The organism is Bradyrhizobium sp. WSM4872 (genome assembly GCF_055811715.1).
This window is the reverse complement of the sequence record NZ_JBVVPT010000045.1, coordinates 1-41,873: the sequence shown is the minus strand read 5'-3', so window position 1 is coordinate 41,873 and position 41,873 is coordinate 1. Positions and strand designations below refer to the sequence as shown.

37 protein-coding genes are annotated in these 41,873 nt (G+C 64.4%); 27 read left to right on the top strand and 10 right to left on the bottom strand.

The features are described 5' to 3' along the window. Positions 1 to 85: 85 nt before the first annotated feature. From AC0L3C_RS34335 to ugpB, 3 genes are all read right to left on the bottom strand, one after another. Positions 86 to 1,708, bottom strand: a complete 1,623-nt coding sequence (locus AC0L3C_RS34335; protein WP_473410217.1) for an ABC transporter substrate-binding protein — start codon at positions 1,706 to 1,708, stop codon at positions 86 to 88. Between the two features lie 385 nt (positions 1,709 to 2,093). Continuing rightward, positions 2,094 to 3,050 (bottom strand): aminoglycoside phosphotransferase family protein, encoded by a 957-nt coding sequence (locus AC0L3C_RS34330; RefSeq protein WP_473410216.1) that lies wholly within the window; start codon positions 3,048 to 3,050, stop codon positions 2,094 to 2,096. A 222-nt stretch (positions 3,051 to 3,272) separates the two neighbouring features. Then, positions 3,273 to 4,613 carry a sn-glycerol-3-phosphate ABC transporter substrate-binding protein UgpB gene (gene ugpB / locus AC0L3C_RS34325; RefSeq protein ID WP_473410219.1) on the bottom strand — a complete coding sequence of 447 codons (1,341 nt, stop codon included), beginning with the start codon at positions 4,611 to 4,613 and terminating at the stop codon, positions 3,273 to 3,275. A gap of 191 nt (positions 4,614 to 4,804) precedes the next feature. Between ugpB and AC0L3C_RS34320 the strand changes: the two genes are divergently transcribed. The 10 genes from AC0L3C_RS34320 to AC0L3C_RS34275 all read left to right on the top strand — a co-directional run bounded on the left by AC0L3C_RS34320 (position 4,805) and on the right by AC0L3C_RS34275 (position 16,307). Continuing rightward, positions 4,805 to 5,794: a TRAP transporter substrate-binding protein gene (locus AC0L3C_RS34320; protein WP_473410215.1), complete on the top strand. Its 990-nt coding sequence runs from the start codon at positions 4,805 to 4,807 to the stop codon at positions 5,792 to 5,794. Between the two features lie 54 nt (positions 5,795 to 5,848). Next, positions 5,849 to 7,879 (top strand): sensor histidine kinase, encoded by a 2,031-nt coding sequence (locus AC0L3C_RS34315; RefSeq protein WP_473266923.1) that lies wholly within the window; start codon positions 5,849 to 5,851, stop codon positions 7,877 to 7,879. After that, positions 7,849 to 9,594 (top strand): ATP-binding response regulator, encoded by a 1,746-nt coding sequence (locus AC0L3C_RS34310; RefSeq protein ID WP_473266908.1) that lies wholly within the window; start codon positions 7,849 to 7,851, stop codon positions 9,592 to 9,594. Before AC0L3C_RS34315 ends, AC0L3C_RS34310 begins: the two co-directional genes overlap by 31 nt. 10 nt (positions 9,595 to 9,604) lie before the next feature. After that, the gene (locus tag AC0L3C_RS34305; protein ID WP_007597984.1) at positions 9,605 to 10,339 is read left to right on the top strand and encodes a response regulator; all 735 of its coding nucleotides are present in this window, start codon (positions 9,605 to 9,607) and stop codon (positions 10,337 to 10,339) included. 422 nt (positions 10,340 to 10,761) lie between these two features. After that, positions 10,762 to 11,373 (top strand): sigma-70 family RNA polymerase sigma factor, encoded by a 612-nt coding sequence (locus AC0L3C_RS34300; RefSeq protein WP_247495466.1) that lies wholly within the window; start codon positions 10,762 to 10,764, stop codon positions 11,371 to 11,373. Between the two features lie 509 nt (positions 11,374 to 11,882). After that, positions 11,883 to 12,581 carry a cytochrome c biogenesis CcdA family protein gene (locus AC0L3C_RS34295; protein WP_473410214.1) on the top strand — a complete coding sequence of 233 codons (699 nt, stop codon included), beginning with the start codon at positions 11,883 to 11,885 and terminating at the stop codon, positions 12,579 to 12,581. Between the two features lie 30 nt (positions 12,582 to 12,611). Then, positions 12,612 to 13,175 carry a thioredoxin family protein gene (locus tag AC0L3C_RS34290; RefSeq protein ID WP_473410213.1) on the top strand — a complete coding sequence of 188 codons (564 nt, stop codon included), beginning with the start codon at positions 12,612 to 12,614 and terminating at the stop codon, positions 13,173 to 13,175. An 84-nt stretch (positions 13,176 to 13,259) separates the two neighbouring features. Further along, positions 13,260 to 14,234 (top strand): hypothetical protein, encoded by a 975-nt coding sequence (locus AC0L3C_RS34285; protein ID WP_473410218.1) that lies wholly within the window; start codon positions 13,260 to 13,262, stop codon positions 14,232 to 14,234. Between the two features lie 387 nt (positions 14,235 to 14,621). Further along, a complete protein-coding gene (locus AC0L3C_RS34280) occupies positions 14,622 to 15,215 on the top strand; it encodes a L,D-transpeptidase (protein ID WP_247426781.1) in 594 nt (197 codons plus the stop codon). 54 nt (positions 15,216 to 15,269) lie between these two features. Then, positions 15,270 to 16,307, top strand: a complete 1,038-nt coding sequence (locus AC0L3C_RS34275; RefSeq protein ID WP_035975288.1) for an amino acid ABC transporter substrate-binding protein — start codon at positions 15,270 to 15,272, stop codon at positions 16,305 to 16,307. Between the two features lie 279 nt (positions 16,308 to 16,586). Here the strand turns inward: AC0L3C_RS34275 and AC0L3C_RS34270 are convergent, their stop codons facing one another. Together AC0L3C_RS34270 and AC0L3C_RS34265 are read right to left on the bottom strand one after the other, a co-directional pair. Continuing rightward, entirely contained in the window at positions 16,587 to 17,726 is a 1,140-nt protein-coding gene (locus AC0L3C_RS34270; RefSeq protein ID WP_473410212.1) for an acyl-CoA dehydrogenase family protein, read from the bottom strand. A 144-nt stretch (positions 17,727 to 17,870) separates the two neighbouring features. Beyond that, the gene (locus AC0L3C_RS34265) at positions 17,871 to 19,082 is read right to left on the bottom strand and encodes an acyl-CoA dehydrogenase family protein (RefSeq protein ID WP_473284505.1); all 1,212 of its coding nucleotides are present in this window, start codon (positions 19,080 to 19,082) and stop codon (positions 17,871 to 17,873) included. Positions 19,083 to 19,219: 137 nt separating this feature from the next. On the opposite strand from AC0L3C_RS34265, the gene AC0L3C_RS34260 reads away from it, so the two are divergent. Both AC0L3C_RS34260 and AC0L3C_RS34255 read left to right on the top strand, forming a co-directional pair. Further along, a complete protein-coding gene (locus AC0L3C_RS34260; protein ID WP_473410211.1) occupies positions 19,220 to 19,765 on the top strand; it encodes a carboxymuconolactone decarboxylase family protein in 546 nt (181 codons plus the stop codon). Between the two features lie 90 nt (positions 19,766 to 19,855). Further along, positions 19,856 to 20,350, top strand: a complete 495-nt coding sequence (locus AC0L3C_RS34255) for a VOC family protein (RefSeq protein ID WP_219678950.1) — start codon at positions 19,856 to 19,858, stop codon at positions 20,348 to 20,350. Positions 20,351 to 20,447: 97 nt separating this feature from the next. Here the strand turns inward: AC0L3C_RS34255 and AC0L3C_RS34250 are convergent, their stop codons facing one another. After that, complete coding sequence (locus tag AC0L3C_RS34250) at positions 20,448 to 21,686, bottom strand: MFS transporter (RefSeq protein WP_473410210.1); 1,239 nt, start codon at positions 21,684 to 21,686, stop codon at positions 20,448 to 20,450. 141 nt (positions 21,687 to 21,827) lie between these two features. Further along, complete coding sequence (locus tag AC0L3C_RS34245) at positions 21,828 to 23,075, bottom strand: MFS transporter (protein ID WP_473410209.1); 1,248 nt, start codon at positions 23,073 to 23,075, stop codon at positions 21,828 to 21,830. Positions 23,076 to 23,283: 208 nt separating this feature from the next. Here AC0L3C_RS34245 and AC0L3C_RS34240 point away from each other — a divergent pair, with 208 nt between their 5' ends. Further along, positions 23,284 to 25,350, top strand: a complete 2,067-nt coding sequence (locus AC0L3C_RS34240; RefSeq protein WP_473410208.1) for a prolyl oligopeptidase family serine peptidase — start codon at positions 23,284 to 23,286, stop codon at positions 25,348 to 25,350. A gap of 116 nt (positions 25,351 to 25,466) precedes the next feature. On the opposite strand, the gene AC0L3C_RS34235 is transcribed toward AC0L3C_RS34240, so the two are convergent. Then, the gene (locus AC0L3C_RS34235) at positions 25,467 to 26,138 is read right to left on the bottom strand and encodes a DUF938 domain-containing protein (protein ID WP_473410207.1); all 672 of its coding nucleotides are present in this window, start codon (positions 26,136 to 26,138) and stop codon (positions 25,467 to 25,469) included. Positions 26,139 to 26,397: 259 nt separating this feature from the next. Between AC0L3C_RS34235 and soxX the strand changes: the two genes are divergently transcribed. From soxX to AC0L3C_RS34185, 10 genes are all read left to right on the top strand, one after another. Continuing rightward, a complete protein-coding gene (soxX, locus tag AC0L3C_RS34230) occupies positions 26,398 to 26,751 on the top strand; it encodes a sulfur oxidation c-type cytochrome SoxX (protein WP_473410206.1) in 354 nt (117 codons plus the stop codon). 38 nt (positions 26,752 to 26,789) lie between these two features. Then, a complete protein-coding gene (gene soxY, locus AC0L3C_RS34225; RefSeq protein WP_473249918.1) occupies positions 26,790 to 27,281 on the top strand; it encodes a thiosulfate oxidation carrier protein SoxY in 492 nt (163 codons plus the stop codon). A 15-nt stretch (positions 27,282 to 27,296) separates the two neighbouring features. Beyond that, a complete protein-coding gene (gene soxZ / locus AC0L3C_RS34220) occupies positions 27,297 to 27,608 on the top strand; it encodes a thiosulfate oxidation carrier complex protein SoxZ (RefSeq protein WP_063996422.1) in 312 nt (103 codons plus the stop codon). After that, positions 27,608 to 28,471 carry a sulfur oxidation c-type cytochrome SoxA gene (soxA, locus tag AC0L3C_RS34215; RefSeq protein ID WP_007598012.1) on the top strand — a complete coding sequence of 288 codons (864 nt, stop codon included), beginning with the start codon at positions 27,608 to 27,610 and terminating at the stop codon, positions 28,469 to 28,471. The genes soxZ and soxA overlap by 1 nt, the downstream gene beginning before the upstream one ends. Further along, positions 28,468 to 28,773: a hypothetical protein gene (locus AC0L3C_RS34210; protein WP_473410205.1), complete on the top strand. Its 306-nt coding sequence runs from the start codon at positions 28,468 to 28,470 to the stop codon at positions 28,771 to 28,773. Before soxA ends, AC0L3C_RS34210 begins: the two co-directional genes overlap by 4 nt. 55 nt (positions 28,774 to 28,828) lie before the next feature. Further along, positions 28,829 to 30,580 (top strand): thiosulfohydrolase SoxB, encoded by a 1,752-nt coding sequence (soxB, locus tag AC0L3C_RS34205; RefSeq protein WP_473410204.1) that lies wholly within the window; start codon positions 28,829 to 28,831, stop codon positions 30,578 to 30,580. Beyond that, positions 30,577 to 31,035: a DsrE family protein gene (locus AC0L3C_RS34200; RefSeq protein WP_473410203.1), complete on the top strand. Its 459-nt coding sequence runs from the start codon at positions 30,577 to 30,579 to the stop codon at positions 31,033 to 31,035. The genes soxB and AC0L3C_RS34200 overlap by 4 nt, the downstream gene beginning before the upstream one ends. 272 nt (positions 31,036 to 31,307) lie before the next feature. Further along, positions 31,308 to 32,345: an MBL fold metallo-hydrolase gene (locus AC0L3C_RS34195; RefSeq protein WP_473410202.1), complete on the top strand. Its 1,038-nt coding sequence runs from the start codon at positions 31,308 to 31,310 to the stop codon at positions 32,343 to 32,345. Positions 32,346 to 32,420: 75 nt separating this feature from the next. Next, entirely contained in the window at positions 32,421 to 32,594 is a 174-nt protein-coding gene (locus AC0L3C_RS34190; protein ID WP_473410201.1) for a hypothetical protein, read from the top strand. A 264-nt stretch (positions 32,595 to 32,858) separates the two neighbouring features. After that, positions 32,859 to 34,067 carry an MFS transporter gene (locus tag AC0L3C_RS34185; RefSeq protein ID WP_473410200.1) on the top strand — a complete coding sequence of 403 codons (1,209 nt, stop codon included), beginning with the start codon at positions 32,859 to 32,861 and terminating at the stop codon, positions 34,065 to 34,067. A gap of 166 nt (positions 34,068 to 34,233) precedes the next feature. Here AC0L3C_RS34185 and AC0L3C_RS34180 read toward each other — a convergent pair whose 3' ends face one another. Continuing rightward, positions 34,234 to 35,580, bottom strand: coding sequence for an MFS transporter (locus tag AC0L3C_RS34180; protein WP_473410199.1), 1,347 nt, complete (start codon positions 35,578 to 35,580; stop codon positions 34,234 to 34,236). A gap of 145 nt (positions 35,581 to 35,725) precedes the next feature. Here AC0L3C_RS34180 and AC0L3C_RS34175 point away from each other — a divergent pair, with 145 nt between their 5' ends. The 4 genes from AC0L3C_RS34175 to AC0L3C_RS34160 are packed head-to-tail and all read left to right on the top strand — an operon-like array spanning position 35,726 to position 40,324. Continuing rightward, positions 35,726 to 36,379 carry an ABC transporter ATP-binding protein gene (locus AC0L3C_RS34175; RefSeq protein WP_473410198.1) on the top strand — a complete coding sequence of 218 codons (654 nt, stop codon included), beginning with the start codon at positions 35,726 to 35,728 and terminating at the stop codon, positions 36,377 to 36,379. Beyond that, positions 36,376 to 38,838 carry an ABC transporter permease gene (locus tag AC0L3C_RS34170; RefSeq protein ID WP_473410197.1) on the top strand — a complete coding sequence of 821 codons (2,463 nt, stop codon included), beginning with the start codon at positions 36,376 to 36,378 and terminating at the stop codon, positions 38,836 to 38,838. The genes AC0L3C_RS34175 and AC0L3C_RS34170 overlap by 4 nt, the downstream gene beginning before the upstream one ends. Further along, positions 38,828 to 39,910, top strand: a complete 1,083-nt coding sequence (locus tag AC0L3C_RS34165) for a lipocalin-like domain-containing protein (RefSeq protein WP_473410196.1) — start codon at positions 38,828 to 38,830, stop codon at positions 39,908 to 39,910. Before AC0L3C_RS34170 ends, AC0L3C_RS34165 begins: the two co-directional genes overlap by 11 nt. A 27-nt stretch (positions 39,911 to 39,937) precedes the next feature. Continuing rightward, positions 39,938 to 40,324, top strand: a complete 387-nt coding sequence (locus tag AC0L3C_RS34160; protein WP_473410195.1) for an MAPEG family protein — start codon at positions 39,938 to 39,940, stop codon at positions 40,322 to 40,324. Positions 40,325 to 40,483: 159 nt separating this feature from the next. On the opposite strand, the gene AC0L3C_RS34155 is transcribed toward AC0L3C_RS34160, so the two are convergent. Further along, entirely contained in the window at positions 40,484 to 41,677 is a 1,194-nt protein-coding gene (locus AC0L3C_RS34155) for an ABC transporter substrate-binding protein (RefSeq protein ID WP_473410194.1), read from the bottom strand. Between the last annotated feature and the right edge of the window lie 196 nt (positions 41,678 to 41,873).

Sequence of the window (41,873 nt, the reverse complement as noted above, 5' to 3'; positions counted from 1 at the left end):
CTTCAGGCTCCCTCCCCCACAAGGGGGGAGGGAGCCTGAAGAGCGTGCTCACCTCACTCTGAAGGACAGCGCCCGCCACGCCCCCTTACCCCTTCGCCATCGCACGATAATCCAGCCTGCGGTGGAACCAGTATTGGTAGCCGCTGATGTTCTTCTGCATCGCGACATTGACGAAGGGCTGGTACAGCGGGATGCGCGGGATGTCGCTGTAGGCGAGATCGACGAACCCCTTCACGTCGGTGTCGTAGGTCGCGGTGTCACCGGTGGCGGCAGCATTGCGCGCCCCGTCGATCAGCTTGTCCATCTCCGCCGACTTGTAGCTCATGGTGTTGAAGACGGAATTGTTGCCGTGATAGCACCAGTAGAAGAAGTATTCGGGGTAATCGAGCCAGCCCGAGAATACGTTGGTGAAGAGCGGCATCTCCTTCTTGTTCAATTCGGTGCGCCAGTTGGCGCCGGGCACCTTGTTGATGGTGGTCTTGATGCCGATCTGGGCCAGGCTCTCCTGCACCAGCACGCAGAGCGGCTCATTCACGCCGGCGAAGTTGAGGTCGAACGAGATCGTGGTCTCGAAGCCGTTGGCATAGCCGGCTTCAGCGATCAGCGCCTTCGCCTTGTCCATGTCGGTGTTGTATTTGTGCGGCTGCGGCCAGGCGACTTCGGTCGGCTTGTCCTTGGGCGCGCCGAACATCGGGTTTGCCAGCCCGAACATCACCGCGTCCATGATCTTCTGGTAGGGAATCGCGTAGGCGACCGCCTGACGCACTTTGGGATTGTCGAACGGCGGCTTGGTCACGTTCATGCCGATATACTGGATGCCGTTGGAGAACGGCAGCGACACCACGTTGAGCTTGCCGCTCGCCTTCATCTCCTGGAAATCCTTGAACGGCAGCTCGTAGGAAATGTCGGCGTCGCCGCGCTCCAGCAGCGCGCGGCGATTGCCGGCCTGCGGCACCATGCGCCAGATCACGCGCTTGATCTTCGGCAGCGGGCCGCCGACCCAATCGTCATTGCGCTCCATCACGACTTCGGTGCCGGCTGTCCACTTCGTCACCTTGTAGGCGCCGGAGCCCGCGGTCTGCTGCTTCGTGTACTCGAGACCCCATGGGTCTTTTTCGCTGGCGTTCTTCTTCACCAGCTCGGAATTGACGATGCAGGGCACGATCACCGCGAGATCGGGAATCGTCAGCCTGTCCTTCTTCAGGAAGTCGACACGCACCGTGTAGTCGTCGATCACGACGAACTGCTCGGGTTTCGTGAGCGAGCCCGCGCTCATCTGGAAGGTGGGGAAGCCGCCGACGCTGACGGCGCGGTCGAGCGACCACTTGACGTCCTTGGCGGTCACAGGCGCGCCGTCATGGAATTTGGCATTTTTCTTCAGCTTGAAGGTGACCGACATGTCGTCGATCTTGAAGTCCTCGGCGAGTTCGCCCTTGAACTTGTCGCGATCGTAATAGGGCACGCCGCCGGGGCCGGTCTTCATCTCGTGGCTGATCAGGCGGTCGTAGCAATTCCAGGACACCTCATAGCCGGGCACGTTGGTGCCGACGCCGTGGATGTCGAGATTGTTGGGGCCGCCTTCCGAGACGATCAGCAGCGTCTCCGAGCGCGCATCGGCATAGGCCGAAGAAACCACGGAGGGCATGGCCGGAAGCGCCGCGCCTGCGGCCAATCCGGAAACGGACTTGAGGAAATCGCGGCGCTTCATGAAATGGCTCCAACACAAAGTTTTCTGGTTGGAACTGGATTCGCAAGGTTCGTGCCAAGGCTTAATGAGAATTTAAACCGACATAAGCCCTTGAAATATTTAAGGGAAGCAGCCATTGATCGGGCCATCCGTCAGACGCCAAGTCTTGGGGCATTGCATACAAAGATGCGCATTTGCTCATAAAATAAGCTGAATGGAGTCTCGCTTGTTTGGCAGGCGGCCTATTGGACCACCGTCGTCCTGGCGAAAGCCAGGACCCATTACCCCAAGCAGGAGTTGCGGCGCGAAGCTGGCAACTACGAATCTTCGCAAAACTCCTCCCTGGGGTAATGGGTCCTGGATCTGCGCTTCGCTTGTCCAGGACGACGGTGGGGATCCCCGGCAATCACCCCGGCCAGATCAGCTCCTGGAGTTCGACCAGATCATTCGCCTGGTCCTGCCAGCCGTCGATGCAGATGTGGCTGTTGAGGTCGCTGGCGCGATGCAGCAGCATCAGCGCCATCAGGCGGCGCTTGAGCGCGAAGTCGGGCTTGGTGTAGCCAAAGCCTTCGAGCAGGCCGCGCACCCTCCCCGGCCGGCCCGCTGCCATGAAGGCGCTGGGGCCGAGCAGATCGTAGTCGCGCCATCCCGCCAGCACGTCGCCGAAGTCGAACAGGCCGGCGAGCGACCATTGGCCGTCGTCGCAGGCGAGCAGGAAGTTCTCCGGAATGTATTCGCCGATCAGGATCACCGGCGCATCCATCGGAATGAGCGCGGGCGCATCGCGCAGGAGATCGTCGAGGCCGGCGAGGAATTTTGGCGCAAGGCCGAGACGCGTGTGCCGCGCCTTGCAGCCCTGCATCTGGGCGCGCATGAAGTCTCCCCAGCGCGGCTCGATCTGCGCGAGCGGGCCGAGCGGCGCGCGCTGCACGGATGCAATGGTCTCGCCGATCTGGCGCAGCACGCGTTCCTTCTGCGCTTCAGGTAATTGCGGCCAGACCTCCGAGCCGAGCGTGCCGGCAAGGCGTGTGACGATCAGATAAGGCCAGCCGTCGCGCTCGCCTTCCGCGACAATCTCGGGGATCGGCAGGTCCAGGCGGCCGGCAAGCTGCGTCAGCGAGCCGCGCTCGGAGACGAATTGCGCGCGCAGCAGCGGCGGGAAGATTTTCAGGATCAGGTGATCGCCGAGCCCGACGACGAGATTGGTGCCGGTCGCAAACACGTGCGGCGCGCTGACATCGAGCTCGTGGCTGCTGGCGATGTCGATGGCGATCGGCAGCCATCGCGGTGGGTCGGAGCGAAACGCGCGAAAGTCAGCAGCGTCGGTGAAAGTTGGCAAGATTTGCGATGGAACGCTGGTCATGCGCGCCCGATGAGGCAAGCGGGTTTTGCTTGATTTGATGCGCGCCAAGCAGACGGCGCACCTCTCCCGCTTGCGGGGGAGGTCGGCGCGAAGCGCCGGGTGGGGGTTCTCTCCTCTAGGGGATTGTCCCTTTGCAGAGAGCCCCTCTCCCCAACCCTTTCCCGCAAGCGGGAGAGGGGGCGCACTTCCTTCGCGGTTAAAGAGAGGTCCAATCTGAGAACTCTACCTATCCGGGCTGGCGCGCTCGAACTGGCGCAGGATCTTGTTGCCGCGCTCGACCGCGGCATCGAGCGCGGCTTGCGCGCTCTTGCGGCCGGCAAAGGCCTGCTCCAGCTCGTCCTCGATCGCGCCGCGGATCAGCACGAAGGAGCCGAGCCGGATGCCCTTCGAATTCTCCGTCGGCGGATGCAGCGTGATCTCCTCGAACGAGATCGCCGAGCCCGGATTGCGCTCGTAAAAACCTTGCGCGCGGGTCAGCTCGAAGGCGGCGCGGGTCACAGGCAGATAGCCGGTGTTCTGGTGCCAGGCGGCCTGAACGCCGGGCTGCGACAAATAGGCGAAGAATCGCGCAATCCCCTTGTATTCCTCGCGGGGCCGGTCGCGCAGCACCCACAGCGTGGCGCCGCCGATGATCGAGTTCTGCGGCGCGCCTTTCACGTCGGGCCAATACGGCATCATGCCGTAGCCGATCTCGAACTTCGAATTCGCCTTGATGTCGGCGCGCGTCGCCGAGGAGCCGATGAAGATGCCGCATTCGCCGTTCTGGAAGCGCGGCTCGGCCGACTGGCCGCGGCCGCTATAGTCGAACACCTTGGTCTTCTGCCACTCGCTGAGCTCGGCGACATGGCGCACCAGAGACGGATTGTTGATGGTCAATTCCGCATCGAGCGCGGCGAAGCCGTTGGTCCGCGTCGCCAGCGGCAGATTGTGGAAGGCTGAAAAATTCTCGACATGGATCCAGGACGGCCAGGACGTGGTGAAGCCGCACGCCGCGCCGCGATCGCGCAGGCGCTTTGCCGCAGCGCCGAGCTCCGGCCAGGTCTTCGGCGGCGCGTCCGGATCGAGCCCTGCGTCGCGGAACATGGTCTTGTTGTAATAGAGGATCGGCGTCGACGAATTGAACGGGAACGACAACAGATTGCCGGCCGCATCGGTGTAGTAGCCGGAAACGGCGGGAAGATAGTCATTGAGCGAGAACGGCTCGTTCATGTCCCGCATCAGGCTGAACACGGGATAGATCGCGCCCTTGGCCGCGGTCATGGTGGCGGTGGCGACCTCGTTGACCTGGACGATCGCGGGCTGGCTGCGCGAGCGGAAGGCGAAGATCGCGGCCGTCACCGTCTCGGTGTAACTGCCCTTGTAAGTCGGTACGACGCGATAATCCGTCTGCGAGGCGTTGAAGTCGGAGGCGAGCTTCTCGAGCTGCCGGCCGAGTTCGCCGGACATCGCGTGCCACCAGGCGATGTCGGTCGCGGCACGCACCGGCGCGGCCAATGAGAGGGCCGCAAAGGCGGCGGCGACCTGCAAAAGGCGCGATGCTGAAGTCACGATGGCTCTTTCCATGCCGCACGACGAAAGCGGCTGTCCCTGCTTAAGGCGCGGCATTTGCGGTTTCAACCGGGAATGAGCGCCGGCCGCGCCGCACAATCACCCCGAAGCCCCGGGCGGGATGGCCTTCCCACGACCATCTGCTAGATTGCATTGAACCTTTTCCTCCCGCCATAGACTCCACCACTGAGGGGTTGAGTGTACCAGTGTTGAACCGTGCCGAACGCTCGCGGACCGGGGTGGTTTTCGTCGCGCTTCTGATCGCCATCTGCGCGACGGGAGCCGCTGCGCGGGAATTCCGCGCCGCCGACACCCAGACCGAGGATTATCCGACCGTGCAGGCGCTGCGCTACATGGGCGCCCTGATCGCCGAGCGCAGCGGCGGCCGGCACGAGGTCAAGGTGTTCCACTCTCGCCAGCTCGGCGAGGAGAAGGAGACCATCGAGCAGACCCGGGTCGGCGCGATCGATCTCAACCGGACCAATGTGGCGCTGATCGGCAACTTCGTCCCGGCGATGAACGTGCTGGCGATGCCGTTCCTGTTCCGGTCCATCGAGCACATGCAGAAGGTGCTGGACGGGCCGATCGGCAGCGAGATCCTCGGCAGTTTCGAGCCCTACGGTTTCGTTGGTCTCGCCTTCTACGATTCCGGCGCGCGGTCGATCTACAACGGCGTCCGCCCGGTCAGAAACGTCGCGGACCTCAAGGGATTGCGGATCCGGGTGCAGCAGTCGGAGTTGATGAGCCAGATGATCCGCGCGCTCGGCGCGGAGCCGGTCGAGATGCCCTATGGGCAGGTGCTTGCCGGACTTGCCAACCATTTGATCGACGGCGCCGAGAACAACTGGCCATCCTACGTGACGACGGACCATTACAAGCATGCCGGCTATCTCGCCCTCACCGAGCACACGATGAGCCCCGAAGTGCTGGTGATCTCGCTGAAGGCCTGGAAAAGCCTCTCGGTCGACGACCAGACCATCTTCAGGGAAGCCGCGCAGCGCTCCAGCCACTTCATGCGCGAGAAATGGCGCGACCTCGAGGAGCAGTCGCAGCGCAAGGCGGAAGCAGCGGGCGTCACCATCGTCAGGGATATCGACCGCAAGCCGTTCGAGGATGCGATGGTCGCGATCTACGCCAAGGCCGGGCAAGATCCGGCTGCGGCCGCGCTGATCGAACGCATTCGCAAGGTGGAGTGAGGCCTCTTGCCCGGGCTTGGACACAGCGAGCATGCAGACAGGTCGCCCGGCCCGATGGGGCGGCTACGCGCGCGGCTGGTCGGCGTGCTCCGGGCGGTGCCGATCCGCTGGCGCATCCTGTCGATCGCGGCGCTGAACTCCGCCGTGGTCATCGTGCTGGTCGGGCTGATCTGGAACGGCTCGCAGGTGCTCGGCTCGGCCTGGGACGACGTGCGCCAGGTGCGCGAGTCCGACCGGATTCTGGCGCTGCTCGAAAGTGAGACCGGGCGGCTGCACAATCTGATCCACCGCTACATCAACCAGCCGAGCCCCGACCTGTTCGCCGAGATCCTGCTGCTGCGCGAGGCGGTGCTGGGGACGCTGGCCAACCGTGCCGCCAAGGACCCGATGCTGTCGGGTTCGGTCGAGGAGCTGGAGCGCACCACCGACCGCTTCCTCAACGGCTTCGGCGAGCTGCGCGGCGTGCAGGCCACCATCGCCAAAACCTATGAGGATCAGGTGCAGGGACCGGCCAGGGACATGGCCGGGCTTTACTCGATCATCGAAGGCGCCACCGGCCATCGCGACGCGCTGATCTGGCCTTCGCTGGGCAAGTCGCGCGAGGCCTTCACCGCGATGCTGGTCGCGGCCAATTCCTACTATCTGTCGCTGTCATCGGGTGCGGCCGACGACGCCCGCCGCAACACCGAGACGATCGAGAAGACCATCCCCGTGATGATCGACCTCGCCGACAACGACCTCCAGCGCATGGCGCTGCGACGGCTCGCGGCCCGGACCGCCGCGCTGCGCGAAGGCTTTGCAAAGCTCTCCGAGCAGCTCACGAACCGTACCGAGCTGCTGCGCAACACCATCGACGCCAACCAGGCCGAGGCGATCGGTGCCATCGACGACCTCTCCACCAAGATGCGCCAGCGCGAGCAGAAGGCGCAGGAGACGTTCGACCGCACGCTGGCGGACATCTCCCGTCGCGTTCTTTCCATCGCGGTGATCTTCCTCGGCATCATCCTCACCGCCGGCGTGCTGATCGCACTGTCGATCCGGCTGCCGCTGCAGCAGATCATGGCGGCGATGCGCGCGATCACGCTCGGCGACCTCGGCCGCGAGGTGCAGGGCACGCGCGCGCGCGACGAAGTCGGCGCCATGGCGCGCGCGGTGGAAGTGTTCCGCGAGAACGCGATCGCCAAGCGCCAGACCGAGGACGAGCTGCGCGCGTCCAAGGAGAAGGCCGAGAGCGCGCTGCTCGAGCTCAATGCCGCGCAGCAGAATCTGATCGATGCCGAGAGGCTCGCAGCCCTCGGCGGCCTCGTCGCCGGCGTTGCGCACGAGGTCAACAACCCGATCGGCATCAGCCTCACCGTTGCGTCGAGCTTTGCCCGGCGCACCGAGATTTTCGAGGCCCAGCTCAAGGGCGACGGCGGCCTGCGCCGCTCGCAGCTGGAAGAATTCGTGCAATCCTCGCGCGACGCCTCGCAGCAACTCGTCGCCAACCTCCAGCGCGCCGGCGAACTGATCCAGTCTTTCAAGCAGGTCGCGGTCGACCGCTCCCATGCCGAGCGGCGGCAGTTCTCACTGAGCGAAGCCACCGACCAGATCATCGCGAGCCTGCGCCCGGTGCTGAAGCGCTCGCCGATCACGCTCCATGTCGACATGCCCGAGGGGCTGCTGCTCGACGGCTATCCCGGCTCCTACGGCCAGATCCTGACCAACCTCTTCCTCAATGCCGCCAACCACGCCTTTGCCGATGGTCGCGCCGGCACGATCACGATCTCGGCACGGCCCCGCGGGGCCGACGACGTCGAGATCATCTTCACCGATGACGGGGCCGGCATGACCTCCGACGTGCAGCGCCAGGCCTTTGACCCATTCTTTACCACCAGGCGCAATGAAGGTGGCACGGGACTCGGCCTCCATATCGTCTATAACCTCGTCACCCAGCAGCTCGGCGGGCGCATGATGCTGGAATCCAAGCTGGGACAAGGCACTACATTTCGCATTATCATGCCCCGGGTCGCCAGGGGCGGCGCGCAAAGCACAGAGACTGACGGGACTTCTCAATGGCCGAACAGGACGATGTCCTCCACCTGATCGACGACACCGGTACTGCATCGGAGGATGTTGACGCCCGGAAATGGAAGATCGCCGTCATCGACGACGATCCGGCCGTGCATGACGGCACGCGTTTTGCGCTCTCGGACTATTCGCTCAACGGCCAGGGCCTAGAGATCCTCTCTGCCCATTCCGCGGCGGAAGGTCGCAAGCTGATGGCCGCGCACAACGACATCGCCGCCGTTCTGCTCGACGTCATCATGGAAACGGACGTCGCCGGCCTGGAGCTGGTCGAGTACATCCGCAACGAGCTCAAGAACGAGACCGTCCGCATCATCCTGCGCACCGGACAGCCCGGCCAGGCGCCCGAGCGGCGCGTGATCGTGCAGTACGACATCAACGACTACAAGGCCAAGACCGAGCTCACCGCCGACAAGCTGTTCACCTCGCTGACCGCGGCGCTGCGCTCCTACCAGCAGCTCGAGCGCATGCTGCAGACAAGGCGCGGACTCGAGATCATCATCGACGCGGCTTCCACGCTGTACGACTTCAAGTCGATGCAGCGGCTCGCCGAGGGCGTGCTGACCCAGCTCGCCTCGCTGCTCAACGTCGATTGCGCCGGCATCCTGGTCTTGCGCGACAATGGCGGCATCGACCCCGAACTTTCGGTGCTCGCCGGCAGCGGCTGCTACAGCCGCTTCATCGGCACGACCTCGTCGAAGGCGCTCGATCCCGATCTGCGCGCGATGGTGGAAGCCGCTTTCCAGGGCCGCAAGAACGAGTTCGCCGACCACCGCAGCGTGATCTATTTGCGCACCGGAAGCGGCCGCGAGGTCGTGGTGCTGCTGCAGGCCGAGCGCGAGCTGTCGGAAACCGACCGCTCGCTGGTCGAGATCTTCTCCAGCCGGCTCTCGATCGCCTTCGACAACGTCATCCTCTACCAGCAGCTCCAGGCCGCCAACACCCAGCTGGAAGACCGTGTCGCCCAGCGCACCCGCGCGCTGATGCAGGCCAACCGCCGGCTCTCGGCGCAATGGCTGCGGCTGCAGCGCGCCAACGGCTTCAAGAACGAAATCCTCGGCACCGTTGCGCACGATCTGAAGAACCCGCTCGGCGTCATCCTCGGCCGCACCGAGATGCTGAAGGAGCTGATCTCGACCGGCGCGTCGTCAGGCGGCGTGGTCGCCCAGGTCGATCACATCCGCGATGCGACCAAGCGCCTGACCACGATGGTCGACCATCTGATCTCGGACGCGATGGCCGACGCCTTCGACATCACCATCCGCCGCGAGCCCGTCGACGTCGCGGCCCTGGTCAAGGAGGTTGCAGAGGCCAACCAGCCGCTCGCCGTCAACAAGCAGCAGGCGATCAGCGTCACCGCGCCCGTCAACATCGTCACCATGTGCGACACCGACCGCATCCGCGAGGCGATCGACAATCTAATCAGCAACGCCATCAAATACTCGCCGATCGGCGGCAAGATCGGTGTCATCGTCAGCCATGAGGGCGGCGACACCATCATCCGCGTCAGCGACGAGGGCGCCGGCCTCTCGCCGGAGGATCTCGGCCGCCTGTTCGGGCGGTTCCAGCGGCTGTCGGCAAAACCGACCGCCGGCGAGAGCTCGACCGGGCTTGGGTTATCCATCGTCAAGCGTATCATCGACATGCACGGCGGCGAGGTGACCGCCGAGAGCGAGGGCCCCGGCAAGGGCTCGACCTTCACCATCACCCTCCCCGCGACCGAAATCCCGTGATCTCAGGACCATGACCCAAAGCCAGCACATCATGATCGTCGACGACGAGGCCCCGGCCCGGGAGATGGTCGGCGATTACCTCAAGATGCACGGCTTCACCGTGACGCTGTGCGACGGCGGCAAGTCCTTGCGCACGGCGATCGACGGCAGCATGCCCGACCTCGTCGTGCTCGACCTCAACATGCCGGAGGAAGACGGGCTCTCGATCATCCGCGACCTGAAGAGCCGCATCAACGTGCCGGTGATCATGCTGACGGCGACGGCGAGCCCGATCGACCGCGTCGTCGGCCTCGAGCTCGGCGCCGACGATTACGTGGCCAAGCCGTGCGAGCTGCGTGAGCTGATGGCGCGCATCCGCTCGGTGCTGCGCCGGAGCGCGCCGGCGAAAGCCGTGGCGGAAACGGCGGCTGCGAAATCGGACAAGGAGCAATTGGTACGGTTCGGGACAAAGTGGCTCGATCTCGAAGCGCAGGCCCTGCGCGACGACGAGGGGAACGAGCACCCGCTGACCGCATCCGAGTTCGGGCTCTTGAAAGTGTTCGCGGCCAATCCGAAGCGCGTGCTGTCGCGCGAGCGCCTGCTGGAATTGGCCAATGCGCGCGACGCCGAAGCCTTCGACCGCGCCGTCGATCTGCGCATCATGCGCATCCGCCGCAAGATCGAGCCCGATCCGGCAAAGCCGGCCGTGATCCGCACCATCCGCGGCGGCGGCTATCTGTTCTCGCCGGCGGGCGAGAAGGCGTAGGGGCCCCATTGTCGTCCTGGCGAAAGCCAGGACCCATTACCCCAAGCAGAAGTTGCTGCGCGAGGCTGGTTCCTCGTGTCTTCGCCGAACCCACTCCGTGTTTATGGGTCCCGGCCCCCCCGTGCGCAATTGCGCACTAGGCCAAGACGACAGCTGGGATTGAGGCGACATCGAACGCAAACCCCGGAAATATGTTCCCGGCGCCTCCGCTCGTCGCCTAATCCCCATCCCCGTATTTTCCGTACATTGAAATTCCACGCTTTTTTGCCTCGAATTTTTCGTCGCGGCTAATCCGACGAAACAATTTGATGGCGCACGAAACCATTTTCTCCTTTTCGTGCAGACGTCCCGAAACGTTGGCTCATTAACACTTTGGTCCAAGGAAACGCCGCTCGGTTGCGGCGCTACGGGGAGCCAAGTCAATGCCGAACGTCATCGCCATCAACGCCCAAGCCAGCCAGAGCATCATTGCCGCTCAGGCGACCTCGGACGACATGCTTCTCGAAAGCATTGCCGACGGCAACCGGACGTCCATGCACATCCTTTATTGCCGGCACAATGTGCGCGTGTACCGCTTCATCCTGCGGATCGTGCGCGACGCTACCACGGCGGAAGACCTCGTCAGCCAGGTGTTTCTGGACGTGTGGCGGACCGCCGGCCAATTCCAGGGCCGCTCGCAGGTTTCGACCTGGCTGCTCTCGATTGCCCGCTTCAAGGCGCTGACCGCGATGCGCCAGCGCCGTTTCGAGGACATCGACCAGGAAGACGTGCGCCAGATCGCCGATGGCTGCGACACGCCGGAGACCTCGCTCGACCGCAGCGACACCAGCGCGATCCTGCGCGCCTGCGTTCAGAAGCTGTCACCCGCGCATCGCGAAATCATCAACCTCGTCTACTACCATGAGAAGTCGGTGGAGGAGGTCGGTCAGATCATCGGCATCCCGCAGAGCACGGTGAAGACCCGGATGTTCTATGCCCGCAAGCAACTCGCCGAATTGCTTAAGGGCGCCGGCGTCGAGCGCTTCGCCGCCTGAAGCTTAGACATTTCAAAGGGATAGGACGCAAGCTTTGGCCCTATCCCGGACACGGAAGTGTTACCGCCGACGAAACAATTGAAACAAAGCACAACATCAGGCGGAAAAACTTCCCTTCTATAAAGCTCACATACGGTTTCGTTAAACCTCCCAAGACCTCCAGCGACCCGGACGGGATGCCCCCCTCCGGGTCGTTTTGTATTTGGGGGTGGGCTGCGGCGCTGCGCTCGAGTGAGGCGGACACGTCTCTCTCGTTCCCTCCCCCCTTGTGGGGGAGGGCAGGGAGAGGGGGCCACACGGGGACCGTCTCGACTTGCAGGCGCGGCATGATGCCAGACGGGTAGACCATCTCCTGGGCTACCCCCCTCCCCTAACCCTCCCCCACAAGGGGGGAGGGAACGCACCATCGTTTCGGCCCGCAGCCGCGCCCGTCACGAACGTGTGACGCGGCGTAACGTCCGACACATCTATCCCGAACAGCCCTCGTGACCCCCTTCACGAGTGCCTCGATGCTCGAACTGCTCTTCGCCGTCCTCGCCGGCATCCTCACCATCGCTGCGCCGTGCACGCTGCCGATGCTGCCGATCCTGCTCGGCGCCTCGATCGGCCGCAGCTCGCATCTGCGCCCCGCGATGATCGCGCTCGGCTTCGTCATCTCGTTCTCCGCGACCGCGCTGTTGCTCGGCGCCATCACGCGGCTGTTCGATTTCGATCCGAACGTGCTGCGCGAGGCGGCGTCGATCCTTCTGCTCGGCTTCGGCCTGTTGATGCTGTGGCCGGCGCCGTTCGAATGGCTGTCGATCCGGCTCAACGGCTGGCTCGATCTCGGCAATTCCCGCGCGACGCAGCGCGAGGGCGCGCTCGGCGGACTCGTGCTCGGCACCACGCTCGGCCTGGTCTGGACGCCCTGCGCCGGCCCGGTGCTCGGCTCGATCCTGACACTGGTCGCCACGACGAAGAATTTTGGCTGGGCCGGCACGCTGCTGGTCGCCTACGCGATCGGCGCGGCTATCCCCATGCTGGCGATCGCCTATGGCGGGCAGGCCGCGACCACGCGGGTGCGCAGTCTCGCGCGCATCTCGCCGCGCCTTCAGCAAGGCTTTGGCGTCGTCGTGATCGGCTTCGCGCTCGCCGCCTATTTTCAATACGACACGCTGATCGTGGCGTGGCTCACCGGCTTCTATCCCACCGGCCAGATCGGCCTGTGATCATCGCGCATCTCAACCGAGGACTCGTCCATGACTTTCAAACTGCTCGCCGTCTCCGCCGCTCTGATCGGCATCGCCGTAACAGGCGCCGTCATCCCCGGCATCTGCGACGAGGCTGCGCGCGCTGTCCCTGTCGTCACCGCTGCCGCAAGCCAGCAGACTGCGCCCGACTTCGCCGGCATCAACAACTGGTTCAACTCGAAGCCGCTCAGCCTCGCCGACCTCCGCGGCAAGGTCGTGCTGGTGGACTTCTGGACCTATGGCTGCGTCAACTGCGTCAACACGCTGCCGCACGTCACCGAGCTCTACGCCAAGTACAAGGACCGGGGTCTCGTCGTGGTGGGCGTGCACACGCCGGAATTCCCGTTCGAGCGCTCGGCCTCCAATGTCCAGGCGGCGCTAAAGAGGCACGGCATCACCTATCCGGTGGCGCAGGACAATGATTCCAGGACCTGGAACGCCTACAGCAACCAGTATTGGCCGGCGCAATACATCATCGACCAGAACGGCAAGATCGTGTTCCAGCACGCGGGCGAAGGCCGCTATGACGAGATCGACCGCACCGTGGCAAAGCTGCTGAACGCCAATAGCTAACACCCGGCGCGGGTCTCGCCGTTGTTGCTTGACTCCACGGACACGTCCGTGGAGTTTCGCGGGCCACGCAATCAGCCGCCCGCGATGGACGACGCCACCAGCAGCACCGACATTCGCCTTCGTGAAGGCGCCTCGATCGCGCAGCGGCTGGTCATGTCCGGCTTTGCGGCCGCCGTTGCGCTGTGCTTCACGCCGGGCCTGTTCACACACGATCCCCTGGAGGTGATCATCTCCGTGGTCGCGCTGCTGGTGGGAGCGGCGTTCGTCGGAATCATCATGCTGGCGCCAGCGGTGGTGTGGATCATCACGCCGGACGAGATCCTGATCGGGGAGCAGCGTCCGTTCGGAAAACTAAAGACGCGGATCGTTGCCAAGGACGACATCAGGGGATTGCAGGTTCCCGGAAGCAAGAGGGCGAAAGCCCGCTTCCAGCTCGCCTTCACGCTCGCCTCCGGTGAGCGCCTGACGTCGCCGCCGATCACCGATGTCACCCACGTGCATGACACGGTGGCGCGGATCGCCGCGCAATTCGACGTTCCCGACGTCGAGTCTCCGGTCAATCCGCTCGATGCCAGCAATCCCGAGATGCGTCTCGGCGACCCCCTCGAGCCGTTCTCGAAGAGAGACATCAGGATCGTCGCACTGATCGTCGTCGCATTGTGCGCCGTTCCCTACGCCTACAGGCTCTGGCGTGGCCTGTCGCCCGGGCCGGTCGACATCATGCTGCTGCCGGTCGGCGCGATCGCCGCTTTTGGCGTTTATCGATATGCCAACCTTGTGACCGGCGCCTTCTGGATCATCCGCCAGGGCGATATCCGCGTCGAACGCCTGTGGGGCGACGGCACGTTGCGCGCCGACCACATCGAAGGGCGCGACGTCAAGACGATCACCGTCGAGCGCCGCGGTCGCTCCGAGGACGAGCACTGCATCGTCGTGATCCGCTTGCTCTCAGGACGACGGTTTCGCAGCCCTCGGATCGGGTCGAGGCTCGAGGCGCGCGCCGTGGGGACGGAGATCGTCCGGCGGCTCGGAATCGCGCTGGAGAACAACAAGATCTAGCTGGCATCTCGTGCGAATTGGCGAAGTTGATCTCGCCGCTGGTTCGGTCTGAGCCTCTCCCGCTTGCGGGAGAGGTCGGCGCGCCCGGGCGATGCGAAGCATCGACCCGCGCGCCGGGTGAGGGTTCTCTCCTCTGGGGGAATCTTTCTGCGGAGACACCCTCTCCCCGACCCTCCCCCGTAAGCGGGGGAGGGAGCGCATCGACTTCTCGGCGGTAATCTGAGCTTTTCGCGCCATCCCCCATTTGTGGCATTGCGCGCGGTCCGTCAAAAAACCAAAGCATTCTCGTGACATACCAGCCGGGCGCGCCATCAACTTGCCATGAAGCTGCCGCTGGGTTCAGATGGTTCCGAACGAAATTCGCTGTGGCAGTGGGGAGAGCTTGAAATGACGGATTTTCGTCGCCTGACCGGGATGTTTGTGGCTGCGATCGGCCTGATCCTGTCCGCGCCCCATGCCTACGCCCAGCAGCCCGACCGCGGCGACGAGCCGGGCCTGGTCGCCGACGATGCCTTCGAGCTCGATCCGGAATGGCAGAAGCAGGTCGTCTACTTCCGCACCACCGAAGCGCCCGGCACCCTCATCATCTCGACCGCCGAACGGCATCTCTATCTGGTGCAGCCCGGCGGTCGTGCGATCCGCTACGGCATCGGCGTCGGCCGCGATGGCTTTCAGTGGCAGGGGCTGGTGAACATCACCAACAAGAAGGAGTGGCCGGATTGGACGCCGCCGCCGGAGATGATCCAGCGCCAGCCCTATCTGCCGCGCTTCATGGCCGGCGGCCCCGGCAATCCGCTCGGCGCGCGCGCCATGTATCTGGGCACCACCGTTTATCGGATCCACGGCACCAATCGGCCCGACACGATCGGCACCAAGGTCTCCTCGGGCTGCTTCCGGCTCGTCAACCGTGACGTCGCCGATCTCTACGATCGCGTCCCTGTCGGCACCAAGGTGGTCATCCGGCAGAAGCCCGAACTCTGATCTTCTCGCCCTGGCGAATATTCCTTTTCCCGATTATTTCGAGAGAGCAACATGATGCGCACTTTTCGTGGCGGCCTGCTGATCGGGCTCGCAGTCGCCGTGCTGGTCGCCGTCCTGGCCATCATCTATGAATTCTACGACACCCGCACCCTGAAGCGCACCGTCCGCCGCGGCGAGGTGCTGTGCGGCGTCAACAAGGGCCTGCCGGGCTTCTCGATCCCCGACGACAAGGGCAACTGGACCGGCTTCGACGTCGATTTCTGCCGCGCTGTCGCGTCGGCGATCTTCAACGACCCGAGCAAGGCGAAATTCGTCGCGCTCGATGCCAGCGAGCGCTTCAAGGAATTGCAGAGCCGGAAGGTGGACATCCTCTCACGCAACTCGACCTGGAGCATGGCGCGCGAGCTCGACTACGATCTCTATTTCCCCGCGGTCGCCTATTACGACGGCGCAGGCTTCATGCTGCCGCGTGCGCGCAACAAGGAAACCGCGCTGGACCTGACCGGCAGCAAGGTCTGCGTCCAGACCGGGACCACCACGGCGCTCAACGTCGCGGATTACTTCCGTGCCAACAACATGAAGTATGAAGAGATGAAGTTCGACAAGCTGGACGACGTGGTGAAAGCCTACGATACCGGCAAATGCGACACGCTCTCCGCCGACGTCTCCCAGCTCTACGCGCTGCGGATCAACCTGTCGAAGCCCGGCGACCACATGATCCTGCCGGACATGATCTCCAAGGAGCCGCTCGCGCCCGTCGTGCGCCAGCGCGACGACGACTGGATGATGATCGTGAAGTGGACGCTGTACGCGATGATCAACGCCGAGGAGCTCGGCGTCTCCTCGGAGAACATCGACGAGGCCCTGAAGTCGAAGAAGCCGGAAGTGATGCGGCTGGTCGGCACCGAGGGCAATTACGGCGAGCAGCTCGGCCTCACCAAGGATTGGGTGGTCCGCATCATCCGCCACGTCGGCAATTACGGCGAGATGTACGAGCGCAACATCGGCGAGAAATCGAAGCTGAAGATCCCGCGCGGCATGAACCAGCTGTGGAATGCGGGCGGCGTGCAGTATGCACCGCCGGTGAGGTAAGGAGCTCTATCCGCCGACATTGCGAGCGAAGCGAAGCAATCCAGAGTCTTTCCAAGGCGACGGTCTGGATTGCTTCGTCGCAACTGCTCCTCGCAATGACGAGCTTGGGGCAGGCGCGCTATCCACAATCTCAACTGTCATCGCCCGGCTTGACCGGGCGATCCAGTATTCCAGAGACGGTTGTGATCAATCGAGAGGCCGCGGCGTACTGGGTCGGCCGGTCAAGCCGGGCGACGACACTGCGTGTGAGGCACGTGCTCGCGTCTCATGTTCGCGCGCTCAATACCCCCGCGCCCGCGCCAGCTGCTCGGTGTGGTAGTTCGCGTCGCCGAACAATTCCTCGCACACGCGCGCGCGCTTCATGAAGAAGCCGATGTCGAACTGGTCGGTCATGCCCATGCCGCCATGCATCTGCACGCCTTCCTGCACCGCGCGCGTGGCGGTGGTGCCGGCGCGGGCCTTTGCCACTGCGACACTTGATGCGGCCTTGGCGACGTCCGTATCGAGCGCTTGCAGCGCCTTCATTACGGCGGCGCGGGTGATCTCGATGTCGACATAGAGCTCGGCGGCGCGGTGCTGCAGCGCCTGGAATTCGCCGATCAGCTTGCCGAATTGCTTGCGGCTCTTGAGGTACTCGACGGTGCGGTCGAACACTTCTTCGCTCAAGCCGACCATTTCGGAGGCCACCGCGCCGCGCCCGATATCGAGCACGCCGTCGAGCAGTGCGCCACCCTGGTCGATTTCGCCGAGCACGCTGTCGGCATCGAGCTCGACATTGGCAAGCTCGATCCGCGCCGCATTGTGCGCGTCGACGATGATGGTGCGCTCGATCGCAACGCCCTTGGCCTTCGGGTTGACCAGGAACAGCGTCAGCCCCTCGCGCTCGCCGGCCGAACCCGCAGTGCGCGCAGCGACGATGATGAGATCGGCGACGTGACCGTCGACCACCAGCGCCTTGGCGCCGGAGAGCCTGAAACCGTTGCCGGCGCGCACGGCCTGGAGGTTGGTCTGAAGCGGGCGATGTTTTGCGCCCTCGTCGATCGCGAGCGTCGCCAGCAGGGAGCCGTTGGAAATCTTCGGCAGATACTCCGACTTCTGCGCGACATTGCCGCCACGGTTCAGCGCCGAGGCCGCGACCACGCTGGTGGCGAGGAAGGGCGACGGCATCAGCGTGCGGCCGATCTCCTCCATCACCACGCCGGCCTCGACATAGCCGAGACCGCTGCCGCCGAACTCTTCCGGCACCAGCAAGCCAGCAAAACCCATCTCGGCGAAGGAATGCCAAAACTCCCTGGAGAAGCCGGTGGGGTCCTTGCTGTCGCGCAGATGCCGCAAATGCGACACCGGCGCCTTGTCGCTGATCAGCCCGCGCGCGCTGTCGCGGAGCATCGATTGTTCTTCGGTGAGGACGAGGGCCATGGGTGCGTTCCGATTCGAAATCTGTTTTGTCTTGGTCATTCCGGGATGGCCCGAAGGGCCAGGCCCGGAATCCATCAGGCGGCATATACGCGGTGAAATGGATTCCGGGCTCGCGCTTCGCGCGCCCCGGAATGACGGGAAATCTTACGCCCCCGGCAGATCGAGGATGCGCTTGGCGACGATGCCGAGCATGACCTCGGTGGTGCCGCCCTCGATCGAGTTGGCCTTGGTCCGCAGCCAGGCGCGCGGACGCGCTCCTTGCTTCGAACGTTCGCTCTCCCATTCCAGTGCATCGACGCCACCGGCCGACATCAGGATCTCGTAGCGGCGCTTGTTCAGCTCGGTGCCGTAATATTTCATTGCCGACGAGAACGCCGGATGCGCCTGCCCCGCCTTGGCGAGATCGACCGCGCGCTCGGCGCAGGCTGCAAGGGCAGCTTCATCGACATCGAAGCTGGCAATGCGGCCACGCAGCATCGCATCGTCGAGCCGCCCCAGCGCATCGGTGCCGACGGAATCGGCCGCGATCTGGCCCAGTGGACGGCCGACGCCGCGCTCGCCCATGCCTGATATCATCGCGCGCTCGTGCTGGAGCAAATATTTGGCGACGTCCCAGCCGCGATTGACGGTGCCGACCACGTGCGATTTCGGCACGCGGACATTGTCGAAGAACGTCTCGCAGAACGGCGAGTAGCCGGAGATCAGAAGGATCGGCTTGGTCGTCACGCCCTTCGAGGTCATGTCGAACAGGATGAAGCTGATGCCGTCATGCTTCTTCGCGGCGGGATCGGTGCGGACGAGGCAGAAGATCCAGTCGGCGTAGTTGGCGTAGGACGTCCAGATCTTCGACCCCGTGATGACGAAATCGTCGCCGTCGCTCTCGGCGCGGGTCTGGAGCGAGGCGAGATCGGAGCCGGCGTTCGGCTCGGAATAACCCTGACACCAGCGGATCAGGCCAGCCGCGATCTTCGGCAGATGCTCCTTCTTCTGCGCATCGTTGCCGTATTTCAGCAGCGCCGGCCCGAGCATCCAGATGCCGAAGCTCGACAGCGGGGGCCGCGCGCCGATTCGTCCCATCTCCGCGCGCAGCACCTTGTGCTCGGCGGCGCTCAGGCCACCGCCGCCGTACTCCTTCGGCCAATCGGGTACCGTCCAGCCCTTGTCGCGCATGCGCTCGAACCAGATGCGCTGCGGCTCCGACGAGAATTTTGCGTTACGTCCGCCCCAGAACACGTCGGCGTCGGAGGTCGCGGGCTTGCGCATCTCCGGCGGGCAATTGGCTTCCAACCAGGCGCGCGTTTCGCTGCGGAATGTTTCGAGATCGGCGGTCTCAGTCTCGCTCGTTTTGTCGCTCATGGATCGTTTCCATCAATCTATATCGGCTTGTTGAGCTCGACTCTGGGCCATCGTCTCGTGGAATTCAACCACTTCCGTGTCACGCATCCGCTATAGTCGCCGCGACGGCGAAGCTTGAAAACAAAGAGGAAACAACAATGCGCCTGAAACTTCTTTCGCCTGGCGAAATGAACGAGAGCCAGCGGCAGACCTATGACGAGTCGATTGCCGGCAAGCGCGGCAAGCCGCCAGCGCCGATGATGGCCTGGCTGAACAGCCCCGACATGGCCCGTCACGCCACGCGGCTCGGCGAGGTCCTGCGCTACGATACGATCTTCCCTGCGAAGCTCTCGGAGATCGCGATCCTGGTGACGGCGCGGCACTGGACCGCGCATTACGAATGGTACGCGCACAAGCGCCTCGCGCTTGCCGGCGGCATGAAGCCCGACATCATCCACGCGATCCGCGACCGCCGCACGCCCGTCTTCGACGATCCCAGGGCTAAGATGATCTACGACGTCGCGAAGTCGCTGCATGAGGGCCACGGCGTCGAGAAGGGCCTCTATGATGAGGCGGTGAAGCTGCTCGGCGAGCGCGGCGTGGTCGAGGTGGTTGGTCTGTGCGGCTATTACACGCTGGTGTCGATGACGCTGAACACGTTTGAGTTCGAGCTGCCGGAGGGCGAGGTGCGGGAGCTCTCATAGTTTCGCGTAAGGAAACGATGGGTTTCGGGATAGGCCGGTAGCAGCATCCCGGGGCCGGACCTATGTGGGGTTCATCAACGGAGCAGCCGCATGTCGCAGAACCAAGCCGTCGCCGCCGGCACCAGGATCGGCCACGTCCATCTCAAGGTCGCCGATCTCGATCGCGCGCTGGGCTTCTATTGCGGCGTGCTCGGCTTCGAGCTGATGCAGCGGATGGGCTCCGGCGCGGCCTTCATCTCGGCCGGCGGCTATCACCACCACATCGGGCTCAACACCTGGGAGAGCAAGGGCGGTTCGCCGCCGCCGCCGGGAACGACCGGGCTCTATCACACCGCGATCCTCTATCCGACGCGGCCCGCGCTGGCGGATGCGCTGCACCGCGTGCTCTCTGCCGGCATTGCGCTCGACGGAGCGAGCGACCATGGCGTGTCCGAAGCGCTGTATTTGCGCGATCCGGACCAGAACGGCGTCGAGTTGTATTGGGACAAGCCGCGGGAGCAATGGCCGTTCGGGCCGGACGGCAAGCTCGCGATGTTCACGAAGCGGCTGGATGTGGACGGGCTGCTGAAGCAGCGCGAGGCCTAGTCTCGTAGGGTGGGCAAAGCGAAGCGTGCCCACCAAATCTCGCGAGGGCAAGTGGAGAATCAGATGGTGGGCACGGCGCGATGCGCCTTTGCCCACCCTACGAAAGCTTTCCTCGCGGCTTCCCCCGCACCATGATCAGCGCCGCCGCCACAACCTCCAGCGCAATACACAGATAGAACGGCAGCTCATAGCCACCGGAGAAATCGCGCAGAAAGCCGACCACGCCAGGGCCGAACGCATAGGTCACCTGGTTGATTGCGGTGTTGAGGCTGATCAGCACGCCGAACGAGGCGGAATCGAACTCCTGCTGCACGATCAGCGACGGCAGCGTGATGAGATTGCCGACCGAGAAGCCGAACAATGCGCAGGCGGCGATCAGCACGTAATCATTGTGCATATTGATGACGACGAGAAGCGCCACGGCCTGGCTCAGGAACGACAGCGCCGAGGCGAGCCGCTGGTTGAGGCGGTCGATCACCAGCGAGAACAGCACCCGGCCGATCACCGCCATCGCGGTCAGCACCGCAACCGCGACGGCCGCCCGCTCGCGCCCGATCACGGGATCGAGGAACGAGATCAGGTGGACGATGAAGCCGACCTGCGCGAACAGCACCAAGGCAAAAGCAATGGTCACGGTGAGGAAGCCGACATCGCGCAACGCCTGGCTGCGGATCTGCGCCGACGATTGCGGCTTCGCCTTCGTCGCGGCGCGCCGGCCATGGAGATCAGGCGGGCGGCCGACGACAATCAGGATCACCGGCACGAGCAGCACGAGCATGGCGCCGGCGACGATAAACATCGCACTGGTGAAGCCGACATGGCCGATCAACGTCACCAGCAGCGGCACGCCGACGATGCCGCCGAAGCTTGCGCCATTCAGCGCGAGACTGATGGCCATGCCGCGCTTGTGGTCGAACCACAGGCTGATCGTGTTGGTGATCATGGCCAAACTGGTACCGGCCCAACCGAAGGCGAGCACGGCGTTGGCGAGATAAAGCTGCCACGGCTCGCGCACCGCGCCGATCGCGACCGCCGCGGCCGACATCGCCAGCGTCCCCGCGATCAGGCCGAGACGCGGGCCGTATTTGTTGACGGCCTCGCCGACGAAAACGACGAGCAGCGCGCCGAACAGATAGAAGAACGTCGTGCCGGACGAGATCAGCGAGGCCGACCAGCCGTGCGCGCGCTGGAGCTCGGCGACATAGACGCTCTGGCCGTAGAAGCCGAGCCCCCAGCCGAAGGTCGCGAGCAGGAAGCAGACCGCAACGATGCGCCAGCCTTCGTAGCGGAGGGAGGATTCGTCGATGGATACGTCGTGCCGGGGATTGTCGAGCATTTGCGCTTGTCCTTGGTTTCCCCCGCGAGCGCCTTGCATCACGCCCGCCTGTTCATGACGAGCATCATGTAACAACCCAAGCCCCGGAAATCACTTCGACCTGGATCGAACTATCAACGCTGCTGACAGCCTCCCGCCATCTCAGATCGCGTCCGGGAACTCACCCATGGCCGCGTCCAGCCGCGCTTTGCGGCGGCGGGCAAAGGAGGCCAGCGAGAGCACGGCGAGGCCGAGCAGCACCGGCGGAAACACCACCATGTTCACCGCGGACCAGCCGTAACTGGCGAGCAATTGGCCGGACGAGAACGAGCCGATCGCCATCATGCCGAACACCAGGAAATCGTTGAAAGCCTGCACCTTGTTGCGCTCCTGCGGCCGGTGCGTCTCCAGCACCAGCGCGGAGGCGCCGATGAAGGAGAAATTCCACCCCACACCAAGCACGATCAGCGTGGCCCAGAAATGCATCGCGGTGATGCCGGACAGGCCGATGCCGGCGGCGCCGGCCTCCAGCAGCAGGCCGGCGGCAACGACCTTCCGCGCGCCGAAGCGGGCGATCAGCGCGCCCGTGAAGAAGCTCGGCCCGTACATGGCGACGATGTGCCATTGGATGCCGAAATTGGAATCGGAAACGCTCAAGCCGCACAGCTTCATGGCGAGCGGCGCCGAGGTCATCACCAGATTCATCATGGGATATGAGATGACGCCGCACAGCGCCGCCGCGATGAAACGCGGCTGGGTCACGATCTCGAGCAGCGGCCGCCCGCCGTGAAGATCGGCCGGTGCCGGTTTCGGCATGTCGACCCCCGCGACGATGCCCATCGCGATGAGCGCGACGGCAGCCTGGACCAGAAAGCTGAAGGCGAACAGATAAGGCTGCCAGACATCCATGGTCCATTGCACGAGCTGCGGACCGAGCACGCCGGCGAACACGCCGCCCGCCATCACCCAGGACACCGCCTTGGGCCGATAGTCTGCACTGGCGCCGTCGGCGGCAGCGAAGCGATAGGACTGCGCCACCGCGCCGTAGAGGCCGCCGAGAAAAGTCGCGACACAGAACAGCGCGAACGAAGCGTGCAGGATCGCGAAGCAGCCGAGCAGACCGGTCAGCGCACCCACACCGGTGCCGACGATGAAAGCGACGCGGCGGCCGAAGCGGCGCGAGATCGCGCCGGTCGGCAGCGTGCCGGCGGCGAGGCCGAGCACATACATCGAGATCGGCACGGTCGCGAACGAGACGTCGGGCGCGAGCGTCGCGCCGACGATCGCGCCGGTGGCGAAGATCACCGCAGAGTTGGCGCCGGTCAGCGCTTGCGCGGCGGCAAGGCGCACCACATTGGCGCGCACGCGGGCGTCGGCGGCGATCTCATTGGCTGCAGTCACATCCAGCATCGGTATTTCCGCCCCAACGGGCTTTTAAGTGCTTCCAAGGGGCTCGCTTGATTCCCGGCACTATGGCGGGGCGCGGGAGGGCGGGCAACCGGCGCAAACGGGCGCAGGCCATGTCTCTGACGCAATCGGGCCGATGATAACGGGCCGCGCACTTGACGGCTTGCGCTCGATCAAATCCTATCCGCCGCAACCTTCCGGAGTTTCGTTCATGTCCGTCGACGACAGGCCTACGCTCGGTGCTCCCGATGACGATCCCTGGCTCTGGCTGGAGGAGATCGAAGGCAAGCAGGCGCTCGATTTCGTCACGCGGCAGAACAGCCTGACGCTCGAGGCGTTCGGCGGAGCGGCCTTCGCGCGCGACCGCGACATCCTCGCGGCGATCTACGATCGTTCCGACAACATTCCCTATGTCAGCCGGCGCGGCGACGAACTGCACAATCTCTGGAAGGATGCCACCAACCCGCGCGGCCTGTGGCGGAAGACTTCGCCCGCGGAGTTTCGCAAATCGCATCCGGCGTGGGAGATCATGCTGGACGTCGACCAGCTCGCCGCACGCGAAGGCGAGGACTGGCTGCTGAGCGGCATCACCACGCGGCCGGGAAGCGCGCGCGCCATTTTGGGCCTGTCGCGCGGTGGCAGCGACGCCGTCACCTTGCGGGAATTCGACCTCGACACCAGGAGTTTCGTGGCGGACGGATTTGCGCTGTCGGAAGCCAAGGGCGGCGTCGATTGGCTCGATGCCGACACGCTGCTGCTGTCGAGCGCCCATGGTGAGGGCATGGCGACGAGTTCGGGATATTCGCGGACGGTTCGCCTGTGGCGGCGCGGCCAGCCTGTCGATCAGGCGCAAATGATCATCGAGACCACGGCCGATCATATGGCGATCTCCGGCATCGTCGACGACACCGCTGCGGCCCCGCGCAGCTGGATCGTCGACCAGATCGACTTCTTCAATCATGCGCTCTGGCTGCGCTGCGCGGACGGCGCGACGACGAAGCTCGATCTGCCGACCGGCATCTGGTTGCAGGCGCATGGCGACTGGTTCGCGATGAAGCTGCGCGAAGCCTGGTCGATCGAGGGAAAAGCCTATGCCGCCGACACCGTGCTCGGCATGTCGCTCTCGGCCTTCCTCGCCGGCAGCCGCGATTTCGCGGTGCTGTTCGAGCCGGAACCTCGCCGCGCCTTGCAAGGTCTGTTCTGGGCCGGGGGCAGGCTGGTGCTGTCGATCCTCGACGAGCTCCAGCCGCAATTCGAGATCTGTACGCCGTCCGCCACAAGCTGGAGCCGCGAGTCACTCGGTGGCCTGCCGCAGATCGGCGTCGTCGACATCTGGCCGCTGGATCGCCATCCCTCCGAGAGCAATGGCGACCTGCTTGCCAATGTGCAGGATCCGCTGACGCCGCCGTCGCTGCTGCTGATCGAGCGCGGCGTCGCGAGCCCGACCGTGTTGAAGCAGGCGCCTAAAACATTCAACGCCGACGGCCTCATGGTGACCCAGCACGAGGCGATCTCGATCGACGGCGAGCGTATCCCCTATGTGCAGACCGGCCCTGTTGGCGAGACCGGCGATGCACCGGTCTATATGAGCGCCTATGGCGGCTTCGCCCATTCGGTGAAGCCGTATTACAATCCGTCACTCGGCAAGCTGTGGCTGGAGCGCGGCGGCGCGACGGTGCAGGCGAATTTGCGCGGCGGCGGCGAATTCGGCACGCGCTGGCACGATGCCGGCCGGCTCGCCGGCAAGAAACTGTCGCACGATGATTTCGCAGCCGTTGCCGCCGATCTCGTCCGCCGCGGGGTGACGACGGCAAAGCGCATTGCCGCGCAGGGTGGATCGAACGGCGGCATCCTCATCACCAACATGCTGGTGCGATACCCCGAGCGTTTCGGCGCGCTGTTCTGCACCATCCCGCTGATCGACATGCGCCGCTACACGAAGCTGCTCGCCGGCGCGAGCTGGATCGCGGAATATGGCGATCCCGACAAGCCCGAGGAGTGGGACTGGCTCAAGACCTACTCCGCCTATCACAACGTCAAAGCCGGCCAGCCCTATCCGCCGATCCTGATCGCCACCACGCGGCGCGACGACCGCGTCCATCCCGGCCATGCGCGCAAGATGGCGGCAAAGCTGCAGGCCATGGGCTATGAAGCCTGGTTCTACGAGCCTGAAGCGGGCGGCCACGGCTACGGCAAGGACAACAAGGAGCGCGCGGGGTTCGAGGTGCTGGGGTTTCGGTTCTTGAAGGACAAGATCGGGTGGCGGGACGAGGGCTAGCGTTTGCGTCGCTGACATCTCCGCACCGTCATGGCCGGGCTTGACCCGGCCATCCACGCCTTGGCTGGTGCACGAAGAACGTGGATGCCCGGGACAAGCCCGGGCATGACGACCTCCTATCGCGCGAATACCAAGGTCAGATTATTCGCGGGCATGTCGATCGTATCGACGAGGCGAAGACTTGCGCCGCGGGCGAGCGCTTCGACATCGGCGATATCACGCACGCCCCAATCGGGATTGCCTTCACGCAAGGAGGTGTCGAACACGGCGTTGCTGAGCGCGATGTGCTTGCCGCCGCGCTTGAACGGGCCGTAGAGGAACAGCTTGCCGTCGGCCCGCAAATAGCGGCCGGCGCCGGCGAACAGGCCCTCGGCGACGCTCCATGGCGCGATGTGGATGACATTGGCGCAGAACAATGCGGCAAGACTCGACGGCGCCTGCCCGCTTTTCATCTCCGGGCACCAATCAGGATCGGTGAGATCGATCCGCAGCGGCGAGCGGATATTTTTCAGGCCTGAATGAACGCGCCAGGCCTCGATGCTCTTGAGGTGGCGCTGGTTGAGATCGCTGGGCCACCAGATCAGGCCGGGCGTGTGACGGGCGAAGTAGACCACGTGCTGGCCGGTTCCGCTGCCGAGCTCGACCACGTTGCCGGTGCAGCCGGCGAGATGCCGTTCCAGTGCCGCCCAGAGCGGCTCGTGATTGCGATGAAATGCCGGTGCGTCGAGCCGCCCATCCGACTCGACCCGACCGCCATCCCTGCCGAATTCGACGACATATTCAGCCAAGTGAGGTCCCCTTGAAAAAACGAGAACGCGTTGAAAACAGGTTGAGCGGCAAAACGCTCAGGAAACAGCCGGCCCGCGCCACGGCCCTTAAGTCTCGGGCCAAATCGGCTGAACAAATAATCTCATTAGTTGCAATGGGGAAGATATTAACTTCATTTTGTCGCGTGCATAGTCTCGATTGTCAGGCGGTGCCCTTTGTGCTTTGGAACGCTTCTATTTCGCGATCTTGACCATCGATATAACGCCTCGGAATGACGCCTTGACCGCCTTTTCCCGGACGCCCGTTCTGTTCATCTTGCTGGCCATTGCCGCCGGCCTCGCCAGCCCGGCGTGGGCGCAGTCCGCTGTGGCCGACGGCCAGAAACTCGCTTTCGACCGCGGCAAGGGCAATTGCCTGACCTGCCATGTCATCAGGGGTGGCGACCTGCCGGGAACGATCGGGCCGGAACTGAAGGACCTCAAGGCCAAGTACCCCGATCGCAACGAGCTGGCCGCGATCATCTTCGACGAGACCAGGCGCAATCCGCAGACCATGATGCCGCCGTTCGGCCGGAACCGGATTTTGACCGAACAGGAGATCAGCGCGATCGTTGATTTCCTGCAGACCCTGTGACTTCAGGCACGCCACGAGATTTGGTTGGGAGACCCGAAATGACCACACTCACCGGCCCAAGCGCGACGCGGCGCCTGATGCTTCAGGGCGCAGCCTCGGTCGCGCTGCTCGGCCTCGGCAATCTGCCGTTCGGCGCCGCGCCCGCGCGCGCCGCGGCCAACGACAAATATCCGGAAGAGGCCTTCAAGCAGAAGAGCGAGGCGGACGCCGTCAAGGCGCTGTACGGCAAAACCGCCGAGCCGTCCGACAAGGTCAAGCTGGACGCCCCCGAGATCGCCGAGAACGGCGGTGTCGTGCCAATCTCGGTGACGACGACGCTCGACAAGGTCACCTCGATCTCGTTCTTCGTGGCCGAGAATCCCAGCGCGCTTGCCGCCAGCTACAGGATTCCCGAAGGCACGATCCCTGCCGTCGCCAACCGGCTGAAGATGGCCAAAACCACCAACGTCGTTGCGATCGTGGAGGCCGACGGCAAGCTCTACAGCGCGACCAAAGAGGTCAAGGTCACCGTCGGCGGCTGCGGCGGCTAAGCGAGGAAGATCGAGATGGCATCCAGCATTCGCGTCCGCGCCACCGCCAACGGCGACATCACCGAGGTGCAGGCGCTGATCCAGCACCCCATGGATACCGGCTTCGTCAAGGACGCCAAGGGCGAGCTGATCCCGGCGCATTACATCCAGCAGCTGACATTCGAATGTAACGGCAAGGACGTCTTCGTTGCCGATTGGGGCACCGCGATCTCGAAGGACCCCTATGTCAAGTTCAGCTTCAAGGGGGCCAAGAAGGGCGACGATCTCAAGGTCTCCTGGACCGATAACAAGGGTGCGTCGGACACGACCACCGCGAAGATCTCGTGATGAAGGCCCGCACCTCCATCCTGCTTGGTTCGTTGAGCGCCGCGCTGGTCGCGTTGGCCCTCACCTCTCCGCGCGTGGTGGCGGCCGACAAGGTCGATCCCGTCGCCGATGCCAAGGCGTTCCAGAACTTCTTCTTCCAGAAATTCCCAACCGTGAAGCACGAGGATTTCGTCAACGGCCCCTATTCGATGAACGAGGACATGAAGCGGCAGTGGCAGGAGAAGGAGGAATTCCCGCCCTACGAGTTCGCGCTCGACGCCGGCAAGGAAATGTTCGCCACCCCGTTCAAGAACGGCAAGACCTATGCCGACTGTTTCCCGAACGGCGGCATCGGCATCCGCCAGAACTATCCTTATTTCGACGAGAAGGAGGGCAAGGTCGTCACGCTGGAGCTGGCGCTCAACCGCTGCCGCGAGGCCAATGGCGAGGCGCCCTATTCCTACGTCAAGGACGAGATGGCCTCGCTCACCGCCTACATGGCCTTCACCTCGCGCGGCAAGCCGATGGACATCAAGATCCCCGACGATCCGCGCGCGCTCGCGGCATTCGAGAACGGGAAGCGCTATTTCTACACCCGCCGCGGCCAATTGAATTTCTCCTGCGCGAGCTGCCATGTGCAGAGCCCCGGCGAACGTATCCGCGCCGAGATCCTGGCGCCGGCGCTCGGCATTCTGAACGCCATGCCGATCTACCGCTCCGAATGGAGCGGCATGGGCACGACCAGCCGCCGCTTCGTCACCTGCAACAGCCAGACCCGCGCGGTTCCGCTGGAGCCGCAGGCGGATGAATATCGCGACGTCGAATATTTCCTGTCCTACGTCGCAAACGGCCTGCCGATATCGGGACCGGGAGCGCGGCCATGAAGCGGTCACTTGCCCTCGCCCTGCTGCTTACCCTCGGCCTCGCGCCGGCGGCGCACGCGGCAAACGAGGCGGATTACAGGACAGCCTATGCCGCCGCCGAAGCCGCCTCCAAGGAGGCTGCCAGCTTGCGCCACCAATGGACCGTGACCGTCTCGACGCTGGCCGCCGCAAAGAAGGCGGCCGATGGCGGCGATTTCGACCGCGCCGTGGCCGCAGCCAGGGAAGCCGAGGCGCTGGCGAAGGCCTCGATCTTCCAGGCGATTTCCGAAAAAGAGGCCTGGAAGGCGATGGAAATCCGCTAGACTGTTCGCTCCTGCAACAGCCTTGCGACCATGAGAGGGCGCGGAGAATTTCTGGATGGCGATCCGCCGCCGCGATTTCCTGAAGAATGCAAGCCTTGCTGCCGCATCGCTCGGCCTGCCGCGGCTTGCGCGCGGTGCTGAGGCCGCGAGCATTTACGACCTCGAACGGTTCGGCAATGCGCGGATCCTTCACCTCACCGATACGCATGCGCAACTCAATCCGGTCTATTTTCGCGAGCCCAGCGTCAATATCGGGATCGGCGAGATGGCGGGACGGCCGCCGCATCTGGTCGGCCGCGCCTTCCTCGACCGTTTCGGCATCAGGCCCGACAGCGCGGACGCCTATGCCTTCAGCTGCTTCGAGTTCGAGAAGTCCGCAGGCCGCTTCGGCAAGCTCGGCGGCTTCGCCCATCTGAAGACGCTGATCGACCGCTTGCGCGGCGATGCCGGCGAAAAGCACTCCATGCTCGTTGACGGCGGCGACCTCTGGCAAGGCACGGGGCTCGCCAACATGATGCAGGGCCGCGACATGGTCGAGGCCGCAAACCTGCTCGGTATCGAGGCGATGACCGGGCATTGGGAATTCACCTACGGCGAGCAGGCGCTGCGCGACAATCTCGCGCGGTTCAAGGGCGAGTTTCTGGCGCAGAACGTTTTCCTGACCGAGGAAGCCGCATTCAACGATGCCGCCGCCTTCGACAAGGCGACGGGGCGCGTGTTCAAGCCCTCCGTGATCAAGGAACTCGGCGGCCATCGCGTCGCGATCGTCGGCCAAGCCTTCCCTTACGTGCCGATCGCGCATCCCAAACGGTTCACGCCGGACTGGACCTTCGGCATCCGGGAGGAAGAGCTCCAGAAGCATGTCGACGGCTTGCGCGGTACCGACAAGGTCGATGCGGTCATCCTGCTGTCGCACAACGGCATGGACGTCGATCTCAAGCTCGCGAGCCGCGTCACCGGCATCGACGTCATCCTCGGCGGCCATACCCATGATGCGATCCCGCAGCCCATCGCCGTGAAGAATGCGAGCGGCACGACGCTCGTCACCAATGCCGGCTCCAACGGAAAATTTCTGGCCGTACTCGATCTCGCGCTCGACAAGGGCAAGGTCGGCGACGTCAAATATCATCTGCTGCCGGTTTATTCCGAGCTGTTGAAGCCCGATCCTGGGATGGCCGAACTGATCGGCCGGTTGCGGGCGCCCTTCGTCACCGACTGGTCGGAGAAGATCGCGACGCCCGATCGCCTGCTGTATCGCCGCGACAATTTCGCCGGCCCGGTCGACGAGCTGATCTGCAGCGCGCTGCGCAACGAGCTCAACGCCGAGATCGCGCTGTCGCCGGGCTTCCGCTGGGGCGTCACCGGGCTGTCCGGCCAGGCGCTGACGATGGAGGATTTGCTGGCGGAAACCGCGATCAGCTATCCCGAGACCTATGTGCAGGAGATGACCGGCGCCCAGATCAAGGACGTGCTGGAAGACGTCTGCGACAACCTCTTCAATACCGATCCCTATTACCAGCAGGGCGGCGACATGGTGCGCGCCGGCGGGCTCAGCTACACCTGTACGCCGACGGCGGCGATCGGCAACCGCATCTCGGAGCTGAAGCTCAATGGCGGCAAGGCGCTCAATGCCAGCCACCGCTACAAGGTCGCGGGCTGGGCCTCGGTTAATGGCCAGCAAGGCGCGCCGGTGTGGGATGTGGTGGCAAAATATCTGCGCTCGGGTCGGATGTTTCAGGAGCGACTCGGCTCCGGCGTCACGCTGAGGGGCGTCGAGGGCAATCCGGGCATCGCAGGACAGGGATGATGCGGTCGCAAACCCTATCCGCGATGCTGCTGGCGCTGTTCGCCTGGGCGGCGATGCCGCCGGCTTTCGCGCAGCAGGTGCCGCTCCAGGACAAGCCGTTCGCCGAGCACAAGATCGTGCTGCAGCTCTCCGATAGCGATGCCAGGAAGCAAGCTCTGGTACTCAGCGTCGCCAACAATTTGCTGAAAGCCTACGACCCCGACAAGGTCGCAATCGAGGTGGTGGCGTTCGGTCCCGGCATCGATCTCCTGTTCACCGGCAGCGAGCGCCGCAAGCAGGTCGAGAGCCTGATCGCGCAAGGCGTGCGGTTCGACATCTGCCTCAACACCGTCGACACGATCGAGCGAGAAACGGGCAAGCGACCGGAGTTCATCCCCGCGGCGACACCGGTGCAGGTCGGGGTCGGCCAGATCCTGTTTCTCAGCGAGAACGGGTACACATTGGTGAGGCCCTGAGCCTTTTGTCGGGGCAAAGCGTCGCGGCACAGTCGGTGTCATCGCTCGCGAAGGCGGGCGATCCAGTACTCCGAGACCGCGAGGGGTACGGAAAGGGCGCGGCGTACTGGATTCCCCGCCTTCGCGGGGAATGACAGCGGTGCCTAGGTGACGCCCACCCACGCGGCATAGGAATAAAAATCTTCTAAATTTTCGTGCTTACACAGTGAATTGCTTCTCTTTCCAGCCCGAAGCGTAGTAGAATCGCGAGGGAATTCACGCCGGATCTTGCCATGATCTTCCGTCAGCTCTTCGACAGTGTTTCGGGTACCTACAGCTATCTCCTGGCGAGCCGCCCCGGCGGCGAGGCGCTGATCCTCGATCCCGTGCTGGAGAAGGTCGACCGCTACTGCCAGCTGCTGCGCGAGCTCGACCTCAAGCTGGTCAAGGCGGTGGACACCCATCTGCACGCCGACCACGTCACCGGCCTCGGCGAGCTGCGCGACCGCACCCATTGCATGACCGTGATGGGCGACCAGACCAAGGCCGACGTGGTGGCGATGCGGGTTGCCGACGGCGACAAGGTGACGATCGAGGGCCTGGCGCTCGACGTGATGTACACGCCCGGCCACACCGACGACTCCTATTCCTACTTGATGGGCGATCGCGTCTTCACCGGCGACACGCTGCTGATCCGCGGCACCGGCCGCACCGATTTCCAGAACGGTTCTTCGCGCGCGCAATATGAGTCTATTTTCAATCGGCTGCTCAAGCTGCCGGACGAGACGATGGTGTTTCCGGCGCATGACTACAAGGGCGACACCGTCTCCACCATCGGGGAGGAGAAACGCTACAATCCGCGGCTCCAGGTGCGCTCGGTCGACGACTATATCGAACTGATGGCCAATCTGAAGCTTCCCAATCCGAAGATGATGGACGTCGCGGTGCCCGCCAACATGCATGTCGGCCTGCACCAGGAGGAGCTGGAGAAAGAGGGCCGTGCGCTTCGCGCCCTCGAGGCGATCCGCAGCCTCGGCCGTCCCGATATCCTGCTGGTCGATCTCCGCGAGACCAATGAGCGGATGAAGCACGGCATGCTCGAAGGCGCGCTGCATACGCCCTATCCGTCCATTGAAGACAGCCTCAAGCCCGGCGGCATGCTGCGCGAGGTCGCGGCCGCCACCGGCCGCCGCGTCGTGTTCTTCTGCGCCTTCGGCGAACGCTCTGCGATGGCCGTCGCCGCCGCCAAGGAGGCCGGTCTCACCAACACCGCCCACATCGCCGGCGGCATCGATGCCTGGAAGAAGGCCGGGGGGCCGGTGGTGCACTGACGACTTGAGATAAGTCAGGAACCGCACATATCTTCCGGATAGGATCGGGCGCAGCATCACCATCCGGGACCAGCCATGGCCAAGATCGGCAAGCCGAGCGCGCCGCGCAAAATTGCGGACGACACGCCAGCAAAAGACAAGGCGAAGAAGCCTCCGCCTCCGCGCGACACCGACGACGATGATTACGAAGACGGCGACGTCGCGACACCAAAGCGCGACCGCTACGGGCCGGACGACGAGCCGTTTTGAGGGCTCGGCTCTTGCCTCGCTCTCAACTGTCGTCCTGGCGAAAGCCAGGATCCATACCGCGTGATCTATCGATCGTGGATGGTCGCAGTACCGGACCACGAGTTTTCGCCAAACTGCTTCCTCGGGTGATGGGTCCTGGCTTTCGCCAGGACGACGGCGGGGAATCCCCCGCCCCGCGCTACTGCCATGCGCCTGCGTTCATGGACAAATAACCGCTCTGCCCGATAGTTTGCGCGTGTCCAAAGGACGTGAAACGGAACTGCAATGGTCGACGTTCTCGCCGCACCGCAACAAGGCAAGGCGGACAGCGCGCTACGCACGCTGACGGGAATCTCGATCGCGCATTGGGTCAGCCATTTTCATCTGCTGGTCCTGCCGATGCTGTTTCCGTTCCTCAAGAATCAACTCGGCGTCGGCTATGTCGAACTCGGCTTTGCGCTGACCGTGTCGGCCGTGGTCTCGGGGCTGACGCAGGCGCCGACCGGCTATCTCGTCGACCATTTTGGCGCGCGACGGATCCTGCTGGGCGGCCTCACCCTCGGCGGCCTCGCGCTGATCCTGCTCGGGCTGCATCTGAGCTACACCTCGCTGATCGCCTGCGCCGTGCTGCTCGGGCTCGCCAACAGCGTCTACCATCCCGCCGACTATGCCATCCTCGCCGAGCACATGGACGAAGCGCGGATGGGCCGCGCCTTCTCGATTCATACCTTTGCCGGATATTTCGGCGGCGCGGTGGCACCGGCAATCGTCGCCGCGATGGTCACCATGTCTGGCGGTGCCGGTGCTCTGATCGCATCGGGCGCGATCGGCGTTCTGGTCGCGCTGTTGCTGGTGACCATGAACATTCCGGATGCCGGCGCGCACAAGGCGAAGCCGGGGACCGAGAACGCACCCAAACAAGCCGTGATCACGCCGGCGCTGATCACGCTGACGGCGCTGTTCATGCTGCTCAGCCTGTCGGTCGCCGGCATCAACAATTTCGGCGTGGTAGCGCTGATGAGCGGCTATGGCGTGACCTATTCCGCAGCCAATGTCGCGCTCACCGCGTTCCTCGGTGCAAGCGCCGCCGGCGTGCTCGCGGGCGGCTTCCTTGCCGACCACACCGAGCGCCACGGCTATGTCGCCGCCGCCTGCTTTGCCGCGAACGCGGCGATCGTGCTGCTGATCGCGCTGGTTACGCTGCCGGGCTGGGCGCTGATCGCTACGATGGCGACCGCGGGATTCCTCTCCGGCGTGATCGCCCCCTCGCGCGACATGCTGGTGCGCAATGCAGCACCTCCCGGTGCTGCGGGGCGCGCCTTCGGCATCGTCTCCACCGGCTTCAATCTCGGCGGCATCGTCAGCCCGCTGCTGTTCGGCTGGATCATGGACCAGAGCGCGCCGCATTGGGTGTTCGGGGCGTCCGTGATCTTCATGCTCGCGACGGTGGTGCTGTCGCCGTTCACGGAGCGGAAGGCGAAAGCTGCGGCTTGAGTATCAAGCTCAATCGTCGTCCCGGCGAAGGCCGGGACCCATACGCACTCAAGTAGTCGTGGCGCGAACTGGTCATGGCTAGTCTTCGCCAAACCAAAAGTCGTGGTTATGGGTCCCGGCCTTGGCCGGGACGACAGTTGTATTTGTGATACGCGTTAACCGCCCCTTACGTCGGCGACACCACGCTCTTCAGCGGCGCGGCCTGCGGCGTAGCTCCACCGGTCAGCCTGGCCTTTTCCGTGTTGGGCCAGAGCAGGAGCAGCCCGAGCGCACCGGAGCCGACCATGATCGCAGCGTTGATGGTGAAGCCGGTCATGTAGCCGTCGAGCATGCTGCCGGCGCGCTGGATCACGCTGCCCATCACCAGCGGCGCGATGATGCCCGAAAGCGTATAGAGCGCGCCGTAGATCGCGAGAACCGCGCCGCGCTGCGACGTCGGCGTGAACTCGCCGAGCATGGGTGGGCAGACGACGTAGATCGCGCCGCACAGGCCCGAGCCGACCACGAGCAGGGCGATCTGGAGGCCCGCGCCTTGGACATGCGGCATCATCGCGAGGATCAGGCCGCCGACGATCAGCGGCACCGAGCCGAGCACGCCGCGGGAGATCCGCGACGTGTAGCCGCGCGCCAGCATCACCTGCGAGATCCAGCCCGTGAGAATGACGATGGTCGCCCCGAACACCCAGGGAAGGATCGACACGAAGCCCGCCTGAGACTGCGAGAAGCCAAGGCCCTTGACGATGAAGGGCGTGAACCAGGTGAGCCCGAGCGACAGCGCCCAATAGGCGCCGAAGGTCGCGGTCACGCAGCCGATGAAGGTGCGCGATGTCAGGAGCTGGAGATAGGGTATTTTCGGTTCGACCACGGCCGATGCGTGGGTGTCCAGCGGGCCTTCCTTGCCGAGCGCGAGCCAGGCCGCGACCCAGATCAGGCCGACGATTCCAAGCGCACCGAACGCATAGTGCCAGGAATGGTTGACGATGATCCAGTTCAGCGCCGGCACCGCCAGGATCACGCCAAAGGCCGAACCCTGCGACAGGATCGCGGTCGGCATCGTGCGCTTCTCGTCGGGGAACCATTTGTAGACCGCGTGCATCGCCACCGAGGCCGCCGGGCCTTCGCCCGCGCCGAGCACGATGCGGCAGATCAGGAGCGTGGTGAAAGAGACGGTGCCGACCATCGGAAACTGCGTCAGCGCCCAGATCACCGCGAGGGTCAACAGCACCCAGCGGGTCGGTACCTTGTTGACGATGAAGCCGACCACGATGGCCGAGATCGAGAACAGGAAGAAGAACGACGAGCCGAGCAGGCCGAACTGCTCGGGCTCGAGCTTCAGCTCGGTCATGATCGGAACGCCCGCGAGACCGACGACGATCTTGTCGGCGAAGTTCACCAGCATGAAAAGAAACAGGAGAAACGTGACGGTCCAGGCACCCTTTGGTGTTTCCCTGGGCGTTCCCGTGGATGTCCTCGTGATCTTGCCCGCCGCGGACTGCGTTGCCTGAGCGCTCATCGTTCTCCCCGTCGTCCCTTTTTGGCACTTTTTTGATGTGGTCCTCTTAGGAGCTAACAACGGCTTCAATAGCAACGCAACCCGGCATTTCCGCAGCAAGTGTGCTACGCAGCAATTCCGCTAATTCCGTCCGGCGCCATTCATCGTGCTGAGCATCCGAAACCTCTCCAAGACGTTCTCTTCGGCCGGTGAGCCGGTCCATGTCCTGCGCGGCGTCGATCTCGACCTCAAAGCCGGCGAACGCGTCGCACTGACCGGCGAATCTGGCAGCGGCAAGAGCACGCTGTTGCACCTGATCGCAGGGCTCGATGCCGCTGATGGCGGCACGATCCGACTGGAAGACACCGAAATCACCAAGCTGTCTGATGCGGGCCGCGCGGGCCTGCGGCGCGACCGGATCGGCCTGGTGTTTCAACAGTACAATTTGATCCCGAGCCTGTCGGTCGGGGATAACCTGGTGTTTCAGGCGCGGATCGCGGGCCGATACGACGCAGCCTGGTATAAAGAGCTGATCGAACGCCTCGGGCTTGGCGGCCTGCTCAAGCGTTATCCAGAACAATTATCGGGCGGACAGCAGCAACGGGTCGCGATCGGCCGAGCGCTGGCGACAAAGCCGTCATTGCTGCTGGCGGACGAGCCGACCGGCAATCTCGACGAGGCCACCGCGGAGGACGTGCTGGCCCTGACGCGCGACCTCGTCACGCGCACCGGCTGCGGCTTTCTGATGGTGACGCACAGCCTGCATCTGGCCGCGACACTCGATCGCCACGTCAATCTGCATGCCGGGCGGATCGCATGAGGCGCGCGCTCTGGGTCCTCGCGGTGCTGCTCAGCCATTGGCGGCGCCACAAGATGCAGTTCGCGACGCTCCTGATCGGGCTGATCGCGGCGACCGCGCTGTGGAGCGGCGTGCAGGCGATCAACCAGCAGGCCCGCAACGCCTATGACCGCGCCGCGGCAACCTTCGGCGGCGCGCGGACGCCGATGCTGGTCGCGCCTGATGCCGCGACCTTTCCGCAGGAGCTGTTCGTCAAGCTGCGCCGCGCCGGCTGGCCAGTCTCGCCGATGCTGGAGGGACGGGTCCAGGTCAACGGCCGTTCGGTCCGGCTGCTCGGCATCGAGCCGGTGACGCTGCCTGTCGACGTCGGCAATGCACCTCGGCTCGGCGCCGCCGATCTAAGCAGCTTCGTCGCGCCGCCGGGCCAGACGCTGGTGGCGAAGGAAACGCTGATCGACTTGCAGGAGCAGGAGGGTGCGGCACCAGCGATCAGCAACGGGGCAAAACTGCCGCCGCTGCGCGTGCTGCCGCAGCTCGTGCCCGACGTGCTCGTGGTCGATATCGGCGTGGCGCAGCGGCTGCTGAACAAGCCGAACCAGATCTCGCGGCTTCTGATCGGCAAACCGAAGGGCAAGCCTGCGCCATTGGCGAGCGTCGTCGGCGACCGCCTGCAGCGGGTTGAGCCGGATGCGGAGACTGAGCTGGAGCGCCTCACCGACAGCTTTCACCTCAACCTCACCGCCTTCGGCCTGTTGTCGTTCTTCGTCGGCCTCTTCATCGTCAATTCTGCCGTCGGTCTCGCCTTCGAGCAGCGGCTGCCGATGCTGCGCACGCTACGTGCCTGCGGTGCCTCGGCGCGACTGGTCAACACCGTGTTGGTGGTCGAGCTCGTGGCACTTGCGCTGGTCGCAGGCCTGATCGGGCTTGCCTGCGGCTATTTCATTGCGGCCGCGCTCTTGCCAGACGTCGCAGCATCCCTGCGTGGACTCTATGGCGCGCAGATCCCGGGGCAGCTCAGCCTGCGACCTGAATGGTGGCTCGCCGGCATCGGCATCAGCATTGCCGGCGCGCTTGTTGCCGCGGCGACCAGCCTGATCAAGGCGATCAGGATGCCGGTGCTGACGACCGCGCAGCCGCGCGCTTGGCAACAGAGGCAGCGCCGCTGGCTGATCCTGCAAAGCGGAGCTGCCTGCGCCGTGTTCGCGGTCGCGCTGTTGCTGCTCCAGTACGGGCAATCGCTGATCGCGGGCTTTAGCGTGCTGGCGGCGCTGATGCTCGGCGCCGCGTTGATCCTGCCCGCGTTCCTCGAACTTATCCTGCTGGCCGGGCAGCGTTTGGCGCGAAGGCCGCTCGCTCTGTGGTTCTGGGCGGACAGCCGGCAGCAGCTCTCGGGTTTGTCGCTGGCGCTGATGGCGCTGCTGCTCGCGCTCGCCGTCAATGTCGGGGTGTCCACCATGGTGGAAACGTTCAGCCGCACCTTCATCGGCTGGCTCAACGGGCGGCTCGCAGCCGACGTCTACATCAGCGCCTCCGACAATGCGAAAGGCGTCGCGATCCGCAACTGGCTGAAGGAGCGCCGCGATGTCGAGGCGATCCTGTCGGGCGGACGCGCCGACGCGCAGGTACAGGGGCAGCCGGTGGAATTGCTCGGTCTGCCCGATCATGCGCTTTATCGCGAGCGCTGGCCGCTGCTGGAAGCCGCGCCGCGGGCCTGGACACGGCTCGTGCCCGGCAATGCGGCGTTCATCAGCGAGCAACTGAGCCGCCGCCTCAACGTCCGCGTTGGCGATGTCGTTGAAGTCCCGGCGCCGGGGGCGACCTGGGAGCTCGACATCGTCGGCATCTATGCCGACTACGGCAATCCCAAGGGACAGCTTGCGGTGAACGTCGCGGCACTGATCCGGCAGTTTCCGCAGACGCCGCAGACGCGCATCGGCCTGATCGTTGCGAAGGAGAATATCCCTGGCCTGATCGCGACGCTGCAGAAGCAGTTTGCGCTCGACGATCGCAGCGTCGCCGACCAGGCGACGGTGAAAGCGGAATCGATCCGGATCTTCAACCGCACCTTCGCGGTGACCTCGGCGCTGAACGCGTTCACGCTCGGCGTCGCCGGGATCGCGCTTCTGACCAGCCTTCTCACGCTAGCGAACTCGCGCCTGCCGCAGCTTGCGCCGCTCTGGGCGATCGGCATCACAAGGCCGCGCCTTGCCGCGATCGAATTGACCAAGACGCTGTCGGTCGCGCTGTTCACGGCCCTCCTGGCCGTGCCGCTCGGGCTGCTGGTGGCGTGGTGCCTGATCGCGATCGTCAACGTGAAAGCGTTCGGGTGGCGGCTGCCGTTCCACGTGTTTCCACTGCAACTGGTCGAGCTGGTCGCAGTCGCGCTGTTCGCCTCATTGCTTGCCGCGCTTCTGCCGATGATCCGACTGGCCCGGATGCAGCCGGCGAGCCTCGTCAAGGTGTTTGCCAATGAGCGCTGACAGGATCTCGCGGCGCACCTTCGCCGGCGGCATCGCCGCACTCGCGGCAGTCCGCCGCGCGGGCGCGCAAGGCTATGCCGGGCTCGGCGAGACGGCCGATGGCTTTGCGATGGTAACGCCCGGGAAGACGTTCGTCTTTCCGGACGATCATGGACCGCATCCGGGGTTTCGCATCGAGTGGTGGTATCTCACGGCGAATCTCGTCGATAGCAGCGGCGCGGCGTGCGGCCTGCAATGGACGCTATTCCGGCAGGCGACACAGCCGGGGCCGCAGGGCGAAGGTTGGGCCAATCAGCAGGTGTGGATGGCGCACGCCGCGGTGACGCGCGCCGACACCCATCGTTTCAGCGAGCTGTTTTCCCGCGGCGGCGTGGGACAGGCCGGCGTCACGGCGAAACCGTTCTCAGCCTGGATCGACGATTGGGCGATGAACGGATCCGAGCGCACCGAGGATCGCACCTTGGCGCCGCTGACGTTGAAAGCCTCGGGCGCCGACTTCGGTTACGCGCTGACGCTGGAGGCCGATCGTCCCGTGGTGCTGGAGGGCGATCGCGGCTACAGCCGCAAGTCGGAGCGCGGACAGGCCTCCTATTATTACAGCCAGCCGTACTATCGCGCCCGCGGCACGCTCACCATCGACGACAGGCCGGTCGATGTGTCCGGCCAGGCCTGGATGGACCGCGAATGGAGCAGCCAGCCGCTCGACGCCGACCAGACCGGCTGGGACTGGCTGTCGCTGCATCTGTCATCCGGCGACAAGCTGATGCTGTACCGGCTGCGCCAAAAAGACGGCAAGGACTATCCATTCGGCAACTGGATCAGCGCCACAGGCGACACGCACATGATTGCGGGCGACGACATCCAGATGATTCCAACGGCGACGGCTGAGGTGGCCGGGCGCAAGCTGCCGGTGGAGTGGCAGATCGCGATCCCCTCGCGGTCGTTCTCGATCCTCTGCAAGCCGCTCAATCCAAAGGCGTGGATGGGGACCGGTTTTTCCTATTGGGAAGGGCCGATCAGCTTTGCCGGAACGCATCACGGCGTTGGCTATCTCGAGCTGACGGGGTATTGAACCGGGACCTGTTCGAAGGGACTAGCGATGTATCACCTCACTGCCCTCCTCACGCTGCTGGCGATCCTGTTCTACTTCTTCACCACCATCAACGTGTCGCGCGCGCGCACCAGAACCGGCGTCAAGGTGCCAGCAATGTCGGGCCATCCGGATTTCGAGCGCGCGTTCCGAATCCAGATGAACACGCTGGAATGGATGCCGATCTTCCTGCCGTCGCTCTGGCTGTTTGCGATCTACATCAGCGATGCCGGTGCAGCGGCGATCGGCGCGCTCTGGATCGTCGGCCGCATCGTCTACTTCATCGGCTATTCGAAGGGTGCGGCAAAACGCGGCCCGGGATTTTTTATTCAGGGTATCGCGGCCATTGCGCTGTGGGCCGGGGCGCTGGGAGCGGCGGTGCTGCGGCTGGTGTGAGGGGCGGGCTGCGACGACTCTCCCCGCCGTCGTCCTGGCGAAAGCCAGGACCCATAACCACAGGGCGTGGTTATGGGCACGATCGCGGCCACAGCTTGTTTCAACAAGCCGCTATCGGGGTAATGGGTCCTGGCTTTCGCCAGGACGACATAGAGAGACCTACTTCGTCAGCGGGCAGCCGCTCTCCTTGGCAGTGAAGAACGCCTTCTCGCCGGGAACGACCGCGAGCTGCTTGTAATAGTCCCAAGGCTTCTTCGATTCCGAGGGCTTCTTGACCTCGAACAGATACATGTCGTGAACCATGCGACCGTTCTCGAGCACCTTGCCGCCTTGCGCGAAATCGTCGTCGATCGGCAGCTCCTTCAGCTTCTTGGCGACCGCATCCGGATCCTTGGTGCCGGCGGCTTTGACCGCCTTGAGATAGCTCAGCGTCGCCGAATAGGTGCCGGCCTGGATCATGTTCGGCATCCGGCCGGTGCGCTTGAGAAAGCGTTCGCCGAGATGGCGCGTGCGATCGTTGATATCCCAGTAATAGCCCTCGGTCAGCACCAGGCCTTGCGCGGCCTGCAAGCCGAGGCCGTTCACTTCGGCGAGCGTCATCAAGAGGCCCGCGAGCTTCTGGCCACCGGAGACGATGCCGAACTCGGACGCCTGCTTGATCGAATTGGTGGTGTCGAGGCCGGCATTGGCAAGGCCGACGATCTTCGCCTTCGAGCTCTGCGCCTGGAGCAGGAAGGAGGAGAAGTCCGAGGAGTTGAGCGGCACGCGCACCGAACCGAGCACCTTGCCGCCATTGGCGGCGACGATCTCGCTGGTGTCCTTTTCCAGCGCGTAGCCGAAGGCGTAGTCCGCGGTGAGGAAGAACCAAGTGTCGCCGCCGGCCTTGGTCAGCGAGCCGCCGGTGCCGACACCGAGCGCGCGGGTGTCATAGGCCCAGTGGAAACCATAGGGCTGGCAGGCATCGCCGGTGAGGCGCGAGGTCGCAGCGCCGACGACGATGTCGATCTTCTTCTTTTCCTTGGAGAGCTCGTGGATCGCGAGCGCGACCGATGAGGTCGTCAGCTCCGTGATCATGTCGACGTTCTCGACGTCGTACCAGCGGCGCGCGATCGAGGTGGCGAGATCCGGCTTGTTCTGGTGGTCGGCGGTGACCAGCTCGATCTTCTGGCCGAGCACCTCGCCGCCGAAATCCTCGATCGCCATCCTGGCGGCCTCGACGGACCATTTGCCGCCGTAATCGGCGTAGACGCCGGACTGGTCGTTGAGGATGCCGATCTTGACGCCTTGCGCAGAGGCCGGCGCGGTCAGCAGCAAAGCCGAAATTGCGACAGCGGCCAAAAGGGCTGATTTCATGTGTTAGCTCCCAGCAGTTTTCTGTTTTGAAATCGCGCGGATACTAGTGAAGAACCCCGGCGGTGCCCATCCATTTCGGCCTAGGCCGTTAGTATGGAGGTGTGCGTCAAAGAAGCGGTGTCGTCCCGGCGAAGGCCCTAGGGCATGCACATATCTCTAAGGCTCCATCCTGCTGCAACGGCGTGGAAGTATTCGA

What these genes read in the sequence shown, in the direction of transcription:
- AC0L3C_RS34335 (WP_473410217.1), bottom strand. Translation starts at nt 1,708, where the DNA reads ATGAAGCGCCGCGATTTCCTCAAGTCCGTTTCCGGATTGGCCGCAGGC.
- AC0L3C_RS34330 (WP_473410216.1), bottom strand. Translation starts at nt 3,050, where the DNA reads ATGACCAGCGTTCCATCGCAAATCTTGCCAACTTTCACCGACGCTGCT.
- ugpB (WP_473410219.1), bottom strand. Translation starts at nt 4,613, where the DNA reads ATGGAAAGAGCCATCGTGACTTCAGCATCGCGCCTTTTGCAGGTCGCC.
- AC0L3C_RS34315 (WP_473266923.1), top strand. Translation starts at nt 5,849, where the DNA reads ATGGGGCGGCTACGCGCGCGGCTGGTCGGCGTGCTCCGGGCGGTGCCG.
- AC0L3C_RS34310 (WP_473266908.1), top strand. Translation starts at nt 7,849, where the DNA reads ATGGCCGAACAGGACGATGTCCTCCACCTGATCGACGACACCGGTACT.
- AC0L3C_RS34305 (WP_007597984.1), top strand. Translation starts at nt 9,605, where the DNA reads ATGACCCAAAGCCAGCACATCATGATCGTCGACGACGAGGCCCCGGCC.
- AC0L3C_RS34300 (WP_247495466.1), top strand. Translation starts at nt 10,762, where the DNA reads ATGCCGAACGTCATCGCCATCAACGCCCAAGCCAGCCAGAGCATCATT.
- AC0L3C_RS34295 (WP_473410214.1), top strand. Translation starts at nt 11,883, where the DNA reads ATGCTCGAACTGCTCTTCGCCGTCCTCGCCGGCATCCTCACCATCGCT.
- AC0L3C_RS34290 (WP_473410213.1), top strand. Translation starts at nt 12,612, where the DNA reads ATGACTTTCAAACTGCTCGCCGTCTCCGCCGCTCTGATCGGCATCGCC.
- AC0L3C_RS34285 (WP_473410218.1), top strand. Translation starts at nt 13,260, where the DNA reads ATGGACGACGCCACCAGCAGCACCGACATTCGCCTTCGTGAAGGCGCC.
- AC0L3C_RS34280 (WP_247426781.1), top strand. Translation starts at nt 14,622, where the DNA reads ATGACGGATTTTCGTCGCCTGACCGGGATGTTTGTGGCTGCGATCGGC.
- AC0L3C_RS34275 (WP_035975288.1), top strand. Translation starts at nt 15,270, where the DNA reads ATGCGCACTTTTCGTGGCGGCCTGCTGATCGGGCTCGCAGTCGCCGTG.
- AC0L3C_RS34270 (WP_473410212.1), bottom strand. Translation starts at nt 17,726, where the DNA reads ATGGCCCTCGTCCTCACCGAAGAACAATCGATGCTCCGCGACAGCGCG.
- AC0L3C_RS34265 (WP_473284505.1), bottom strand. Translation starts at nt 19,082, where the DNA reads ATGAGCGACAAAACGAGCGAGACTGAGACCGCCGATCTCGAAACATTC.
- AC0L3C_RS34260 (WP_473410211.1), top strand. Translation starts at nt 19,220, where the DNA reads ATGCGCCTGAAACTTCTTTCGCCTGGCGAAATGAACGAGAGCCAGCGG.
- AC0L3C_RS34255 (WP_219678950.1), top strand. Translation starts at nt 19,856, where the DNA reads ATGTCGCAGAACCAAGCCGTCGCCGCCGGCACCAGGATCGGCCACGTC.
- AC0L3C_RS34250 (WP_473410210.1), bottom strand. Translation starts at nt 21,686, where the DNA reads ATGCTCGACAATCCCCGGCACGACGTATCCATCGACGAATCCTCCCTC.
- AC0L3C_RS34245 (WP_473410209.1), bottom strand. Translation starts at nt 23,075, where the DNA reads ATGCTGGATGTGACTGCAGCCAATGAGATCGCCGCCGACGCCCGCGTG.
- AC0L3C_RS34240 (WP_473410208.1), top strand. Translation starts at nt 23,284, where the DNA reads ATGTCCGTCGACGACAGGCCTACGCTCGGTGCTCCCGATGACGATCCC.
- soxY (WP_473249918.1), top strand. Translation starts at nt 26,790, where the DNA reads ATGACCACACTCACCGGCCCAAGCGCGACGCGGCGCCTGATGCTTCAG.
- soxZ (WP_063996422.1), top strand. Translation starts at nt 27,297, where the DNA reads ATGGCATCCAGCATTCGCGTCCGCGCCACCGCCAACGGCGACATCACC.
- soxA (WP_007598012.1), top strand. Translation starts at nt 27,608, where the DNA reads ATGAAGGCCCGCACCTCCATCCTGCTTGGTTCGTTGAGCGCCGCGCTG.
- AC0L3C_RS34210 (WP_473410205.1), top strand. Translation starts at nt 28,468, where the DNA reads ATGAAGCGGTCACTTGCCCTCGCCCTGCTGCTTACCCTCGGCCTCGCG.
- soxB (WP_473410204.1), top strand. Translation starts at nt 28,829, where the DNA reads ATGGCGATCCGCCGCCGCGATTTCCTGAAGAATGCAAGCCTTGCTGCC.
- AC0L3C_RS34200 (WP_473410203.1), top strand. Translation starts at nt 30,577, where the DNA reads ATGATGCGGTCGCAAACCCTATCCGCGATGCTGCTGGCGCTGTTCGCC.
- AC0L3C_RS34195 (WP_473410202.1), top strand. Translation starts at nt 31,308, where the DNA reads ATGATCTTCCGTCAGCTCTTCGACAGTGTTTCGGGTACCTACAGCTAT.
- AC0L3C_RS34190 (WP_473410201.1), top strand. Translation starts at nt 32,421, where the DNA reads ATGGCCAAGATCGGCAAGCCGAGCGCGCCGCGCAAAATTGCGGACGAC.
- AC0L3C_RS34185 (WP_473410200.1), top strand. Translation starts at nt 32,859, where the DNA reads ATGGTCGACGTTCTCGCCGCACCGCAACAAGGCAAGGCGGACAGCGCG.
- AC0L3C_RS34180 (WP_473410199.1), bottom strand. Translation starts at nt 35,580, where the DNA reads ATGAGCGCTCAGGCAACGCAGTCCGCGGCGGGCAAGATCACGAGGACA.
- AC0L3C_RS34170 (WP_473410197.1), top strand. Translation starts at nt 36,376, where the DNA reads ATGAGGCGCGCGCTCTGGGTCCTCGCGGTGCTGCTCAGCCATTGGCGG.
- AC0L3C_RS34165 (WP_473410196.1), top strand. Translation starts at nt 38,828, where the DNA reads ATGAGCGCTGACAGGATCTCGCGGCGCACCTTCGCCGGCGGCATCGCC.
- AC0L3C_RS34160 (WP_473410195.1), top strand. Translation starts at nt 39,938, where the DNA reads ATGTATCACCTCACTGCCCTCCTCACGCTGCTGGCGATCCTGTTCTAC.
- AC0L3C_RS34155 (WP_473410194.1), bottom strand. Translation starts at nt 41,677, where the DNA reads ATGAAATCAGCCCTTTTGGCCGCTGTCGCAATTTCGGCTTTGCTGCTG.